Source organism: Burkholderia sp. MSh2 (assembly GCF_000731655.1).
GTDB classification, from domain to species: domain Bacteria; phylum Pseudomonadota; class Gammaproteobacteria; order Burkholderiales; family Burkholderiaceae; genus Burkholderia; species Burkholderia paludis.
The window spans coordinates 1-55,307 of record NZ_JPGM01000059.1; the positions used below are offsets into that span (position 1 = coordinate 1).

Annotated in this window: 54 protein-coding genes and 2 pseudogenes (1 of these 56 running past the window's edge); 29 read left to right on the top strand and 27 right to left on the bottom strand. The window is 68.1% G+C overall.

Annotation, left to right across the window (positions count from 1 at the left end):
- Positions 1-88 precede the first annotated feature (88 nt).
- Entirely contained in the window at positions 89-463 is a 375-nt protein-coding gene (locus tag GQ57_RS29600) for an Mth938-like domain-containing protein (RefSeq protein ID WP_031403207.1), read from the bottom strand.
- Between the two features lie 315 nt (positions 464-778).
- Between GQ57_RS29600 and GQ57_RS29605 the strand changes: the two genes are divergently transcribed.
- The 6 genes from GQ57_RS29605 (at position 779) to GQ57_RS29630 (ending at position 7,133) form a co-directional block, all read left to right on the top strand.
- Positions 779-2,017, top strand: a complete 1,239-nt coding sequence (locus GQ57_RS29605) for a pyridoxal phosphate-dependent aminotransferase (RefSeq protein WP_031403206.1) — start codon at positions 779-781, stop codon at positions 2,015-2,017.
- A 52-nt stretch (positions 2,018-2,069) separates the two neighbouring features.
- On the top strand, positions 2,070-3,398 hold the full coding sequence (locus GQ57_RS29610) for a homoserine dehydrogenase (protein ID WP_031403205.1): 1,329 nt from the start codon (positions 2,070-2,072) through the stop codon (positions 3,396-3,398).
- Positions 3,399-3,410: 12 nt separating this feature from the next.
- Positions 3,411-4,862, top strand: a complete 1,452-nt coding sequence (gene thrC, locus GQ57_RS29615) for a threonine synthase (RefSeq protein WP_031403204.1) — start codon at positions 3,411-3,413, stop codon at positions 4,860-4,862.
- Positions 4,863-5,123: 261 nt separating this feature from the next.
- Entirely contained in the window at positions 5,124-6,371 is a 1,248-nt protein-coding gene (locus GQ57_RS29620) for a molybdopterin molybdotransferase MoeA (RefSeq protein WP_031403203.1), read from the top strand.
- A 19-nt stretch (positions 6,372-6,390) separates the two neighbouring features.
- Positions 6,391-6,648: a molybdopterin converting factor subunit 1 gene (gene moaD, locus GQ57_RS29625; RefSeq protein WP_034199744.1), complete on the top strand. Its 258-nt coding sequence runs from the start codon at positions 6,391-6,393 to the stop codon at positions 6,646-6,648.
- An 8-nt stretch (positions 6,649-6,656) separates the two neighbouring features.
- Positions 6,657-7,133: a molybdenum cofactor biosynthesis protein MoaE gene (locus GQ57_RS29630; RefSeq protein WP_034199745.1), complete on the top strand. Its 477-nt coding sequence runs from the start codon at positions 6,657-6,659 to the stop codon at positions 7,131-7,133.
- A gap of 76 nt (positions 7,134-7,209) precedes the next feature.
- Here the strand turns inward: GQ57_RS29630 and GQ57_RS29635 are convergent, their stop codons facing one another.
- Positions 7,210-7,770 carry a group III truncated hemoglobin gene (locus GQ57_RS29635; RefSeq protein ID WP_034199746.1) on the bottom strand — a complete coding sequence of 187 codons (561 nt, stop codon included), beginning with the start codon at positions 7,768-7,770 and terminating at the stop codon, positions 7,210-7,212.
- A gap of 243 nt (positions 7,771-8,013) precedes the next feature.
- Here GQ57_RS29635 and GQ57_RS29640 point away from each other — a divergent pair, with 243 nt between their 5' ends.
- Together GQ57_RS29640 and clpB (GQ57_RS29645) are read left to right on the top strand one after the other, a co-directional pair.
- Positions 8,014-8,532 carry an Rrf2 family transcriptional regulator gene (locus tag GQ57_RS29640; RefSeq protein ID WP_031403199.1) on the top strand — a complete coding sequence of 173 codons (519 nt, stop codon included), beginning with the start codon at positions 8,014-8,016 and terminating at the stop codon, positions 8,530-8,532.
- Positions 8,533-8,689: 157 nt separating this feature from the next.
- Positions 8,690-11,287: an ATP-dependent chaperone ClpB gene (gene clpB / locus GQ57_RS29645; protein ID WP_031403198.1), complete on the top strand. Its 2,598-nt coding sequence runs from the start codon at positions 8,690-8,692 to the stop codon at positions 11,285-11,287.
- Positions 11,288-11,402: 115 nt separating this feature from the next.
- On the opposite strand, the gene GQ57_RS29650 is transcribed toward clpB (GQ57_RS29645), so the two are convergent.
- Entirely contained in the window at positions 11,403-11,840 is a 438-nt protein-coding gene (locus GQ57_RS29650; RefSeq protein ID WP_031403197.1) for a YidB family protein, read from the bottom strand.
- Positions 11,841-11,928: 88 nt separating this feature from the next.
- Positions 11,929-12,537: a ComEA family DNA-binding protein gene (locus GQ57_RS29655; protein ID WP_034199747.1), complete on the bottom strand. Its 609-nt coding sequence runs from the start codon at positions 12,535-12,537 to the stop codon at positions 11,929-11,931.
- Positions 12,538-12,823: 286 nt separating this feature from the next.
- On the opposite strand from GQ57_RS29655, the gene GQ57_RS29660 reads away from it, so the two are divergent.
- Positions 12,824-13,285, top strand: a complete 462-nt coding sequence (locus GQ57_RS29660; protein WP_031403195.1) for a MerR family transcriptional regulator — start codon at positions 12,824-12,826, stop codon at positions 13,283-13,285.
- Positions 13,269-13,673: a carboxymuconolactone decarboxylase family protein gene (locus tag GQ57_RS29665; RefSeq protein WP_034199748.1), complete on the top strand. Its 405-nt coding sequence runs from the start codon at positions 13,269-13,271 to the stop codon at positions 13,671-13,673. Before GQ57_RS29660 ends, GQ57_RS29665 begins: the two co-directional genes overlap by 17 nt.
- A gap of 19 nt (positions 13,674-13,692) precedes the next feature.
- Here GQ57_RS29665 and GQ57_RS29670 read toward each other — a convergent pair whose 3' ends face one another.
- Positions 13,693-15,609, bottom strand: a complete 1,917-nt coding sequence (locus GQ57_RS29670; protein ID WP_031403193.1) for a sigma-54-dependent Fis family transcriptional regulator — start codon at positions 15,607-15,609, stop codon at positions 13,693-13,695.
- Positions 15,610-16,028: 419 nt separating this feature from the next.
- Here GQ57_RS29670 and GQ57_RS44175 point away from each other — a divergent pair, with 419 nt between their 5' ends.
- The 7 genes and pseudogenes from GQ57_RS44175 (at position 16,029) to lipA (GQ57_RS29695) (ending at position 21,607) form a co-directional block, all read left to right on the top strand.
- Positions 16,029-16,163 (top strand): hypothetical protein, encoded by a 135-nt coding sequence (locus GQ57_RS44175; protein WP_268810891.1) that lies wholly within the window; start codon positions 16,029-16,031, stop codon positions 16,161-16,163.
- Complete coding sequence (locus GQ57_RS29675; RefSeq protein WP_031403192.1) at positions 16,160-17,218, top strand: ATP-NAD kinase family protein; 1,059 nt, start codon at positions 16,160-16,162, stop codon at positions 17,216-17,218. Before GQ57_RS44175 ends, GQ57_RS29675 begins: the two co-directional genes overlap by 4 nt.
- Positions 17,219-17,315: 97 nt before the next feature.
- Positions 17,316-17,399: pseudogene (locus tag GQ57_RS42260) on the top strand (SDR family NAD(P)-dependent oxidoreductase); the annotation flags it as partial.
- A gap of 77 nt (positions 17,400-17,476) precedes the next feature.
- Entirely contained in the window at positions 17,477-18,460 is a 984-nt protein-coding gene (locus tag GQ57_RS29680; RefSeq protein WP_031403191.1) for a thiamine pyrophosphate-dependent dehydrogenase E1 component subunit alpha, read from the top strand.
- 54 nt (positions 18,461-18,514) lie between these two features.
- A complete protein-coding gene (locus GQ57_RS29685; RefSeq protein ID WP_031403190.1) occupies positions 18,515-19,519 on the top strand; it encodes an alpha-ketoacid dehydrogenase subunit beta in 1,005 nt (334 codons plus the stop codon).
- Between the two features lie 4 nt (positions 19,520-19,523).
- Complete coding sequence (locus GQ57_RS29690; RefSeq protein ID WP_034199749.1) at positions 19,524-20,639, top strand: acetoin dehydrogenase dihydrolipoyllysine-residue acetyltransferase subunit; 1,116 nt, start codon at positions 19,524-19,526, stop codon at positions 20,637-20,639.
- Between the two features lie 2 nt (positions 20,640-20,641).
- Positions 20,642-21,607: a lipoyl synthase gene (gene lipA, locus GQ57_RS29695; RefSeq protein ID WP_031403188.1), complete on the top strand. Its 966-nt coding sequence runs from the start codon at positions 20,642-20,644 to the stop codon at positions 21,605-21,607.
- Between the two features lie 9 nt (positions 21,608-21,616).
- On the opposite strand, the gene GQ57_RS29700 is transcribed toward lipA (GQ57_RS29695), so the two are convergent.
- From GQ57_RS29700 to trxA (GQ57_RS29735), 8 genes are all read right to left on the bottom strand, one after another.
- Entirely contained in the window at positions 21,617-22,975 is a 1,359-nt protein-coding gene (locus tag GQ57_RS29700) for an MATE family efflux transporter (protein ID WP_031403187.1), read from the bottom strand.
- A gap of 2 nt (positions 22,976-22,977) precedes the next feature.
- The gene (locus tag GQ57_RS29705; RefSeq protein ID WP_031403186.1) at positions 22,978-24,735 is read right to left on the bottom strand and encodes an ArnT family glycosyltransferase; all 1,758 of its coding nucleotides are present in this window, start codon (positions 24,733-24,735) and stop codon (positions 22,978-22,980) included.
- Between the two features lie 220 nt (positions 24,736-24,955).
- Positions 24,956-25,216: a type B 50S ribosomal protein L31 gene (locus GQ57_RS29710; RefSeq protein WP_031403185.1), complete on the bottom strand. Its 261-nt coding sequence runs from the start codon at positions 25,214-25,216 to the stop codon at positions 24,956-24,958.
- A 157-nt stretch (positions 25,217-25,373) separates the two neighbouring features.
- Positions 25,374-26,207 carry a zinc-dependent peptidase gene (locus GQ57_RS29715; protein WP_031403184.1) on the bottom strand — a complete coding sequence of 278 codons (834 nt, stop codon included), beginning with the start codon at positions 26,205-26,207 and terminating at the stop codon, positions 25,374-25,376.
- Positions 26,208-26,244: 37 nt separating this feature from the next.
- A complete protein-coding gene (locus tag GQ57_RS29720; RefSeq protein WP_031403183.1) occupies positions 26,245-27,801 on the bottom strand; it encodes an MFS transporter in 1,557 nt (518 codons plus the stop codon).
- Entirely contained in the window at positions 27,798-28,298 is a 501-nt protein-coding gene (locus GQ57_RS29725) for a MerR family transcriptional regulator (RefSeq protein WP_031403182.1), read from the bottom strand. Before GQ57_RS29725 ends, GQ57_RS29720 begins: the two co-directional genes overlap by 4 nt.
- Positions 28,299-28,428: 130 nt before the next feature.
- Complete coding sequence (rho, locus tag GQ57_RS29730; RefSeq protein WP_006478662.1) at positions 28,429-29,691, bottom strand: transcription termination factor Rho; 1,263 nt, start codon at positions 29,689-29,691, stop codon at positions 28,429-28,431.
- A 193-nt stretch (positions 29,692-29,884) separates the two neighbouring features.
- The gene (gene trxA / locus GQ57_RS29735) at positions 29,885-30,211 is read right to left on the bottom strand and encodes a thioredoxin TrxA (protein ID WP_006402348.1); all 327 of its coding nucleotides are present in this window, start codon (positions 30,209-30,211) and stop codon (positions 29,885-29,887) included.
- A 108-nt stretch (positions 30,212-30,319) separates the two neighbouring features.
- Between trxA (GQ57_RS29735) and trxA (GQ57_RS29740) the strand changes: the two genes are divergently transcribed.
- The 8 genes from trxA (GQ57_RS29740) (at position 30,320) to GQ57_RS29775 (ending at position 38,914) form a co-directional block, all read left to right on the top strand.
- On the top strand, positions 30,320-30,646 hold the full coding sequence (gene trxA, locus GQ57_RS29740) for a thioredoxin TrxA (protein WP_006402348.1): 327 nt from the start codon (positions 30,320-30,322) through the stop codon (positions 30,644-30,646).
- Between the two features lie 193 nt (positions 30,647-30,839).
- Positions 30,840-32,102, top strand: coding sequence for a transcription termination factor Rho (gene rho / locus GQ57_RS29745; protein ID WP_006478662.1), 1,263 nt, complete (start codon positions 30,840-30,842; stop codon positions 32,100-32,102).
- Positions 32,103-32,232: 130 nt separating this feature from the next.
- On the top strand, positions 32,233-32,733 hold the full coding sequence (locus GQ57_RS29750; protein ID WP_031403182.1) for a MerR family transcriptional regulator: 501 nt from the start codon (positions 32,233-32,235) through the stop codon (positions 32,731-32,733).
- On the top strand, positions 32,730-34,286 hold the full coding sequence (locus tag GQ57_RS29755; protein ID WP_031403183.1) for an MFS transporter: 1,557 nt from the start codon (positions 32,730-32,732) through the stop codon (positions 34,284-34,286). Before GQ57_RS29750 ends, GQ57_RS29755 begins: the two co-directional genes overlap by 4 nt.
- Positions 34,287-34,323: 37 nt before the next feature.
- On the top strand, positions 34,324-35,157 hold the full coding sequence (locus tag GQ57_RS29760) for a zinc-dependent peptidase (protein ID WP_031403184.1): 834 nt from the start codon (positions 34,324-34,326) through the stop codon (positions 35,155-35,157).
- Between the two features lie 157 nt (positions 35,158-35,314).
- Positions 35,315-35,575, top strand: coding sequence for a type B 50S ribosomal protein L31 (locus tag GQ57_RS29765; RefSeq protein ID WP_031403185.1), 261 nt, complete (start codon positions 35,315-35,317; stop codon positions 35,573-35,575).
- Positions 35,576-35,795: 220 nt separating this feature from the next.
- Positions 35,796-37,553, top strand: coding sequence for an ArnT family glycosyltransferase (locus GQ57_RS29770; protein WP_031403186.1), 1,758 nt, complete (start codon positions 35,796-35,798; stop codon positions 37,551-37,553).
- A 2-nt stretch (positions 37,554-37,555) separates the two neighbouring features.
- Entirely contained in the window at positions 37,556-38,914 is a 1,359-nt protein-coding gene (locus GQ57_RS29775; protein ID WP_031403187.1) for an MATE family efflux transporter, read from the top strand.
- A gap of 9 nt (positions 38,915-38,923) precedes the next feature.
- On the opposite strand, the gene lipA (GQ57_RS29780) is transcribed toward GQ57_RS29775, so the two are convergent.
- The 7 genes and pseudogenes from lipA (GQ57_RS29780) to GQ57_RS44170 all read right to left on the bottom strand — a co-directional run bounded on the left by lipA (GQ57_RS29780) (position 38,924) and on the right by GQ57_RS44170 (position 44,502).
- Positions 38,924-39,889: a lipoyl synthase gene (lipA, locus tag GQ57_RS29780; protein WP_031403188.1), complete on the bottom strand. Its 966-nt coding sequence runs from the start codon at positions 39,887-39,889 to the stop codon at positions 38,924-38,926.
- Positions 39,890-39,891: 2 nt separating this feature from the next.
- Complete coding sequence (locus GQ57_RS29785; protein ID WP_034199749.1) at positions 39,892-41,007, bottom strand: acetoin dehydrogenase dihydrolipoyllysine-residue acetyltransferase subunit; 1,116 nt, start codon at positions 41,005-41,007, stop codon at positions 39,892-39,894.
- A gap of 4 nt (positions 41,008-41,011) precedes the next feature.
- Positions 41,012-42,016, bottom strand: a complete 1,005-nt coding sequence (locus GQ57_RS29790) for an alpha-ketoacid dehydrogenase subunit beta (protein WP_031403190.1) — start codon at positions 42,014-42,016, stop codon at positions 41,012-41,014.
- Positions 42,017-42,070: 54 nt separating this feature from the next.
- The gene (locus tag GQ57_RS29795) at positions 42,071-43,054 is read right to left on the bottom strand and encodes a thiamine pyrophosphate-dependent dehydrogenase E1 component subunit alpha (RefSeq protein WP_031403191.1); all 984 of its coding nucleotides are present in this window, start codon (positions 43,052-43,054) and stop codon (positions 42,071-42,073) included.
- Positions 43,055-43,131: 77 nt separating this feature from the next.
- Positions 43,132-43,215: pseudogene (locus tag GQ57_RS42265) on the bottom strand (SDR family NAD(P)-dependent oxidoreductase); the annotation flags it as partial.
- Positions 43,216-43,312: 97 nt separating this feature from the next.
- Positions 43,313-44,371 (bottom strand): ATP-NAD kinase family protein, encoded by a 1,059-nt coding sequence (locus GQ57_RS29800; RefSeq protein WP_031403192.1) that lies wholly within the window; start codon positions 44,369-44,371, stop codon positions 43,313-43,315.
- Positions 44,368-44,502: a hypothetical protein gene (locus tag GQ57_RS44170; RefSeq protein ID WP_268810891.1), complete on the bottom strand. Its 135-nt coding sequence runs from the start codon at positions 44,500-44,502 to the stop codon at positions 44,368-44,370. Before GQ57_RS44170 ends, GQ57_RS29800 begins: the two co-directional genes overlap by 4 nt.
- Positions 44,503-44,921: 419 nt before the next feature.
- Here GQ57_RS44170 and GQ57_RS29805 point away from each other — a divergent pair, with 419 nt between their 5' ends.
- Complete coding sequence (locus GQ57_RS29805; protein ID WP_031403193.1) at positions 44,922-46,838, top strand: sigma-54-dependent Fis family transcriptional regulator; 1,917 nt, start codon at positions 44,922-44,924, stop codon at positions 46,836-46,838.
- A gap of 19 nt (positions 46,839-46,857) precedes the next feature.
- On the opposite strand, the gene GQ57_RS29810 is transcribed toward GQ57_RS29805, so the two are convergent.
- Positions 46,858-47,262, bottom strand: a complete 405-nt coding sequence (locus GQ57_RS29810; RefSeq protein ID WP_034199748.1) for a carboxymuconolactone decarboxylase family protein — start codon at positions 47,260-47,262, stop codon at positions 46,858-46,860.
- Positions 47,246-47,707, bottom strand: a complete 462-nt coding sequence (locus GQ57_RS29815; protein ID WP_031403195.1) for a MerR family transcriptional regulator — start codon at positions 47,705-47,707, stop codon at positions 47,246-47,248. The genes GQ57_RS29810 and GQ57_RS29815 overlap by 17 nt, the downstream gene beginning before the upstream one ends.
- Positions 47,708-47,993: 286 nt before the next feature.
- On the opposite strand from GQ57_RS29815, the gene GQ57_RS29820 reads away from it, so the two are divergent.
- Both GQ57_RS29820 and GQ57_RS29825 read left to right on the top strand, forming a co-directional pair.
- Positions 47,994-48,602: a ComEA family DNA-binding protein gene (locus tag GQ57_RS29820; protein ID WP_034199747.1), complete on the top strand. Its 609-nt coding sequence runs from the start codon at positions 47,994-47,996 to the stop codon at positions 48,600-48,602.
- 88 nt (positions 48,603-48,690) lie between these two features.
- Entirely contained in the window at positions 48,691-49,128 is a 438-nt protein-coding gene (locus GQ57_RS29825) for a YidB family protein (protein WP_031403197.1), read from the top strand.
- 115 nt (positions 49,129-49,243) lie between these two features.
- On the opposite strand, the gene clpB (GQ57_RS29830) is transcribed toward GQ57_RS29825, so the two are convergent.
- Positions 49,244-51,841, bottom strand: a complete 2,598-nt coding sequence (gene clpB, locus GQ57_RS29830) for an ATP-dependent chaperone ClpB (RefSeq protein ID WP_031403198.1) — start codon at positions 51,839-51,841, stop codon at positions 49,244-49,246.
- 157 nt (positions 51,842-51,998) lie between these two features.
- Complete coding sequence (locus GQ57_RS29835) at positions 51,999-52,517, bottom strand: Rrf2 family transcriptional regulator (RefSeq protein ID WP_031403199.1); 519 nt, start codon at positions 52,515-52,517, stop codon at positions 51,999-52,001.
- Positions 52,518-52,760: 243 nt separating this feature from the next.
- Between GQ57_RS29835 and GQ57_RS29840 the strand changes: the two genes are divergently transcribed.
- Positions 52,761-53,321, top strand: coding sequence for a group III truncated hemoglobin (locus GQ57_RS29840; RefSeq protein WP_034199746.1), 561 nt, complete (start codon positions 52,761-52,763; stop codon positions 53,319-53,321).
- A 76-nt stretch (positions 53,322-53,397) separates the two neighbouring features.
- Here GQ57_RS29840 and GQ57_RS29845 read toward each other — a convergent pair whose 3' ends face one another.
- The 3 genes in view from GQ57_RS29845 to GQ57_RS29855 are tightly spaced (at most 19 nt apart) and all read right to left on the bottom strand, a layout consistent with a single transcriptional unit that may run on beyond the window.
- Positions 53,398-53,874 (bottom strand): molybdenum cofactor biosynthesis protein MoaE, encoded by a 477-nt coding sequence (locus GQ57_RS29845; RefSeq protein ID WP_034199745.1) that lies wholly within the window; start codon positions 53,872-53,874, stop codon positions 53,398-53,400.
- An 8-nt stretch (positions 53,875-53,882) separates the two neighbouring features.
- The gene (moaD, locus tag GQ57_RS29850; RefSeq protein WP_034199744.1) at positions 53,883-54,140 is read right to left on the bottom strand and encodes a molybdopterin converting factor subunit 1; all 258 of its coding nucleotides are present in this window, start codon (positions 54,138-54,140) and stop codon (positions 53,883-53,885) included.
- A gap of 19 nt (positions 54,141-54,159) precedes the next feature.
- On the bottom strand, positions 54,160-55,307 hold the 3' portion of the coding sequence (locus GQ57_RS29855; protein WP_031403203.1) for a molybdopterin molybdotransferase MoeA. Its footprint extends 100 nt past the window's final position; 1,148 of the gene's 1,248 nt are visible here — the last part of the coding sequence; its start codon lies beyond the right edge, outside the window; the stop codon is at positions 54,160-54,162.

A 55,307-nucleotide genomic window follows, 5' to 3' on the forward strand; every position in this document is an offset into this window, starting at 1 on the left:
GCTGATTGAACGTTAATCCCCGATGCGGTAAAACTCGGGCCGGGCGGGGGGATCGACCCGCTCGGCCCGAGTTTTACCGCATCGGGGATTAACGTTCAATCAGCAGCGCGGCGGCGACTTTGCGGCCCTCGGCCATCAGGATGTTGTAGGTGCGGCACGCGGCCTGGAAATCCATCGTCTCGACGCCGATCCGCTTCGCGGTGAGCGCGGCGACGAGCCGCGGGTGCGGGAAGCGCAGCCGCGCGCCGCTGCCGAAGATCACGAGTTCCGGCGTCGGGTCGAGCAGCATCGCGAAATGCTCGGGCGCGAGCGCGTCGAACGACGACACCGGCCATGCCTGGACCGGCGCGCCGGGCAGCACGATGACGCTCGTTTCGTGGCGTTGGAGATTGACGTCGACATAATCGGGGCCGTAGCCGGTGACGGTGTTGAGCGCGCCGCTCGCGTCCTGGTGCAGTTTCAAGTCGGTATTCCGCGGTTCCGAAGGGGAATGGGTCGCAGGGCCGAAGGGGCCCGGATGGCCGGATTCGCATGCCCGGGCGCGCGGGACGCCTGACGGCGCGGGCCCGGCGCGGCTATGGTGCATTGCGAAAGTCAGCCAAAATCCGCTAAATTATAACTTTTTGGTCGCCCCCGGGCGCCACTTGCGTCGTGCGTCGCCACAAGCCGCGTCCGACCGCCCGCTTTTTTCCCAGTCTAGACAGCGCGCACAGACCGGCCGCTTTCCAGTTTTGATCCCGTCCCCCGGCCGCGAGGCCAACCCAGGAACCGTGTCGTCGTGAAACCGATTCAGAAATCGAACAAGCTGCTCAACGTCTGCTACGACATCCGTGGCCCGGTGCTCGAGCACGCGAAGCGCCTCGAGGATGAAGGCCACCGCATCATCAAGCTGAACATCGGCAACCTCGCGCCGTTCGGTTTCGAGGCGCCGGACGAGATCATCCAGGACATGATCCGCAACCTGCCGTCGTCGTCGGGCTATTCGGATTCGAAGGGCGTGTTCTCTGCCCGCAAGGCCGTGATGCACTACACGCAGGAAAAGGGCGTCGTGGGCGTCGGCCTCGACGACATCTACATCGGCAACGGCGCGTCCGAGCTGATCGTGATGGCGACCCAGGCGCTGCTGAACGACGGGGACGAAGTCCTGCTGCCCGCGCCCGACTACCCGTTGTGGACGGCCGCGGTGAGCCTGTCGGGCGGCACGCCCGTGCACTACGTGTGCGACGAGCAGAACGCGTGGATGCCCGATCTCGACGACATCCGCCGCAAGATCACGCCGAACACGAAGGCGCTCGTCGTGATCAACCCGAACAATCCGACCGGCGCGCTTTATTCGGACGAATTGCTGCTCGAGCTGCTCGAGATCGCGCGCCAGCACGGGCTGATCGTGTTCGCCGACGAGGTCTACGACAAGATCGTCTACGACGGTCTCGAGCACACGGCGCTCGGTTCGCTGTCGGAGGACGTGATCACCGTCACGTTCAACAGCCTGTCGAAAAGCTATCGCTCGTGCGGCTACCGCGCGGGCTGGATGGCCGTCTCGGGCCTCGGCGGCGACAACCGGCGGCGCGCGAAGGATTACCTCGAGGGGCTCGGCATCCTGTCGTCGATGCGCCTGTGCGCGAACGTGCCCGGCCAGTTCGCGATCCAGACGGCGCTCGGCGGCTACCAGAGCATCAACGAGCTGATCGTGCCGAGCGGGCGCCTGTACAAGCAGCGCGAGCTCGCGTATGACATGCTCACGTCGATCCCGGGCGTGACCTGCGTGAAGCCGCAGGCCGCGCTGTACATGTTCCCGCGCCTCGACCCGAAGCTTTACCCGATCCAGAACGACCAGCAGTTCATTCTCGACCTGTTGCTCGAGGAGCGCGTGCTGCTCGTGCAGGGCACGGGGTTCAACTGGGCGACGCCGGACCATTTCCGCGTGGTCTTCCTGCCGAACCTCGACGACCTGGCCGATTCGATCAACCGGATCGCACGCTTCCTCGACGGCTACCGCAAGCGCCATTCGGCCTGAGCGGCGGGACCACACGAAACTCATGACTTCTCACTCATCGATCACACGCAGCATGGAACCGATCAAAGTTGGCCTGTTGGGCTTCGGCACGGTGGGCAGCGGCACCTTCACGGTGCTGGGCCGTAACCAGGAAGAAATCAAGCGACGCGCGGGGCGCGGCATCGAGGTGACGCGCATTGCCGTGCGCAATCCGGCGAAGGCGCTGGCCGCGCTCGGCGGCGACGCCGGCGCCGCGCAGATCACCGACGATTTCAACGCGGTCGTCGACGATCCGTCGATCGCGATCGTCGCCGAGATGATCGGCGGCACGGGCATCGCGCGCGAGCTCGTGCTGCGCGCGATCGCGAACGGCAAGCACGTCGTGACAGCCAACAAGGCGCTGCTCGCGGTGCACGGCACCGAGATCTTCGAGGCCGCGCGCGCGAAGGGCGTGATGGTCGCGTTCGAGGCCGCCGTCGCCGGCGGCATCCCGATCATCAAGGCGCTGCGCGAAGGGCTCACCGCGAACCGCATCCAGTACATCGCGGGCATCATCAACGGCACCACCAACTACATCCTGTCGGAAATGCGCGACCGCGGGCTCGACTTCGCGACCGCCCTGAAGGCCGCCCAGGCGCTCGGCTACGCGGAAGCCGATCCGACTTTCGACATCGAAGGCGTCGACGCCGCGCACAAGGCGACGATCATGAGCGCGATCGCGTTCGGCGTGCCGGTGCAGTTCGAACGCGCGTACGTCGAGGGCATCAGCAAGCTCGACGCGACCGACATCCGCTACGCGGAAGAACTCGGCTACCGGATCAAGCTGCTCGGCATCACGCGCCGCGCCGCAAACGGCATCGAGCTGCGCGTGCACCCGACGCTGATCCCCGAGAAGCGCCTGCTCGCGAACGTCGAGGGTGCGATGAACGCGGTCGTCGTGCATGGCGACGCGGTCGGCACGACGCTGTACTACGGCAAGGGCGCCGGCGCGGAGCCGACCGCGTCGGCCGTCGTCGCGGATCTCGTCGACGTCACGCGCCTGCACACCGCCGATCCCGAGCATCGCGTGCCGCATCTCGCATTCCAGCCCGACAGCCTGTCGAACACGCCGATCCTGCCGATCGACGAAGTGACGAGCGGCTACTACCTGCGCCTGCGCGTCGCCGACCAGACCGGCGTGCTGGCCGACATCACGCGCATCCTCGCCGCATCGGGCATCTCGATCGACGCGCTGCTGCAGAAGGAATCGGAGGAGGTCGACGCCGCGAACGGCGAAACCGACATCATCCTGATCACGCACGTCACGCTCGAGAAGAACGTCAATGCGGCGATCGCGCAAATCGAGAAGCTGGAGACGGTCGTGTCGAAGGTGACGAAGCTGCGCATGGAAGCGCTGAACTGAGCTGAGGGCGACATGAACTACATTTCCACGCGCGGCGCCGGCATCGGCGAGCGCCACACGTTTTCAGACATCCTGCTCGGCGGTCTCGCGAAGGACGGCGGGCTCTACCTGCCGGCCGAGTATCCGAAGGTCTCGGCCGACGAACTCGCGCGCTGGCGCACGCTGCCGTACGCGGATCTCGCGTTCGAGATCCTGTCGAAGTTCTGCGACGACGTTCCGGCCGACGACCTGCGCGCGATCACGCGCCGCACGTACACGGCCGACGTCTACCGCAACACGCGCCACGGCGAGAACGCGGCCGACATCACGCCGCTGAAGACGCTCGGCACCGAGCACGGCGCGGCGCTGTCGCTGCTCGAACTGTCGAACGGCCCGACGCTGGCGTTCAAGGACATGGCGATGCAGTTGCTCGGCAACCTGTTCGAGTACACGCTGGCCAAGCACGGCGAAGCGCTGAACATCCTCGGCGCGACCTCGGGCGACACCGGCAGCGCGGCCGAATACGCGATGCGCGGCAAGGCCGGCGTGCGCGTGTTCATGCTGTCGCCGCACCGGAAGATGAGCGCGTTCCAGACGGCCCAGATGTTCAGCCTGCAGGATCCGAACATCTTCAACCTCGCGGTCGAAGGCGTGTTCGACGATTGCCAGGACATCGTGAAGGCGGTGTCGAACGATCACGCGTTCAAGGCGCAGCAGAAGATCGGCACGGTCAACTCGATCAACTGGGCGCGCGTGGTCGCGCAGGTCGTCTATTACTTCAAGGGCTACTTCGCGGCCACCGGGTCGAACGACGAGCGCGTGTCGTTCACGGTGCCGTCGGGCAACTTCGGCAACGTCTGCGCGGGCCATATCGCGCGGATGATGGGGCTGCCGATCGCGAAGCTGGTGGTCGCGACCAACGAGAACGACGTGCTCGACGAGTTCTTCCGCACCGGCGCGTACCGCGTGCGCAGCGCCGAGAACACCTATCACACGAGCAGCCCGAGCATGGACATCTCGAAGGCGTCGAACTTCGAGCGCTTCGTGTTCGACCTGCTCGGCCGCGATCCGGCGCGCGTGATGCAGCTGTTCCGCGACGTCGAGGAGAAGGGCGGTTTCGATCTCGCGGCGAGCGGCGATTTCGCGCGCGTTGCGGAGTTCGGCTTCGTGTCGGGCCGCAGCAGCCATGCCGACCGCATCGCAACGATCCGCGACGTGTTCTCGCGTTACGACACGATGATCGATACGCACACGGCCGACGGCGTGAAGGTCGCGCGCGAGCATCTCGACGCGGGCGTGCCGATGGTCGTCCTCGAGACGGCGCAGCCGATCAAGTTCGGCGAGACGATCCGCGAAGCGCTCGATCGCGAAGCCGAGCGTCCGGCCGCATTCGACGGGCTCGAGGCGCTGCCGCAGCGCTTCGAGGTCGTGAAGGCCGACGCGCAGCAGGTGAAGGACTTCATCGCCGCACACACGGGCGCGTGACGCACGGCCGGGCCGCAGGCCCGGCCGCGCAGGACGGCCGGCATCCCGATGCGTCGAACGGATCGGGATGCCGGCCGTTTCGTTTGGTGGCGCGGTGGCGCGGGGCGCCGGCGGCGGCCGGTCCGCCGCGCGTCGCGTGAAACAGGTGCCAGACCGGCGCGTTCGCGCCAATCACAGTTCTCGCATGTCCGCCATATCGCGCGCCCGCGCGACGGCGTCGCTACAATGACGTATTGATTCCCACGCTCCCCGATTCCATCGATGTCGAACCCGAATCCCGCGGCGCCGCGCGCGCCGATGCTGTCGACCGCCGAAGCGCTCGCCGCGCTGCTCGACGCCGCGAAGCCGCTGCCCGGCGCCGAAACCGTCGCCACGCTCGATGCGCTGGGCCGCGTGCTCGCGGCCGACGTGAGTTCGCCGCTCGACGTGCCGCCGATGCACACGAGCGCGATGGACGGCTATGCGGTGCGCGTCGCCGACCTGCTGCACGGCGAGCGTCGCCTGCCGGTGTCGCAGCGCATTCCGGCCGGCCATCCGGCCGGGCCGCTCGCGGCCGGCACGGCCGCCCGGATCTTCACCGGTGCGACGGTGCCGCCGGGAGCCGATGCCGTCGTGATGCAGGAGCAGACCGCGGCCGACGGCGACGCGGTCGAGATCCTGCACACGCCGAAGGCGGGCGAGTGGATCACCGCGCAGGGCGCGGACATCCGGCAGGGGGCGGTGATCCTGCCGGCCGGCACGCGGCTCACGCCGCAGGCGCTCGGCCTGGCCGCGTCGGTCGGTTGCGCGCAGTTGTCGGTCGCGCGGCGGATTCGCGTCGCGGTGTTCTTCACCGGCGACGAACTGACGATGCCGGGCGAGCCGCTGAAGCCCGGCGCGATCTACAACTCGAATCGCTTCACGCTGCGCGGGCTGCTGGAGCGGCTCGGCTGCCATGTGACCGACTACGGGATCGTGCCCGACTCGCTCGCCGCGACGCGCGACACGCTGCGCGCGGCCGCGCGCGATCACGACCTGATCCTGACGAGCGGCGGCGTATCGGTCGGCGACGAGGATCACGTGAAGCCGGCCGTCGAGGCCGAAGGGCGGCTGGCGCTGTGGCAGATCGCGATGAAGCCCGGCAAGCCGCTCGCCTACGGCGCGGTGCGCCGCGGCGACGACCGGCCCGATGCCCACTTCATCGGGTTGCCCGGCAATCCCGTGTCGAGCTTCGTCACGTTCCTGCTGTTCGTGCGGCCGTTCCTGTTGCGCCTGTCCGGCGTGCGTGACGTCGCGCCGCGCGCGCTGTCGCTGCGTGCCGATTTTTCGCAAGGCAAGGGCGACCGGCGCAACGAATTCCTGCGCGCACGCGTCAATGCGGCCGGCGGCCTCGAGCTGTTTCCGAACCAGAGTTCGGCGGTGCTGACGTCGACGGTCTGGGGCGACGGTCTGATCGACAATCCGCCGCAGCACGCGATCAGCGCCGGCGAGACCGTGCGTTTCATCCCGTTTTCCGAACTGCTGTCGTAACGCGACGGCTTCCCGAACCATGAAGATTCAGCTGAAATTCTTTGCGAGCGTCCGCGAGGCGCTGGGCGTCGCCGACGAGCAGGCCGACGTACCGGACGGCGTTACGACCGTCGGCGACGTGCGCGCGTGGTTGCGCGTGCGCGGCGGTGCGTGGGCCGAGACGCTGGCCGAAGGGCGCGCGCTGCGCATGGCCTGCAACCACGAGATGACCGATCCCGGCACGCGGCTCACCGAAGGCTGCGAGGTCGCGTTCTTTCCGCCGGTGACGGGCGGCTGAGGCGCGCGATGGCAACGGTACGAATCCAGGCCGACGATTTCGACCTGAACGCCGAAGTGACGGCACTGCGGGCGCGCAATCCGAAGATCGGCGCGGTCGCGTGCTTCGTCGGCACGGTGCGCGACTTGAACGAAGGCGATTCGGTCGCCGCGATGGAGCTCGAGCACTACCCGGGGATGACCGAGAAGGCGCTCGAGAAGATCGCCGCGGAGGCCGGCCGGCGCTGGCCCGGCATCGACGTCGCGATCGTGCATCGCGTCGGCAGGCTGCTGCCGCTCGACCAGATCGTGATGGTGGCGACGGTTGCCGCCCATCGCGGCGATGCGTTCGCGTCGTGCGAGTTCGTGATGGACTACCTGAAGACCGAAGCGCCGTTCTGGAAGAAGGAAACGACGCCGGACGGCGAGCGTTGGGTCGATGCGCGCAGCACCGACGATGCCGCGCTCGCGCGCTGGGGCGTCGAATCGGGCAACGCGCGGCGCTGAGCGCGGCGTGCGTCATCGCGGTGCGGCGATGCGCCGCATCGGCGCGACCGCCGCGCGTGACGTGTCAGCGGCTGCGTCAAGCGTCAGGGTCGGTGCCGCGCCCGATGATCTTCGCCGGAAAGGGTTCGCCGCGGGCGCGCGACGGTAGCGCGTGCGGATCGTCGCCCGCGTCGCGGCGGCGCGGCGCGATGGCGTCGAGCAGCGCCTGCTGTTCGGGCGGAATCCGGTAGTCCCAGCCGAACCGGCTCAATTGCAGGCTCTGCGCGATCCGCAGTGCGGGTTCCATGAAGCGGATCGCCGCGGGCGGCGCGTAGCGCGTCTCGACGGTCTTCAGGAACAGCGACAGCCAGCGGCTGAAATGGGCCGGCTCGATCCCGTCGAGCGGCTGGTGCGCCTGCTGCACGTTGCCGCGGTAGCCCTTGGTGCCGAGCACGAGACTCGACCAGAACGTGACCATCTTCGGCAGGTGGTCGTTCCAGCGGCCGGCCAGCTTCGCGTCGAACACGGGCCCGAGCAGCGGGTCGGCGCGCACGCGGTCGTAGAACGCGTAGACGAGGTCGCGAATGTTTTCTTCGGTCGGCTCGGCGTCGCGAGGGCGGGCCGGTGCGGTATCGGGCGAGGCGGACATGACGGTCATGGCAAAAGGGCCGGGAAACAGGGGCGGAGGCGGCGCGGGCATCGAGCAGGACGCCGGCCGGATTTTGACGCAAAATAGCGTCCAGCGTCCCCTGCAAAACGTGCAGATGTAATGCATCTTATTGCGCACGCGCCATCCCGGCAACCGGGGGCCGTGGAACGGGGCCGCCGGCCGGCTTCCCGCGCCTCCCGATCGGCCCGGCTCACGTAATCGGGGTACGATCGATCTTTTCCGTATTCGCCCATGAGACTCACCGACTATACCGACTACTCGCTGCGCGTGATGCTGTACCTTGCCGTGCGCGGCGAGGGGCTCGCGACGATCCAGGAGATCTCGGACGCCTACGGCATCTCGAAGAATCATCTGATGAAGGTCGTGCAGCAGCTCGGCGAGCTGGGATGGGTCGACACGGTGCGCGGCCGCAATGGCGGGCTGCGGATTTTCCCGGAATCGCTGCAGCTGACGGTCGGCCAGGTCGTGCGCGCGACCGAGAGCGACTTCGCACTGGTCGGCTGCTTCCCGTCCGACGACGGCGAGGCGCGCGGCTGCGTGATCGAGCCGCAGTGCCGCCTGAAGGGCGTGCTGGCGGCCGCGCGCGATGCGTTCTTTGCCGAACTCGACCGTCACCGGCTCTGCGAGCTGGTCGAACCTGCCGCGCCGCTCATGACGTTGCTCGGCATCCGACCGGTTGCGCTTGCGCGCGCCGCATCGTCGCAGGACGACGCGACGGCGCCCGTCGAGCCGCCGTCGACGGGCCGCTGACCCGCGCGCGCCGCGCGCCCCGGTCCTGCTTTGGCGCGCCTCCGGGCCGCATCTCGGCGATCCGGCAATTTTTGCGCTGAATCAACCCGAATTTCGCTTGAAAGCCGCATAACCATCCTCATCTTGGTGTTAATCGAAAATTGGAGGTCTCGACTAAATGAGAATCGACAAGCTCACCACCAAGTTCCAGGAAGCACTCGCGGATGCGCAAAGCCTTGCGGCAGGCCGCGACAATCAATACATCGAACCTGTTCACGTACTGGCCGCGCTGGTCGCGCAGCAGGACGGCTCCGCGCGCTCGCTGATGTCGCGTGCGGGCGTTCACGTGCAGGCGCTGCAAGGCGCGCTGAACGAAGCCATCTCGCGCCTGCCGCAAGTGACGGGCACGGGCGGCGACATCCAGATCGGCCGTGAACTGGCCGGGCTGCTGAACCAGGCCGACAAGGAAGCGCAGAAGCTCAACGATACGTTCATCGCGAGCGAGATGTTCCTGCTTGCCGCGTCGGACGACAAGGGCGACGCGGGCAAGCTCGCGCGTCAGCACGGCATGACGCGCAAGGCGCTCGAAGCCGCGATCGCCGCGGTGCGCGGCGGCTCGCAGGTGCACAGCCAGGATGCGGAAAGCCAGCGCGAGGCATTGAAGAAATACACGGTCGACCTGACCGAGCGCGCCCGTGCGGGCAAGCTCGATCCGGTGATCGGCCGCGACGACGAAATTCGCCGCTCGATCCAGATTCTGCAGCGCCGCACGAAGAACAACCCGGTGCTGATCGGCGAGCCGGGCGTCGGCAAGACGGCGATCGTCGAAGGGCTCGCGCAGCGGATCGTCAACGGCGAAGTGCCGGAGACGCTGAAGGGCAAGCGCGTGCTGTCGCTCGACATGGCCGCGCTGCTGGCGGGCGCGAAGTATCGCGGCGAATTCGAGGAGCGCCTGAAGGCGGTGCTCAACGACATCGCGAAGGACGAAGGCCAGACGATCGTCTTCATCGACGAAATCCATACGATGGTCGGCGCCGGCAAGGCCGAGGGGGCAATGGATGCGGGCAACATGCTGAAGCCGGCGCTGTCGCGCGGCGAGCTGCACTGCATCGGCGCGACCACGCTCGACGAATACCGCAAGTACATCGAGAAGGATGCCGCGCTCGAGCGCCGTTTCCAGAAGGTGCTCGTCGACGAACCGAGCGTCGAGGCGACGATCGCGATCCTGCGCGGGCTGCAGGAGAAGTACGAGCTGCACCACGGCGTCGACATCACCGATCCGGCGATCGTTGCCGCGGCGGAGCTTTCGCACCGCTATATCACCGACCGCTTCCTGCCCGACAAGGCGATCGACCTGATCGACGAAGCCGCTTCGAAGATCAAGATGGAAATCGATTCGAAGCCCGAAGAGATGGACAAGCTCGACCGTCGGCTGATCCAGTTGAAGATCGAGCGCGAAGCCGTGAAGAAGGAGCAGGACGAAGCGTCGCAGAAGCGCCTGCAGCTGATCGAGGAAGAGATCGAGCGCCTGGGCCGCGAATATGCGGACCTCGAGGAGATCTGGACCGCCGAGAAAGCCGCGGTGCAGGGCAGTGCCCAGCTCAAGGAAGAAATCGAGAAGGTGCGTGCGGACATCGCGCGGCTGCAGCGTGACGGCAAGCTGGAGCGGGTCGCCGAGCTGCAGTACGGCAGGCTGCCGCAGCTCGAGGCCCAGCTGAAGCAGGTCACGCAGGCCGAAGAGCAGGAGCAGCACAACCCGACGCGTCCGCGACTGCTGCGCACGCAGGTCGGTGCAGAGGAAATCGCGGAAGTCGTGTCGCGCTCGACGGGGATTCCCGTGTCGCGCATGATGCAGGGCGAACGCGAGAAGCTGCTGCACATCGAGGAAAAGCTGCACGAGCGCGTGGTCGGCCAGCATGAGGCGATCGGCGCGGTGGCCGATGCGATCCGCCGTTCGCGCGCGGGTCTGGCCGATCCGAACCGTCCGTACGGCTCGTTCCTGTTCCTCGGCCCGACGGGGGTCGGCAAGACCGAGCTGTGCAAGGCGCTGGCGTCGTTCCTGTTCGATTCGGAAGAACACCTGATCCGCATCGACATGAGCGAGTTCATGGAGAAGCACAGCGTCGCGCGGCTGATCGGCGCGCCGCCGGGCTATGTCGGCTACGAGGAAGGCGGCTACCTGACGGAAGCCGTGCGCCGCAAGCCGTACAGCGTGATCCTGCTCGACGAGATCGAGAAGGCCCACCCGGACGTGTTCAACGTGCTGCTGCAGGTGCTCGACGACGGCCGCATGACGGATGGCCAGGGGCGGACGGTCGACTTCAAGAACACGGTCATCGTGATGACGTCGAACCTCGGCTCGCAGGTGATCCAGGCGATGACGGGTGCGCCGCAGGAAGAGATCAAGGACGCCGTGTGGCTCGAGGTGAAGCAGCATTTCCGCCCCGAGTTCCTGAACCGGATCGACGACGTCGTCGTGTTCCATGCGCTCGACCGCAGCAACATCGAGTCGATCGCGAAGATCCAGCTGGCGCGCCTGCACGATCGGCTCGCGAAGCTCGACATGGCGCTCGACGTGTCGGAGGCGGCGCTCGAGCAGATCGGCAAGGTCGGCTACGATCCGCTGTTCGGTGCGCGGCCGCTGAAGCGTGCGATCCAGCAGGAGATCGAGAACCCGGTCGCGAAGCTCATTCTCGCGGGCCGCTTCGGTCCGAAGGACGTGATTCCGGTCGACGTCCACGACGGCAAGTTCGTGTTCGACCGCGTCGTGCACTGACCGCGAGCCATCGGCCGCCGCCCGGTTCGGCCGGGCGCGCAAAAACAAACACCCCGCCGCAGGCGGGGTGTTTGCTTATGGAGGCGTCGACCGCGCCGCGCGCGGTCCCGGTCGCTCAGCCCTGCTTGTTGCCGCCGAACAGGCCGGCGATCTGCGACAGCGAGCCGAGCAGGTTCGACGTGTCGACCTGCGCCTGGCCGTCGGCCGGCACCGTGCCGTCCGGCGTCGCGTGGTTGACGACGTGCGGCAGCACCTGTGCGAGCACGGTCGAGGCCGTCGACGGATCGACGCCGAACTTGCTCGCCAGCGCACCGATCGCGTCCGAGCCGAGCACGTTCTGCAGCGTGTCCGGGGAGATCGGCTGGTTCTGGCCGGTGCCGACCCACGAACCGATGATGTCGCCGGCGCCGCCCGCCTTGAACTTCTCGATCAGGCCGTTCAGCCCGCCCGGCTGGTTGTTGATGAATTCGAGCGCGGTCGTGACCAGCGCGCCTTGCGAGTTGCCGCCGGCCTGGCCGCCGATCAGACCGCCAACGATGTCGAGGAGACCCATGGTTCTTCACCTTTACTGAAAAGGGCGTCGTGACGACGACGCCCGTTGAACGAATGCCGCGCGCACGCCGTCGCGCGCGCGGCGCACATCAGGCGCCCGACGCCGCGGCGGCGGAGGCTGCCTTGTCCTTCTTGCTCTTCTTCTTCGAACCCTTCGTCGCCTTTGCGGACGACGCTGCGGCCGGTGCGCTCGCAGCCGCACCCGCACCCGCACCCGCGTCGGCGGATGCCGCGGCGGCCGCCGCCGCTTTCTCCTTCTTCGATGCGCGCTTGCTCCTGGCCGGCTTCGCTGCCGCATCCGGTGTGCTTGCCGCCGGCGCCGTGGCCGTCGTGCCGGCGGTCGCGGCCGTGGACGTCGATGCGGTGCCCGCCGACGTCGTCGCCGGCGTGGCGGCCGGCTTCGACGGTTTCACGCCTTTCGGCGGCGTCGACGAGCCGCCGATCGTCAGGCCGTTTTCCTCGAGATGTCCCACCGATTTCGTGCCGAGGCCCTTCACGCGGTTCGCGAGATCGTCGGCGTCCTTGAACGGGCCGTTCCTGGTGCGCTCGTCGATGATCGCCTTCGACTTCACCGGCCCGAGACCCTTCACCGATTCGAGCGTGGCCTGATCGGCCGTGTTGACTTCGACGGCGGCGGCAAGGCCCGCAGCGAGCGACAGCGATAGCGCGACGAACAGCATCAGCAGCTTCTTCAGCATGGCAAAGGCTCCCTGGTTCTGGCGGATGAATGGCTGTTGCAACGGACGGCGGGACGGGGCCCGGCCGGGCGTCGCCGTTAAGCATAGGACAAATGCGTGCCCTTTTTAAGACAGGCTGACCGAATCTTGCTGAAGGCTTGCGCCGCTGTAAAGTCCGAAGCCCGCGCCGGGCGGCGATTTTGACCATTCTTTACGGTGTCGCGCCGATGTCGAGGGCGGCCGCCGCACTAGCCGTTCGACAGGGCTTGACTTAGAGTGAACTCTAACTCCTAACCTTGTTCCTGCCATGTCGAAAACCGCTGTCCCATCCTCTGCCGCCGCTCCGCTCACGATCGGCCAGGTCGCCGAAATGACCGGCGTGTCGGCGCACACGTTGCGCTATTACGAGCAGGCCGGCCTGCTGCGCGCGATTTCGCGCACGGCGGCCGGGCACCGGCTCTATGCGCCGGCCGATCTCGATTGGCTGGCCTTCGTGATGCGCCTGAAGGCGACCGGCATGCCGATCGCGCAGATGCAGGCATTCGCGGCGTTGCGCGCGCAAGGCGAGCCGACCTTCGGCGCGCGGCGCGAGTTGCTGGTCGCGCATCGCGACGCGGTGCGCGCGCATATCGCGGTGTTGCAGGCGAGCCTCGACGCGATCGGCGACAAGATCGCGTATTACGAGGCACGGGAGCGCGAAGCGGAACGACAGGCGAATTCTTCTCACTCTGCATCGGAACAGGACGGACACCATGGAACGACTCGTTGAAGACCGCTACGCGCGTGGCTGGAACAAACTGAAGGAAATCGACGGCGAAGTGGGCGAGCGCGTGATCGCGGCGCTTGCGCCGATCGCGCCGGACTTCGGACGGCTGCTGGTCGAGTTCGGTTTCGGCGACATCTACAGCCGGCCGCAACTCGACCTGAAGGCGCGCGAGATCGCGACGATCGCGGCGCTGGCCGCGCTCGGCAACGCACAGCCGCAGTTGAAGGTGCATGTCGAGGCCGCGCTGAACGTCGGCTGCACCCGCGACGAGATCGTCGAGGTATTCATGCAGATGGCCGTCTACGCGGGCTTTCCTGCCGCGCTCAATGCGCTGTTCGCCGCGCACGAGGTCTTCATGCAGCGCGAGGCCGCGGCCGTGCAGCCGGCGTGACGGCGCTCGCGCAGGCGCATCACGCGCGGTGCGGCGCGACGATCCGGTGCTTCGCGATGCGCCGGTACAGCGTCGCACGCGAAATGCCGAGCGCCTGCGCGGCCGCATCCGGCCGCCAGCGGTGCGCGGTGAGCGCCGCGACGATGCGGCCCCGTTCGTCGTCGGGCAGCGTGCCGGGCGACACCGTGCCGGGCGGCGCGGCGAAGTCGGCCGGCAGGTCGCGCCGCGTCACGCGTGCGGCGTCGCATACCGCGCACGCATAGCGCAGCACGTTGCGCAACTGCCGCACGTTGCCGGGCCACGGATGCGCGGCGAGCTGCTCGGCGAGCGCCGCATCGAGCGTCAGCACGTGGCCGGTCGCCTGCGCTTCCTCGGCGAACACGGCGGCTATCACGTCGCGCACGTCCGCGCGTTCGCGCAACGGCGGCAGTTCGAACGTCGCGCCGCCGAGCCGGTAGTACAGATCCTCGCGGAACGTGCCGTCGGCCACCATGCGCGCGAGATCGCGGTGCGTCGCGCAGATCACGTCGAGGTCGACGCGCACGGGCGTGTCGCTGCCGAGCGGCACGACTTCGCCGTCGGCGAGCACGCGCAACAGGCGTGTCTGCAGCGCGAGCGGCATGTCGCCGATTTCGTCGAGAAACAGCGTGCCGCCGTCGGCGAGCGCGATCTTGCCGCGAGCGCCGTGCTTGCGCGCGCCGGTGAACGCTCCGGCCGCATAGCCGAACAGTTCGCTCTCGATCAGCGCTTCCGGCAGCGCGCCGCAGTTGACCGCGACGAACGGCCGCGCGCGTCGCGCGCCGGCGTCGTGGATCGCGCGCGCGAACACTTCCTTGCCTGCACCGGTTTCGCCGAGCACGAGAATCGGCAGCCGCTTGCTCGCGACCCGCAGCGCGAGTTCGGCCTGCTGCGCGATGCGTGCATCGGGGCTGTGCAGGAACGGCGTGAGCGCGCCGACGTGGCGCTGCGCGCTGCCCGCGCGGCGTGAGGCCGTGCCGGGTTCGCGGCCGGTGCGCCGCAGCGGCGCACGCAGCCGTGCGTAGAGCGGCGCGCCGGTCGCGCGCAGCCGCAGCGCGACGATCGCGTCGAGCTGCGCGGCATCGCGCAGCGGCATCTCGGTCGCATCGAAGATCTCGTCGATATGGCGCGGTTCGCGCAGTGCCGGCAGCGCATCGCGCGCCTGCCGGTTCGCGGCGACGATATTGCCGCACTCGTCGAATGCGATCAGCCACTCGGGTTGCGCTTCGACGTAATGACGGTTCGGATGCCCGAACAGGATCCAGTACTGCGCGGTGCTGTGCACGAAGTAGCCGTCCTCGATCAGCGCCGCGCTCTGCCGCACGAGCTGATACACGAGACGCTGGCTGTCGCGGTTGTCCGGCGAGTGGACCGCCGACGCGTCGAGCACGCCGATCAGCTCGCCGCCGGGCGAGAAGATCGGCGCCGCACTGCAGGTGAGGGTCGTGAACGCCGCGCGAAAGTGGTCGGTCTTGTGCACGGTGATCGGCGCGAGATCGGTCAGCACGCTCGCGACGCCGCAAGTCCCTTCCTCGCTTTCCGACCAGCACGAGCCGATGTGCAACCCCGCATGACGGAAGTCGTTGCGGCGTTCGCGGTCGATCCGGTAGTCGATCGTCACGCCGTGCGCGTCGGTCAGCATCACGCAGTAGTCGGCGACGCGAATCATGTCGTGCAGCCGCGTCAGGCACTGGCCCGACGCGCGCAGGAACGCCTCCTCCTTGTCGCGCACCTCGCGCAGCTCGGCCGCGGTCAGCACGCGCGGGCCGATCGACGAAGCGGGGTCGAGACAGTAGCGCTCCAGCGACCGTTGCCACGACGACACGAGGCGCGCCGAATCGGCCGGCGCGGGCAGGCGCCCGGCGAGCGCGCCGAGCACGCGGTCGGCGTGCTGGGCCTGGGGGACGGCGTAGGGCATGGTCGGCTCCGGGGTTCCGTACGGCGGGGAATTCGATGTCCTTGTAGCACATCCCGTTCGGCGGATCACATTGCATCGCAGCACGCGGCGGGCTTGAGACGTTCGTCTCACCGGTATCTCGGTGCGTCTCGCATCGTTGAGACGCGGCCGCGGGCGTCGTGAAGGGATCGTCCGGCATCCGATCGAATCCGCGGTGCCGCGATGCCGCCGGGTTTGCGGGCAGCGCGCCGCGCCGATGCCGGCCTTCGCGGCGGTCGCGGCGGCCGTGGCGTTGCATCGAACGCGTGAGACGCACGGGCGGAAGCGGGCGCGCGCCGGGTCGTCACGGCAGCGGCGCCGGTGTGCGGGCAGGTCCGCCGCGCAAGCCTGTACGTGGGTTTCACGGTCGTCGCGTGGAAGATGGCACGCCGTTTGCAGGAATGTCCGGCAAGCCCGGCGCGATCGCGTCGGTGACGACGATCCGCCGCCCGTCGATGGCGGCGGACAAAACAGGCAGGGCCGGCGCTGGCGCCAATGCGCCGGCGCCGGCCGACTGGATGGAGACAAAACCGTGACGACGCCCGTTACCGTCGGCGTGATCGCGAACCCCGCATCGGGGCGCGACATCCGCCGCCTCACGACGCATGCATCCGTGTTCCCGACGGCGGAGAAGGCGAACATGATCGTGCGCCTGCTGGCCGGTCTCGGCGCGATGGGCGTCGAGCGCGTGCTGACGCTGCGCGACCGGACGGGCATTGCGACGCTGCTGCTGCGCGCGCTCGATACGCATCGTGCGGTCGCGTCGCGCGAGCGCTGGCCCGAGGTCGAGTTCGTCGACCTGCCGATCACCGATAGCGTTGCCGACACGCAGGCCGGCGCGGCGTACCTGCACCGGATGGAGGTCGCGCTGATCGTCGTGCTCGGCGGCGACGGCACCCATCGCGCCGTCGCCGCGCATTGCGGCGCGACGCCGCTCGTCGCGCTGTCCACCGGCACCAACAACGCATTCCCCGAACATCGCGAAGCGACCGTCGCCGGCGTGGCGGCAGGGCTCGTCGCGGCGGGCGCCGTGCCGGCCGAGATCGCGCTTGCGCGCAACAAGCGGCTCGTCGTGCGCTGCATCGCGGGCGCGCAGCCCGGGCGCGAGGAGATCGCGCTCGTCGACGTATGCGCGGCGCGACAGCGCTTCGTCGGCGCCCGCGCGATCTCGGGATCGGACGATATCGATTCTCTCTACCTGACGTTCGCGGAGCCGGACGGGATCGGCCTGTCCGCGCTCGGCGGCGCGTGGGCGCCGCTCGAACGCAGCGCGCCGCACGGGCTCGCGATGCGTTTTGCGGCCGAAGACAAGACGGCCGGCACGCCGCTCGTCGCGCCGATCGCGCCGGGCCGTGTCGATCGCGTCGTGATGCGCAGTTGCGAGCGGCTCGAGCCGGGTGCGTGGCAGACGATCCCGTTCGAGCGCGGCACGCTCGCGTTCGACGGCGAGCGAGAGATCGAGGTCGCGCGCGGCGATCGCTACGAGATTGCACTTGACTGGCACGGGCCGCTGACGGTCGACGTCGGCCGCACGCTGCGCTACGCGTCGTCCAGGCAACTGCTGCGCGATGCCGGCCCGTGGCGTGCTTGAGCGTTCGTTGCTCCGGTAAGCATTTCGGCATCCGTAACGATCATCGAGGAGACATCGCCATGACACTGCCACTCGAAGGACAAGCCGTCATCGTCACGGGCGGCGCGCGCTGCGCTTCGCGACGATGGACAACGTGACGGGCCGGACCGTGAACGTCGAAGGCGGCTTCACGTTCCGCTGACGGCCGCGCGCCGTGAGATCCGTCGCCGCGGCCCGGCCGCGGCGGCATTCGCAGTCAGACCTATCCAGGAGACATACATGACCGTTTCGAACCAGATCAGCAGGGACAAGCTGCTGGACGCCTACCGCCTGATGCGCACCATTCGCGAATTCGAGGAGCGCCTGCACGTCGAATTCGCGACCGGCGAGATTCCCGGTTTCGTGCACCTGTATGCGGGCGAGGAGGCGTCCGCGGTCGGCACGATGCTGCACCTCGGCCTCGCCGACTATGTCGCGACCACGCACCGCGGCCACGGCCATTGCATCGCGAAGGGCGTCGACGTGCACGGAATGATGGCCGAGATCTACGGCAAGAAGACCGGCGTCTGCCACGGCAAGGGCGGCTCGATGCACATCGCCGATCTGTCGATGGGGATGCTCGGCGCCAACGGGATCGTCGGCGCGGGCGGCCCGCTCGTGTGCGGCGCGGCGCTCGCGGCGAAGCACCGGAACACGGGCGGCGTCGGTGTGTGCTTCTTCGGCGACGGCGCGTCGAACCAGGGCGTGATCTTCGAGTCGATGAACCTCGCGGCGGTGTGGCGGCTGCCGGCGATCTTCGTCGCCGAGAACAACGGCTATGCGGAAGCGACGTCGTCGAGCTGGTCGGTCGCGACCGACAACATCGCCGATCGCGCGAACGGGTTCGGGATGCCGGGCGTGATCGTCGACGGCTTCGACTTCTTCGCGGTGCACGAGGCGCTCGGCGAGGCCGTCGAGCGCGCGCGCAACGGCGGCGGCCCGACGCTCGTCGAGGTGAAGTTCACGCGCTATTTCGGCCATTTCGAAGGCGATGCGCAAACCTACCGCGCACCGGGCGAGGTGCAGAAGCTGCGCGACGAAAAGGACTGCCTGAAGCATTTCGAGACGCGCGTCGTGCGCGCCGAAGCGCTGACGATCGGCGAACTGCGCGCGGTCGACGCGCAGGTGAAGGCGCTGATCGACGACGCGGTCGCGCAGGCCAAGAGCGCGCCGCTGCCCGATGCGGCCGACCTGCTGACCGACGTCTACGTGTCGTATCCGTGAGCGCGGCCTGACCCCGCGGCCGGCACGGCGAACCGAACATTCCAGGAGACAGACATGGCAAGGAAGATCACTTATTCGCAGGCGATCAACGAGGCGCTTGCGCAGGAGATGGCGCGCGACGAGAGCGTGATCGTGATGGGCGAGGACAATGCAGGCGGCGCGGGCGCGCCGGGCGAGGACGACGCATGGGGCGGCGTGCTCGGCGTGACGAAGGGGCTGTTCCACAAGTTTCCGGGCCGCGTGCTCGATACGCCGCTGTCCGAAGGCGGCTACATCGGCGCGGCGGTCGGCGCGGCCGCGTGCGGGATGCGGCCCGTCGCGGAGCTGATGTTCGTCGATTTCATGGGCGTGTGCTTCGACCAGATCTTCAACCAGGCCGCCAAATTCCGCTACATGTTCGGCGGCAAGGCCGTGACGCCGGTCGTGATCCGCGCGATGTACGGCGCCGGCCTGCGCGCTGCCGCGCAGCATTCGCAGATGCTCACGTCGCTGTTCACGCACATTCCCGGGCTCAAGGTCGTGTGCCCCGCGACGCCTTACGACGCGAAGGGGCTGCTGATCCAGGCGATCCGCGACAACGATCCCGTGATCTTTCTCGAACACAAGCTGCTCTATACGCGCGAAGGCGACGTGCCCGAGGAATCCTATGCGATTCCGTTCGGCGAGGCGAACGTGCTGCGCGACGGCGACGATGCGACGATCGTCACGTACGGCCGGATGGTGCATCTCGCGATGGACGCCGCCGCGACGCTCGCGAAGGACGGCATCCAGGTCGACGTGATCGACCTGCGCACGACGTCGCCGCTCGACACGGAGACGATTCTCGAAAGCGCGGAGCGCACCGGGCGCGTGGTGGTGGTCGACGAGGCGAACCCGCGCTGCTCGATCGCGACCGACATCGCCGCGCTCGTCGCGCAGCGCGCGTTCCGTGCGCTGCAGGCGCCGATCGAGCTTGTCACCGCGCCGCATACCCCCGCGCCGTTCGCGAGCGTGCTCGAAGACCTGTACATCCCGTCCGCCGATGCGATCGTGCAGGCGGTCCTGAAGACGAGGAGCTGACACGATGTCGATTCACATGATCACGATGCCCAAGTGGGGCCTGTCGATGGAGCAGGGGCAGGTCAACGGCTGGCTGAAGGCGATCGGCGAGCGCGTGACGAAGGGCGACGAAGTGCTCGACGTCGAGACCGACAAGATCTCGTCCGGCGTCGAATGCGCGTTCGACGGCACGCTGCGCCGCCAGGTCGCGCAGGAAGGCGAGACGCTGCCCGTGGGTGCGCTGCTCGGCGTCGTCGCGGCCGCCGATGCGAGCGATGCCGACATCGAGGCGGCGATCGCCGATTTCCAGCGCGATTTCGTGCCGAGCGCGGCTGCCGACGAGGCGGCCGGGCCGCAGCCCGAGAAGGCGCAGATCGGCGGCCGCACGGTGCGCTTCCTGAAGCTCGGCGACGGCGCGGGCACGCCCGCCGTGCTGATCCACGGCTTCGGCGGCGACCTGAACAACTGGCTGTTCAATCACGCCGATCTTGCCGCGCACCGGCCCGTGTGGGCACTCGACCTGCCGGGCCACGGCGAATCGGGCAAGGCGGTCGACATGGGCAGCCTCGACGAACTGGCGGACGCGGTGCTCGCGCTGCTCGATGCGCAGCACATCGACCGCGCGCACCTGATCGGCCATTCGATGGGCGGCGCGGTCGCGATGGCGGCCGCCGAGCGCGCGCCGCAACGCGTCGCATCGCTGACGCTGATCGCGAGCGCGGGGCTCGGCACGGACATCAATCGCACGTATATCGACGGCTTCGTCGCCGGCAACAGCCGCAACACGCTGAAGCCGCACCTCGGCGCGCTGTTCGCGGACAACGCGCTGGTCACGCGGCAACTCGTCGAGGATCTCGTCAAGTACAAGCGGCTCGAAGGCGTGCAGGCCGCGCTGGAGAAAATTGCGAACGCCGCGTTCGACGGCGCGGCGCAGCGGCGCGTGTTCCGCGACCGGCTCGCGTCGCTGGCGCCCCGTACGCTCGTGATCTGGGGCGAGCGCGACCAGGTGATTCCCGCGCAGCATGCGCAGGGCTTGCCGGACGGCGTGCGCGCCGAGGTGATCGCCGGCAGCGGGCACATGGTGCAGATGGAGGCCGCCGCCGACGTGAACCGCCTGATCGTCGCGTTTCTCGGAGCCTGACGATGGCCGCCGCGCTCGAACGACCCAGCCTCACGGCGCTCGGCCAGCCGGGCGCGCGCAGCCGCGACAAGCTCGCGCGCATCCCGGTGCGTGTCGAGCCCGCGGCCGGCGCGGCGCTGCCGAAGCCGCCGTGGCTGCGCGCGCGGCCGATGATGAGCGCGGCGGTCGCCGACATGGCGGCCGTGCTGCGCGACCATCGGCTGCATTCCGTCTGCGAGGAGGCGATGTGTCCGAACATCGGCGAATGTTTCGCGCAGCGCACCGCGACCTTCATGATCATGGGCGGGCTCTGCACGCGGCGCTGCCCGTTCTGCGACGTCGCGCACGGTCGTCCCGATCCGCTGGATCCCGGCGAGCCCGCGCGGCTGGCCGAGGCGGCCGCGGCGCTCGGGCTGCGCTACGTCGTGATTACGTCGGTCGACCGTGACGACCTGCGCGACGGCGGCGCCGCGCATTTCGCCGCGTGTATCGCGGCGGTGCGTGCAAGCGTGCCGGGCATCGGCGTCGAGGTGTTGACGCCGGATTTCCGCGGCCGTGTCGCGCGGGCGCTCGACGCGCTGTCGGCGGCCTGGCCCGACGTGTTCAACCACAACATCGAGACGGTGCCGTCGCTGTACCGGGCGGCGCGGCCGGGCGCCGACTATCGCGGCTCGCTCGAACTGCTCGCGCAGGCCAAGGCAGCGCGGCCGGGGCTGGTGACGAAATCGGGGTTGATGCTCGGGCTCGGCGAATGCGACGACGAGGTGCGCGACACGCTGCGCGACTTGCGCGCGCACGACGTCGACGTGCTGACGCTCGGCCAGTATCTCGCGCCGTCGGCGCATCATCTGCCGGTGCGGCGCTACGTGAGCCCGGCCGCGTTCGCCGCATGGCGCGACGAGGCGCTGGCGTACGGCTTCAGGGAGGTCGTGGCGGGCCCGCTCGTGCGGTCGTCGTATCACGCGGCCGACGTGCTGGACGGCGCGTAGCGGGGCGCGTCAGGCGCGGGCGGCGGCGACGCGCGCGCGGCTGACGCGGCGCAGGTAGGCCACGAGCCCGGTGCCCGCGAGCATCAGGCTGATCGTGTTCGCGAACCAGAAGCCGCGCGCGCCGGTCAGCCACGCGGGCGCGATCCCGCCCACGTCGAAGCCGAGCGTGTAGCCGCCGCTGAGCCCGACGCCCCACAGCGCGACCGCATAGATCACGGTCGGCACGATTGCCACCTTGTATGCGCGCAGCACGAACGCCGACGTGACCTGCAGTGCGTCGAACACGTGGTAGCACGCGACGATCGCGACGAGCGGCATCGCGGCCGCGGCGACGGCCGGGTTCGGCGTATAGCCGTCGATGATCAGCGGGCGCAGCCCGAACACGAGCAGGCCGTATGTCGCGGCAATGCCGCACGCGAAGATCACGCTGTGCCGGCCGAGCAGCCGGGCTTCCTCGGGACGCCCGGCGCCGAGCGCGCGCGCGACCAGCGTCGAGGCCGCCACGCCGATCGACAGCGGCGTCATGTACAGCACCGCGCCGATGTTGCCGGCGATCTGGTGGCCGGCGAGCGTCGTCGTGCCGAACTGCGCGATGAACAGCGCCATGCACGTGTACGACGTGACCTCGATCAGGTACGACAGGCCCATCGGCACGCCGAGCTTCAGGAGCGCCTTCTGACGCTCCCAGACGGGCCAGCAGAAGCGCGAGAAGATCGCGAGCGGCGCGAACACGTCGAGCTTCGCGAGCAGCGTGTAGCCGATCAGCGCGAGCGCCCAGTTGATCAGCGTGCTCGCGAGCCCGCAGCCCGGGCCGCCGAGGGCCGGCATGCCGAAACCGCCGAAGATGAACCACACGTTGAGCGGAAACTTGAGCAGCAGCGCGCCGACCTGCAGGATCATCGCCAGGCGCGGCTTGCCGGCCGCGTTGGTCAGTGCGTTGTAGATGCGGAAGACGAGGCTGGCGGGCAGCCCGTACGACAGGATGCGCAGGTAGTCGACGGTGCGGTCGTGCAGTGCGGCCGGTGCGTGTGCGATGCGCAGCAGCGGCTCCGGAAAATGCAGCAGGAGAAAGCCGGGGACCGCGAGCAGCAGCGCGAGCCACAGCGCCTGGCGGACTTCCTCGCCGATCTCGGCATGGCGCCGCGCGCCGTACAGTTGTCCGGCGATCGGCTGCAGCGCGGACAGGATGCCCATGAGGCCGATATAGATCGACACGTAGATCGACGAGCCGAGCCCTAGCGCGGCCAGATCGACGGCCGAATAGCGCCCGACCATCGCCGTGTCGATCACGCCGAACGCGATGATGGCGAGCTGGCCGACGAGCACCGGCCACGCGAGGCCTACGATCCGGCGAATGTCGCCGAGCATCGTCAGTCGGCCGCCTGCCGGCGCGGCGGACGCCGCTTGACCGGCGTCTTGGGCCGCTCGATGCGTTCGTACAGGCGGAAGCGTTCGTCGCGGTCGGCGACGCGGCGGCCTTCCCACACGAGACGCCACACGTATTGCGACATCGAGCTCGGCTCGCCGTAGTCCGCACGGTCCTGACGCAGGATCACGTCGCAGTCGCCGGAGAAATCGAAGCGCATGTTGCCGAAATATGCAAAGGTCGCGATCTGCGCGTCGCCGAGCCGCACGGGCGAGATGCACTCGTAATCGGACGGCAGGTGCACCGCGATCTGCTGCGCGACGTCGCGGTAGGTCCGGCCGTAGTTGACGATCGGCAGCCACAGCGTCATCAGCAGCACCCACATCAGCGTGGTGCCGGCGCCCGACAGCACGACGCTGCGCCACAGCACCTTCGGCTGTCGCGAGATGCGCCAGCGCACGAGCACGCACCAGCATACCGTGGCGATGATCGCGCAGATGAACGACAGGATCTTGAAATGCGGCTCGTAGCCGGGCACGAGCCGCGCAAGGTTGCGCGCGAGCGGGTGCGGGAAGCCCGTGAGCGACGCGAGCCACACGAGCCACACGAAGGAGCCGAGGATCGTGAAGCTCAGCACCGCGAACCAGTCGATCGCGTTGATCGCGCCGCGCTTGAGGGTCGGCAGCGCGAACGTCGCGAGCACCGCGAGCGGCGGCAGCAGCAGCATGTACATGCGGTTCGACTGCTGGCTCTGCAGGATCACGAGCGCGACGAGCGGCACGGCGACCGACAACGGGATCGCGATGTGGGCGCGGCGGCGCAGGCCGGCCCAGCTCCACCACGCCCAGATCGCGAGCGGCCACGCCGGCCAGGTGAACAGCGGCAGGTTCTTTGCCGCGTAGCCGAGCACGGCGGTCGGCGGGCCGGAAAAACGCAGCAGGCTGCCGTGGATCCACTGGTCGAGGAACCACGCGGCGTCGTCGGGCGCCGCGATGAATGCGGCCAGCGGCCACAGCGCGAAGATCGCGGCTGCGAGCGGCACGCCGACCAGCGGCAGCCGGAGGTTGCGCATCTCGGGCGTGACGAGCCACAGCACGGCCGTGCCGGCGAGCAGGGCGGCGACCAGCACCGGGTTGCCGGACAGTGCGACGAGGCCCATCGCGAGCCCCCACCACAGCGCGCCCTGCATCGGCTTGTCGATGCTGCGCACGATCCCGTAGACGAGCATCGCGATCCACGCGAACTGCGCGAGCTGCGGCGTCGTCTCGTGTCCGCGTTCGGCGAGGCCGAAGCAGGCGACGAGGACCAGCAGCGCGCCGTCGGCGAGCGTACGGCCGTAGTCGCGCGGCTCGGGCTCGCCGCCGAATGCGTATTTGAACGGCTGGACCTCGGCGCGCCGGCCGAGCAGGTAGGCCGCGTACCAGACGAACGCGCACGCGATGCAGAACAGCACGCCGGTATCGATGCGCGATGCGTTGCTCGCATCGACCCACGGGCCGAGGCCGCGGATCGACAGCGCGCCGAGCCAGTAGCCGAGCGGCCCGTCGGTCGTGATGAACTTGCCGACCAGGTTGGGCAGCAGCCAGTCGTGCCAGCCGCCCTTGGCCATCGTCCACATCACGCCGAAGCCCGCCGCGTCCTCGTTCTTCCACGGGTCGCGGCCGAACAGGCCGAACGCTGCGTAGACGAAACAGAGCGTGAGCAGCAGCCAGCGCGGCAGCGCGCGCGTGGCGGAGGCGGTGAGACGGACGACAGGCTTCATGCAGATGAGCGATTTGTTATGGGCGGGCGGCCGGCGCGGTTACGCGCGGTCGAGCCGGTTTCGAGCATCCGGCATTGTAGTCGCGCGGGCTGTTGCGCGTCAGGTCGATGCCCCGGGCAGCGGCCGGCGGTTTTCCGGCGAGCGGAGACAAAAAAGGGCAGCCTGGGCTGCCCTTTTGTGCGATACCGGTGCGTTGCAACCACCGGATGCGGTGCGAAGCTTACTTCGCCTTGCCGCTGGCGCGAACGCCGAACTTGTTCTTGAACTTCTCGACACGGCCTGCCGTGTCCATGATCTTTTGCTGACCCGTGTAGAACGAGTGCGATTCCGACGACACTTCGATCTTGGCGAGCGGGTAGGTCTTGCCTTCGTGATCGATGGTTTCACGCGTCTGGATCGTCGAGCGCGTGATGAACTTGAAGCCGTTCGACATGTCTTGGAAGACGACTTCGCGGTAATTCGGGTGGATGCCTTCTTTCATGGTCTTTCCTTGGTGAGAGCGGTAGCCAACCCGCCGCTTGCCGTGCCGGAGTGCACTCATTGCGCAAACCAGACGACGCCAAGCCCGGCGCGAGCCACTTGCCTAAGGTCGAAAAACGGCGATTATGCCAGAAAATCAGATGGTTGACGAATAATTTTCACGGTGCGTCGAGCGCGCCGGCACCGGCCGGATCCTGGCGGTAGTAGCGCGCGAGCAGCCGGTACAGCTCCGGGAATTCGGACTCGAACGCTTTCGGCCTTACGAACAGCGCCTCGCTGCATACCGCGAAGAATTCCGACGGGTGGTCGGCGGCATACGGATCGATCAGCGAATCCCGCTCGAAGCGCGCCCACGCGCGGTCCGGCACCGCATCGACGCGCGCGCAGAACTGATCGTACGCGTGCTCGAACACGTCGGCCCACGCCTGCGCGTCGAGGTGCGGCGCATGCCAGCGGCGAAAGAGGGGCGGATAGCCGTCGGCCGCGCCGTTGACCATGTCGATCTTGTGCGCGAACTCGTGGATCACCACGTTGTACGCGTCGCGGCCGTCCGTCATCTGCGCGTCTTCCCACGACAGGATCACCGGCCCGCCTTCCCAGGCCTCGCCGCTCGCGTCCTGCTCGACTTCGTGGACGACGCCGTCCTCGTCCTGCACGGTCTTGCGGATCACGAATTCGCCCGGATACACGACCACGCCGACCCAGCCGTCGTACAGCGACAGATCGAGGTTCAGCACCGGCAGGCAGGCCTGTGCGGAGATCGCGACGATCATCGCGTCGGTCAGCTCGAGCCCGTGCGCGGTCGAAAACGATTTCTTCGCGACGAACAGGCTCGTCAACTCGCGCAGCCGGCCGAGTGCGTCGGGCGACAGCGCGGCGAGGAACGGCAGGCGCTCGACGGTGTCCTGCCACAGCGCGTCGGGGATCGGGTGGCTGCGCAGCGCGCGATCGCGGCGGCGGTCGTCGAGCCAGCGGGTCAGTTTCGAGAGCATGGGGCGGCGCGCGGAAATCCAAAGCCTGTCTTTTAACTCAATCGATCTCTTTTTGCCATGCCGCGAAGAGGCCGCCGACGAGCGCCACGCCCGCGAGGAAGTAAAAGCCGTCGAGCGACGCGAGGAACGAGGCCTGCTGCGCGACCATCCGCGCAATCGAGGCGATCGCGAGGCCGTGCGCCTCGTTCGGTGCGTGGCCGGCCGCCGCATAGCCTTGCGTCAGCGCGTCGACGGTCTGCTGGAACAGCGGGTCGAACACGTTGGCGCGCTCGACGAGCCGCGTCTGGTGCACGGCCACGCGGTGCTGCTCGACGATGATGACCGATGACGTCGCGAACGAGATCGTCAGTTGCCGCACGATGTTCTTCAGCCGGTAGCCGTGCGTGTACTCGTCGATCGCGAAGATCCGGAACGTGAGGTTGGCCACCGGCAGCACGATGAAGAGCAGCAGCAGCCCGCGCAGCAAGAGCGGGACGATCAGCGCGGCTTCGCCGACCTGCGGCGTCATGCGCGTCATCCACAGCGCCGCCGTGACGGCGATCGCGAACCCCGGCACGACGAACCATTTCTTGTGCGTGACGAATTTCGCGTAACGCAGGTAAGCGAACAGCGCGGTGGCCGAAATCAGCGACGTCGTGCCCACCAGGCGCCCGGCATTCTCGACCGGATAGCCGAGCCCGCTTTCGAGAAAGCGCGATGTCAGGTAGCTGAAACCCGTCGACTCGTAGTAATAGAACATGTAGAGCAGCAGCCCGACCTGGAAGGTCCGTTCGCGAAACGCGTGCAGCCGCACGAGCGGCGTCGGGTGGTTCCACTGGTGATAGGCGAACCAGGCGAGGGCGCCGATCCCCGCGATCGTCAGCAGGATCAGCATCGGCGAGCCGCTGTAGAGCTGGTAATGCACCTGCTGCAGCACGATCTGCAGCGCGCCTTGCGCGAGCGCGAACACGACGTACGGCCAGAAGTGCCCGGCGCCGCGTTCGTCGTCGGGAGTCCTGCCCGAGTCGGGCAGCGTGAGCAGCGCGAGGATCGCGAACGCGATGCCGGCCGGCGCCGTGCATGCGAACAGCGCGCGCCACGTCGAATGCGCGACGAGCAGCCCGCCCGCGATCGGCGCGAGCGCGCTGCCGAGCAGGATCATGACCAGGAACGCGCGCGTTGCCGGCGGCCGTTCCTGCGGCTTGAAGCTGATCTGGATCAGGATCCGGCACGCGCCCATCATCGGGCCGATGAAGTATCCCTGGAAGCCGCGTGCGAATGCCAGTTCGAGCGACGTGTCCGCCAGTGCGGCCGCGATCGCGCCGAACGAGAACATCAGCATGCAGCCGGCCACGTAGCGGCGATGCCCCAGCCGGTCGACCCACCATTGCTGCTGCAGGATGCCGAGCACGGCCGTGACCGCGTACGCGCTCGACGACCACACGAGCTCGTCGGGCGATGCGTTGACGCCGCCCGCGATGTAGCTCGCGAAGAACGAGAAGGCCGCGTTGTCGAAGTAGTCGAGGCCGGTCACGAGCGCGAGCGCCCACGGGAACAGGTCGGCGCGCAGGTTCGCGCGGCTCCACAGCGGCGGGCGGCCGGGCAGCGCGTTCATTCACGATCCTTGCGTGCGCGCCGCGGGCCGGCTTCGGCCCGGCGCTGCGCGATCAGCGCGTCGGGGTTTTCGCCGGCGAGGCGTCGCTCGACGTAATCGATGTCGTGCTGCAGTTCCTTGCGCAGCGCGACGGCTTCCTTCAGTTCGCGCTGGACGGCTTCGATCCGCCGGTCGAGCGTGTCGATCTGCCCGGCGAGGCCGGCGCGGATGTCGCGCAGCGACGCGTCCGAATAACGGCGCCGGCCGTCGCCGGTTTCCTCGAGCGGGCGCTTCAGCATCTCGGTGATGCCGTGCAGCGAGAACCCGAGCGCGCGCAACCGCAGGATGCGCGCGAAGCGTTCGAGGTCGGCTTCGTCGTAGAGGCGGTAGCGGCCTTCGCTGCGCGACGGCGTGACGAGCCCGCGTTCTTCGTAGTACTTCAGCGTGCGCGGCGTGACGCCGAGCCGTGAGGCGGCATCGCTCACGGTCAGCAGCGGGGTGGAGGCGTCGTTCGGCATCGGCGGGCGGAGGAGTCGATCGGGGCGATGACGCGATTGTAGATCAACCTGTACGTTCACGTTCATGTTTAGGCAAAAAAACGGCCGCCGGCGAGATGCGCGGGCGGCCGTTCTTTGCGGGGCGGGGCGATCAGCCGCCGCGGCGCATCAGGTCGAAGAACTCGGAGTTGCTCTTCGTCTGGCGGATCTTGTCGAGCAGGAATTCCATGGCCTCGACTTCATCCATGTCGTGAATGAACTTGCGCAGCACCCAGATCTTCTGAAGGATCTCGGGCTTGATCAGCATTTCCTCGCGGCGCGTGCCCGACTTGTTCAGGTTGATCGACGGATACACGCGCTTTTCCGCGAGACGGCGCTCGAGGTGCACTTCCATGTTGCCGGTGCCCTTGAACTCTTCGTAGATCACGTCGTCCATGCGGCTGCCGGTTTCGATCAGTGCGGTGCCGATGATCGTGAGCGAGCCGCCTTCCTCGATGTTGCGCGCCGCGCCGAAGAAGCGCTTCGGACGCTGCAGTGCGTTCGCGTCGACACCGCCCGTCAGCACCTTGCCCGAGGCCGGGATCACGGTGTTGTATGCGCGGGCGAGACGCGTGATCGAGTCGAGCAGGATCACGACGTCGTGCTTCATTTCGACGAGGCGCTTGGCCTTCTCGATCACCATTTCGGCGACCTGCACGTGACGCGTGGCCGGTTCGTCGAACGTCGACGCGATCACTTCGCCGGCAACCGAGCGCTGCATTTCGGTCACTTCTTCGGGGCGCTCGTCGATCAGCAGCACGAACAGGATCACGTCCGGGTGGTTCTGCTTGATCGCGTGCGCGATGTGCTGGAGCATCACGGTCTTGCCCGACTTCGGCGACGCGACGAGCAGGCCGCGCTGGCCCTTGCCGATCGGCGCGATCATGTCGATGATGCGGCCCGTGACGTTTTCCTCGCCGCGCATTTCGCGTTCGAGCGACAGCGGCTTGTTCGGGTGCAGCGGCGTGAGGTTCTCGAACATGATCTTGTGTTTCGAGGCCTCGGGCGGCTGCCCGTTGACTTTGTCGACCTTCACCAGCGCGAAGTAGCGTTCGCCGTCCTTCGGCGTGCGGACTTCGCCTTCGATGGTGTCGCCGGTATGCAGGTTGAAGCGGCGGATCTGCGACGGGCTGATATAGATGTCGTCGGTGCTCGCGAGGTACGACATTTCCGGCGAGCGCAGGAAGCCGAAGCCGTCCGGCAGCACTTCGAGCGTGCCGTCGCCGAAGATCGTCTCTCCCGTCTTGGCGCGCTTTTTAAGAATGGCGAACATCAACTCCTGCTTGCGCAGGCGGTTCGCGTTTTCGATCTCGAGGCCATTGGCCATTTCGATCAGTTCGGACACGTGCAGAGACTTGAGCTCGGATAAATGCATACGGAGAACCCGCCAGGGAGGAGACGACGAAAGAAATAAAGGGAGGAGGGCGAGCGGAAGCGCTCAGAGACTTAAATGCGTCTTGTAGACGTTTTTTAATTCTAGCATACGCCGATTCGCGCTTGAGCGGACGATCGGCGGCTGGGCGGCGGACGTGTTGCCGGTTGACAACACGTCCGCGGAACTGCCGGTATTACAGGTGGCTGTCCAGGAATGCGGTGAGCTGCGACTTCGACAGCGCGCCGACCTTCTGCGCGGCGGCCGCGCCGTTCTTGAACAGGATCAGCGTCGGGATGCCGCGCACGCCGAACTTCGCGGGCGTGGCCTGGTTGTCGTCGACGTTGATCTTCGCGATCTGCAGCTTGTCGCCGTAGTCCTTTGCGACTTCGTCGAGGATCGGGGCGATCATCTTGCACGGGCCGCACCATTCGGCCCAGAAATCGACGAGCACGGGCTTGTCGGATTTGACGACGTCCTGTTCGAACGATGCGTCGCTGATGTGTTTGATCTGTTCGCTCATTGGGTCAATACCTCTTACGGTTCGGGGACTGCCTGCTTGCGCGTCGCGGCGGCCGGCCGCCGCGACGCGCAAGCAGGCAGTCCCCGAACCGTAAGAGGTATTGACCCAATGAGCGAACAGATCAAACACATCAGCGACGCATCGTTCGAACAGGACGTCGTCAAATCCGACAAGCCCGTGCTCGTCGATTTCTGGGCCGAATGGTGCGGCCCGTGCAAGATGATCGCCCCGATCCTCGACGAAGTCGCAAAGGACTACGGCGACAAGCTGCAGATCGCGAAGATCAACGTCGACGACAACCAGGCCACGCCCGCGAAGTTCGGCGTGCGCGGCATCCCGACGCTGATCCTGTTCAAGAACGGCGCGGCCGCCGCGCAGAAGGTCGGCGCGCTGTCGAAGTCGCAGCTCACCGCATTCCTGGACAGCCACCTGTAATACCGGCAGTTCCGCGGACGTGTTGTCAACCGGCAACACGTCCGCCGCCCAGCCGCCGATCGTCCGCTCAAGCGCGAATCGGCGTATGCTAGAATTAAAAAACGTCTACAAGACGCATTTAAGTCTCTGAGCGCTTCCGCTCGCCCTCCTCCCTTTATTTCTTTCGTCGTCTCCTCCCTGGCGGGTTCTCCGTATGCATTTATCCGAGCTCAAGTCTCTGCACGTGTCCGAACTGATCGAAATGGCCAATGGCCTCGAGATCGAAAACGCGAACCGCCTGCGCAAGCAGGAGTTGATGTTCGCCATTCTTAAAAAGCGCGCCAAGACGGGAGAGACGATCTTCGGCGACGGCACGCTCGAAGTGCTGCCGGACGGCTTCGGCTTCCTGCGCTCGCCGGAAATGTCGTACCTCGCGAGCACCGACGACATCTATATCAGCCCGTCGCAGATCCGCCGCTTCAACCTGCATACCGGCGACACCATCGAAGGCGAAGTCCGCACGCCGAAGGACGGCGAACGCTACTTCGCGCTGGTGAAGGTCGACAAAGTCAACGGGCAGCCGCCCGAGGCCTCGAAACACAAGATCATGTTCGAGAACCTCACGCCGCTGCACCCGAACAAGCCGCTGTCGCTCGAACGCGAAATGCGCGGCGAGGAAAACGTCACGGGCCGCATCATCGACATGATCGCGCCGATCGGCAAGGGCCAGCGCGGCCTGCTCGTCGCGTCGCCGAAGTCGGGCAAGACCGTGATGCTCCAGCACATCGCGCACGCGATCAAGCAGAACCACCCGGACGTGATCCTGTTCGTGCTGCTGATCGACGAGCGCCCCGAAGAAGTGACCGAAATGCAGCGCTCGGTTGCCGGCGAAGTGATCGCGTCGACGTTCGACGAACCGGCCACGCGTCACGTGCAGGTCGCCGAAATGGTGATCGAGAAGGCCAAGCGCCTCGTCGAAATGAAGCACGACGTCGTGATCCTGCTCGACTCGATCACGCGTCTCGCCCGCGCATACAACACCGTGATCCCGGCCTCGGGCAAGGTGCTGACGGGCGGTGTCGACGCGAACGCACTGCAGCGTCCGAAGCGCTTCTTCGGCGCGGCGCGCAACATCGAGGAAGGCGGCTCGCTCACGATCATCGGCACCGCACTGATCGAAACCGGCAGCCGCATGGACGACGTGATCTACGAAGAGTTCAAGGGCACCGGCAACATGGAAGTGCACCTCGAGCGCCGTCTCGCGGAAAAGCGCGTGTATCCGTCGATCAACCTGAACAAGTCGGGCACGCGCCGCGAGGAAATGCTGATCAAGCCCGAGATCCTTCAGAAGATCTGGGTGCTGCGCAAGTTCATTCACGACATGGATGAAGTCGAGGCCATGGAATTCCTGCTCGACAAGATCCGCCAGACGAAGAGCAACTCCGAGTTCTTCGACCTGATGCGCCGCGGCGGCTGATCGCCCCGCCCCGCAAAGAACGGCCGCCCGCGCATCTCGCCGGCGGCCGTTTTTTTGCCTAAACATGAACGTGAACGTACAGGTTGATCTACAATCGCGTCATCGCCCCGATCGACTCCTCCGCCCGCCGATGCCGAACGACGCCTCCACCCCGCTGCTGACCGTGAGCGATGCCGCCTCACGGCTCGGCGTCACGCCGCGCACGCTGAAGTACTACGAAGAACGCGGGCTCGTCACGCCGTCGCGCAGCGAAGGCCGCTACCGCCTCTACGACGAAGCCGACCTCGAACGCTTCGCGCGCATCCTGCGGTTGCGCGCGCTCGGGTTCTCGCTGCACGGCATCACCGAGATGCTGAAGCGCCCGCTCGAGGAAACCGGCGACGGCCGGCGCCGTTATTCGGACGCGTCGCTGCGCGACATCCGCGCCGGCCTCGCCGGGCAGATCGACACGCTCGACCGGCGGATCGAAGCCGTCCAGCGCGAACTGAAGGAAGCCGTCGCGCTGCGCAAGGAACTGCAGCACGACATCGATTACGTCGAGCGACGCCTCGCCGGCGAAAACCCCGACGCGCTGATCGCGCAGCGCCGGGCCGAAGCCGGCCCGCGGCGCGCACGCAAGGATCGTGAATGAACGCGCTGCCCGGCCGCCCGCCGCTGTGGAGCCGCGCGAACCTGCGCGCCGACCTGTTCCCGTGGGCGCTCGCGCTCGTGACCGGCCTCGACTACTTCGACAACGCGGCCTTCTCGTTCTTCGCGAGCTACATCGCGGGCGGCGTCAACGCATCGCCCGACGAGCTCGTGTGGTCGTCGAGCGCGTACGCGGTCACGGCCGTGCTCGGCATCCTGCAGCAGCAATGGTGGGTCGACCGGCTGGGGCATCGCCGCTACGTGGCCGGCTGCATGCTGATGTTCTCGTTCGGCGCGATCGCGGCCGCACTGGCGGACACGTCGCTCGAACTGGCATTCGCACGCGGCTTCCAGGGATACTTCATCGGCCCGATGATGGGCGCGTGCCGGATCCTGATCCAGATCAGCTTCAAGCCGCAGGAACGGCCGCCGGCAACGCGCGCGTTCCTGGTCATGATCCTGCTCGGCAGCGCGCTCGCGCCGATCGCGGGCGGGCTGCTCGTCGCGCATTCGACGTGGCGCGCGCTGTTCGCATGCACGGCGCCGGCCGGCATCGCGTTCGCGATCCTCGCGCTGCTCACGCTGCCCGACTCGGGCAGGACTCCCGACGACGAACGCGGCGCCGGGCACTTCTGGCCGTACGTCGTGTTCGCGCTCGCGCAAGGCGCGCTGCAGATCGTGCTGCAGCAGGTGCATTACCAGCTCTACAGCGGCTCGCCGATGCTGATCCTGCTGACGATCGCGGGGATCGGCGCCCTCGCCTGGTTCGCCTATCACCAGTGGAACCACCCGACGCCGCTCGTGCGGCTGCACGCGTTTCGCGAACGGACCTTCCAGGTCGGGCTGCTGCTCTACATGTTCTATTACTACGAGTCGACGGGTTTCAGCTACCTGACATCGCGCTTTCTCGAAAGCGGGCTCGGCTATCCGGTCGAGAATGCCGGGCGCCTGGTGGGCACGACGTCGCTGATTTCGGCCACCGCGCTGTTCGCTTACCTGCGTTACGCGAAATTCGTCACGCACAAGAAATGGTTCGTCGTGCCGGGGTTCGCGATCGCCGTCACGGCGGCGCTGTGGATGACGCGCATGACGCCGCAGGTCGGCGAAGCCGCGCTGATCGTCCCGCTCTTGCTGCGCGGGCTGCTGCTGCTCTTCATCGTGCTGCCGGTGGCCAACCTCACGTTCCGGATCTTCGCGATCGACGAGTACACGCACGGCTACCGGCTGAAGAACATCGTGCGGCAACTGACGATCTCGTTCGCGACGTCATCGGTCATCATCGTCGAGCAGCACCGCGTGGCCGTGCACCAGACGCGGCTCGTCGAGCGCGCCAACGTGTTCGACCCGCTGTTCCAGCAGACCGTCGACGCGCTGACGCAAGGCTATGCGGCGGCCGGCCACGCACCGAACGAGGCGCACGGCCTCGCGATCGCCTCGATTGCGCGGATGGTCGCGCAGCAGGCCTCGTTCCTCGCGTCGCTCGACGGCTTTTACTTCCTCGCGGGCGTGGCGCTCGTCGGCGGCCTCTTCGCGGCATGGCAAAAAGAGATCGATTGAGTTAAAAGACAGGCTTTGGATTTCCGCGCGCCGCCCCATGCTCTCGAAACTGACCCGCTGGCTCGACGACCGCCGCCGCGATCGCGCGCTGCGCAGCCACCCGATCCCCGACGCGCTGTGGCAGGACACCGTCGAGCGCCTGCCGTTCCTCGCCGCGCTGTCGCCCGACGCACTCGGCCGGCTGCGCGAGTTGACGAGCCTGTTCGTCGCGAAGAAATCGTTTTCGACCGCGCACGGGCTCGAGCTGACCGACGCGATGATCGTCGCGATCTCCGCACAGGCCTGCCTGCCGGTGCTGAACCTCGATCTGTCGCTGTACGACGGCTGGGTCGGCGTGGTCGTGTATCCGGGCGAATTCGTGATCCGCAAGACCGTGCAGGACGAGGACGGCGTCGTCCACGAAGTCGAGCAGGACGCGAGCGGCGAGGCCTGGGAAGGCGGGCCGGTGATCCTGTCGTGGGAAGACGCGCAGATGACGGACGGCCGCGACGCGTACAACGTGGTGATCCACGAGTTCGCGCACAAGATCGACATGGTCAACGGCGCGGCCGACGGCTATCCGCCCCTCTTTCGCCGCTGGCATGCGCCGCACCTCGACGCGCAGGCGTGGGCCGACGTGTTCGAGCACGCGTACGATCAGTTCTGCGCGCGCGTCGATGCGGTGCCGGACCGCGCGTGGGCGCGCTTCGAGCGGGATTCGCTGATCGATCCGTATGCCGCCGACCACCCGTCGGAATTCTTCGCGGTATGCAGCGAGGCGCTGTTCGTAAGGCCGAAAGCGTTCGAGTCCGAATTCCCGGAGCTGTACCGGCTGCTCGCGCGCTACTACCGCCAGGATCCGGCCGGTGCCGGCGCGCTCGACGCACCGTGAAAATTATTCGTCAACCATCTGATTTTCTGGCATAATCGCCGTTTTTCGACCTTAGGCAAGTGGCTCGCGCCGGGCTTGGCGTCGTCTGGTTTGCGCAATGAGTGCACTCCGGCACGGCAAGCGGCGGGTTGGCTACCGCTCTCACCAAGGAAAGACCATGAAAGAAGGCATCCACCCGAATTACCGCGAAGTCGTCTTCCAAGACATGTCGAACGGCTTCAAGTTCATCACGCGCTCGACGATCCAGACGCGTGAAACCATCGATCACGAAGGCAAGACCTACCCGCTCGCCAAGATCGAAGTGTCGTCGGAATCGCACTCGTTCTACACGGGTCAGCAAAAGATCATGGACACGGCAGGCCGTGTCGAGAAGTTCAAGAACAAGTTCGGCGTTCGCGCCAGCGGCAAGGCGAAGTAAGCTTCGCACCGCATCCGGTGGTTGCAACGCACCGGTATCGCACAAAAGGGCAGCCCAGGCTGCCCTTTTTTGTCTCCGCTCGCCGGAAAACCGCCGGCCGCTGCCCGGGGCATCGACCTGACGCGCAACAGCCCGCGCGACTACAATGCCGGATGCTCGAAACCGGCTCGACCGCGCGTAACCGCGCCGGCCGCCCGCCCATAACAAATCGCTCATCTGCATGAAGCCTGTCGTCCGTCTCACCGCCTCCGCCACGCGCGCGCTGCCGCGCTGGCTGCTGCTCACGCTCTGTTTCGTCTACGCAGCGTTCGGCCTGTTCGGCCGCGACCCGTGGAAGAACGAGGACGCGGCGGGCTTCGGCGTGATGTGGACGATGGCCAAGGGCGGCTGGCACGACTGGCTGCTGCCCAACCTGGTCGGCAAGTTCATCACGACCGACGGGCCGCTCGGCTACTGGCTCGGCGCGCTGTCGATCCGCGGCCTCGGCCCGTGGGTCGATGCGAGCAACGCATCGCGCATCGATACCGGCGTGCTGTTCTGCATCGCGTGCGCGTTCGTCTGGTACGCGGCCTACCTGCTCGGCCGGCGCGCCGAGGTCCAGCCGTTCAAATACGCATTCGGCGGCGAGCCCGAGCCGCGCGACTACGGCCGTACGCTCGCCGACGGCGCGCTGCTGGTCCTCGTCGCCTGCTTCGGCCTCGCCGAACGCGGACACGAGACGACGCCGCAGCTCGCGCAGTTCGCGTGGATCGCGATGCTCGTCTACGGGATCGTGCGCAGCATCGACAAGCCGATGCAGGGCGCGCTGTGGTGGGGGCTCGCGATGGGCCTCGTCGCACTGTCCGGCAACCCGGTGCTGGTCGCCGCCCTGCTCGCCGGCACGGCCGTGCTGTGGCTCGTCACGCCCGAGATGCGCAACCTCCGGCTGCCGCTGGTCGGCGTGCCGCTCGCAGCCGCGATCTTCGCGCTGTGGCCGCTGGCCGCATTCATCGCGGCGCCCGACGACGCCGCGTGGTTCCTCGACCAGTGGATCCACGGCAGCCTGCTGCGTTTTTCCGGCCCGCCGACCGCCGTGCTCGGCTACGCGGCAAAGAACCTGCCGCTGTTCACCTGGCCGGCGTGGCCGCTCGCGATCTGGGCGTGGTGGAGCTGGGCCGGCCTGCGCCGCCGCGCCCACATCGCGATCCCGTTGTCGGTCGCCGTGCCGCTCGTCGCGCTCGTGATCCTGCAGAGCCAGCAGTCGAACCGCATGTACATGCTGCTGCTGCCGCCGCTCGCGGTGCTCGCGACGTTCGCGCTGCCGACCCTCAAGCGCGGCGCGATCAACGCGATCGACTGGTTCGCGGTGCTGAGCTTCACGATCCTCGGCTCCTTCGTGTGGCTCGTGTGGCTCGCGTCGCTCACGGGCTTCCCGCACCCGCTCGCGCGCAACCTTGCGCGGCTCGTGCCCGGCTACGAGCCGCATTTCAAGATCCTGTCGTTCATCTGCGCGATCATCGCCACGGTATGCTGGTGCGTGCTCGTGCGCTGGCGCATCTCGCGACAGCCGAAGGTGCTGTGGCGCAGCGTCGTGCTGTCGGGCGCCGGCACCACGCTGATGTGGGTGCTGCTGATGACGCTGTGGCTGCCGATCGTCAACTACGGCCGGACCTACCGCGACGTCGCGCAGCAGATCGCGGTGCACCTGCCGTCCGATTACGAGTGCATCTCGCCCGTGCGGCTCGGCGACGCGCAGATCGCGACCTTTGCATATTTCGGCAACATGCGCTTCGATTTCTCCGGCGACTGCGACGTGATCCTGCGTCAGGACCGTGCGGACTACGGCGAGCCGAGCTCGATGTCGCAATACGTGTGGCGTCTCGTGTGGGAAGGCCGCCGCGTCGCCGACCGCGACGAACGCTTCCGCCTGTACGAACGCATCGAGCGGCCCAAGACGCCGGTCAAGCGGCGTCCGCCGCGCCGGCAGGCGGCCGACTGACGATGCTCGGCGACATTCGCCGGATCGTAGGCCTCGCGTGGCCGGTGCTCGTCGGCCAGCTCGCCATCATCGCGTTCGGCGTGATCGACACGGCGATGGTCGGGCGCTATTCGGCCGTCGATCTGGCCGCGCTAGGGCTCGGCTCGTCGATCTACGTGTCGATCTATATCGGCCTCATGGGCATCCTGTCCGCGCTGCAGCCGATCGCCGGACAACTGTACGGCGCGCGGCGCCATGCCGAGATCGGCGAGGAAGTCCGCCAGGCGCTGTGGCTCGCGCTGCTGCTCGCGGTCCCCGGCTTTCTCCTGCTGCATTTTCCGGAGCCGCTGCTGCGCATCGCACACGCACCGGCCGCACTGCACGACCGCACCGTCGACTACCTGCGCATCCTGTCGTACGGGCTGCCCGCCAGCCTCGTCTTCCGCATCTACAACGCACTGACCAACGCGGCCGGCAAGCCGCGCCTGGCGATGATCCTGCAGGTCGGCGCGCTGCTGCTCAAGTTTCCGCTCAACGTGTGGTTCATCTTCGGCGGTTTCGGCATGCCGGCCCTCGGCGGCCCGGGCTGCGGGCTCGCGAGCACGCTGATCAACTGGGCGCTCGCGCTGATCGGCTACACGCTGCTCGCGAAGCTCGACGTGTTCGCGCCGCTCGCGATCTTCTCGCGCTTCTGCTGGCCCGTCTGGGAGCGTCAGAAGGCGCTCCTGAAGCTCGGCGTGCCGATGGGCCTGTCGTACCTGATCGAGGTCACGTCGTACACGTGCATGGCGCTGTTCATCGCGCAGTTCGGCACGACGACGCTCGCCGGCCACCAGATCGCCGGCAACATCGGCGCGGTGCTGTACATGACGCCGCTGTCGATCGGCGTGGCGGCCTCGACGCTGGTCGCGCGCGCGCTCGGCGCCGGGCGTCCCGAGGAAGCCCGGCTGCTCGGCCGGCACAGCGTGATCTTCGCGTGCGGCATTGCCGCGACATACGGCCTGCTCGTGTTCGGGCTGCGCCCGCTGATCATCGACGGCTATACGCCGAACCCGGCCGTCGCCGCGGCCGCGATGCCGCTCGTCGCGATCGTCGCGTGCTACCACGTGTTCGACGCACTGCAGGTCACGTCGGCGTTCGTGCTGCGCGCATACAAGGTGGCAATCGTGCCGACCGTGATCTATGCGGTCGCGCTGTGGGGCGTCGGGCTCAGCGGCGGCTACACGCTCGGCTTCGACGTGGGCGGGATCGCGCCCGCGTGGCTGACCGGCGCGCGCGGCTTCTGGTTCGCGAACACGATCAGCCTGATGCTCGCGGGCACCGGGCTCGTGGCCTACCTGCGCCGCGTCAGCCGCGCGCGCGTCGCCGCCGCCCGCGCCTGACGCGCCCCGCTACGCGCCGTCCAGCACGTCGGCCGCGTGATACGACGACCGCACGAGCGGGCCCGCCACGACCTCCCTGAAGCCGTACGCCAGCGCCTCGTCGCGCCATGCGGCGAACGCGGCCGGGCTCACGTAGCGCCGCACCGGCAGATGATGCGCCGACGGCGCGAGATACTGGCCGAGCGTCAGCACGTCGACGTCGTGCGCGCGCAAGTCGCGCAGCGTGTCGCGCACCTCGTCGTCGCATTCGCCGAGCCCGAGCATCAACCCCGATTTCGTCACCAGCCCCGGCCGCGCTGCCTTGGCCTGCGCGAGCAGTTCGAGCGAGCCGCGATAGTCGGCGCCCGGCCGCGCCGCCCGGTACAGCGACGGCACCGTCTCGATGTTGTGGTTGAACACGTCGGGCCAGGCCGCCGACAGCGCGTCGAGCGCCCGCGCGACACGGCCGCGGAAATCCGGCGTCAACACCTCGACGCCGATGCCCGGCACGCTTGCACGCACCGCCGCGATACACGCGGCGAAATGCGCGGCGCCGCCGTCGCGCAGGTCGTCACGGTCGACCGACGTAATCACGACGTAGCGCAGCCCGAGCGCCGCGGCCGCCTCGGCCAGCCGCGCGGGCTCGCCGGGATCCAGCGGATCGGGACGACCGTGCGCGACGTCGCAGAACGGGCAGCGCCGCGTGCAGAGCCCGCCCATGATCATGAAGGTCGCGGTGCGCTGCGCGAAACATTCGCCGATGTTCGGACACATCGCCTCCTCGCAGACGGAATGCAGCCGATGGTCGCGCAGCACGGCCGCCATGTCGGCGACCGCCGCGCTCATCATCGGCCGCGCGCGCAGCCACGGCGGCTTCGGCAGCGCCGCGCCGGCCGCGGGCTCGACACGCACCGGGATGCGCGCGAGCTTGTCGCGGCTGCGCGCGCCCGGCTGGCCGAGCGCCGTGAGGCTGGGTCGTTCGAGCGCGGCGGCCATCGTCAGGCTCCGAGAAACGCGACGATCAGGCGGTTCACGTCGGCGGCGGCCTCCATCTGCACCATGTGCCCGCTGCCGGCGATCACCTCGGCGCGCACGCCGTCCGGCAAGCCCTGCGCATGCTGCGCGGGAATCACCTGGTCGCGCTCGCCCCAGATCACGAGCGTACGGGGCGCCAGCGACGCGAGCCGGTCGCGGAACACGCGCCGCTGCGCCGCGCCGTCGAACGCGGCGTTCGCAATTTTCTCCAGCGCGGCCTGCACGCCTTCGAGCCGCTTGTACTTGACGAGATCCTCGACGAGTTGCCGCGTGACCAGCGCGTTGTCCGCGAACAGCGCGCCGAGGTGCGGCTTCAGCGTGTTGCGGCTGTTGCCGGCGACGAAGCCGTCGATATACGTGCGATTGATGTCCGTGCCGAGCCCCGCGCTCGCGATCAGCGTCAGCGATGCGACGCGTTGCGGCGCGCGCTCGGCGGCCGCCATCGCGACCGCGCCGCCCATCGAATGGCCGATCAGGTGCGCGCGGTCGATGTGCTGCGCATCGAGCAGCGCGAGCACCGCGTCCGCCAGTTCGTCGAGGCTGCCCATGTCGACCGCCTTGCCCGATTCGCCGTGGCCCGGCAGGTCGAGTGCCCACACGGGCCGGTGCGCGGCAAGATCGGCGTGATTGAACAGCCAGTTGTTCAGGTCGCCGCCGAAGCCGTGGATCAGCACGGCGGGCGTGCCCGCGCCGTCGCCGAGCTTCAGGAAGCGCACCGTGCGGCCGCCGATCTGCGCCTTCTCGGGCTGCGGCCCGGCCGCCTCGTCGGCAGCCGCGCTCGGCACGAAATCGCGCTGGAAATCGGCGATCGCCGCCTCGATGTCGGCATCGCTCGCATCGGCGGCCGCGACGACGCCGAGCAGCGCACCCACGGGCAGCGTCTCGCCTTCCTGCGCGACCTGGCGGCGCAGCGTGCCGTCGAACGCGCATTCGACGCCGGACGAGATCTTGTCGGTCTCGACGTCGAGCACTTCGTCGCCCTTCGTCACGCGCTCGCCGATCGCCTTCAGCCAGCCGTTGACCTGCCCCTGCTCCATCGACAGGCCCCACTTGGGCATCGTGATCATGTGAATCGACATCGTGTCAGCTCCTCGTCTTCAGGACCGCCTGCACGATCGCATCGGCGGACGGGATGTACAGGTCTTCGAGCACGCTCGCGAACGGCGCGGGGGTATGCGGCGCGGTGACAAGCTCGATCGGCGCCTGCAGCGCACGGAACGCGCGCTGCGCGACGAGCGCGGCGATGTCGGTCGCGATCGAGCAGCGCGGGTTCGCCTCGTCGACCACCACCACGCGCCCGGTGCGCTCCGCGCTTTCGAGAATCGTCTCCGTGTCGAGCGGCGACGTCGTGCGCAGGTCGATCACGTCGACCTGGATGCCGTCCTTCGCGAGCGTCGCGGCGGCGTCCATCGCGAGATGCACCATCCGGCCGTACGTGACGATCGTCGCATCGTCGCCGTCGCGCAGCACGTTCGCCTCGCCGAACGGAATCGCATAGGATTCCTCGGGCACGTCGCCTTCGCGCGTATAGAGCAGCTTGTGTTCGAGAAAGATCACGGGATCGTTGTCGCGGATCGCCTGGATCAGCAGCCCCTTCGCGTCGTAAGGCGTCGCGGGGCACACGACCTTGAGCCCGGGAATGTGCGTGAACAGCGACGTGAGCATCTGCGAATGCTGCGCGGCAGCGCGCAGGCCGGCGCCGTACATCGCGCGGATCACGACCGGCGTCACGGCCTTGCCGCCGAACATGTAGCGGAATTTGGCGGCCTGGTTGAAGATCTGGTCGAAGCACACGCCCATGAAATCGACGAACATCAGCTCCGCGACGGGCCGCATCCCGCACGCGGCCGCGCCGACCGCCGCGCCGATGTAGCCGCCTTCGGACAGCGGCGTATCGAGCACGCGGCCCGGAAACTTGTGGAACAGCCCCTTCGTCACGCCGAGCACGCCGCCCCATGCGTCGTCCTCGCCCGGCGCGCCCGCGCCGCCTGCATTGTCCTCGCCCATCACGATCACGCTCTCGTCGCGCGCCATCTCCTGCGCAAGCGCCTCGTTGATCGCCTGCGAATAAGTGATCTTCCTTGCCATGTCTGTCTCCTGGAATGTTCGGTTCGCCGTGCCGGCCGCGGGGTCAGGCCGCGCTCACGGATACGACACGTAGACGTCGGTCAGCAGGTCGGCCGCATCGGGCAGCGGCGCGCTCTTGGCCTGCGCGACCGCGTCGTCGATCAGCGCCTTCACCTGCGCGTCGACCGCGCGCAGTTCGCCGATCGTCAGCGCTTCGGCGCGCACGACGCGCGTCTCGAAATGCTTCAGGCAGTCCTTTTCGTCGCGCAGCTTCTGCACCTCGCCCGGTGCGCGGTAGGTTTGCGCATCGCCTTCGAAATGGCCGAAATAGCGCGTGAACTTCACCTCGACGAGCGTCGGGCCGCCGCCGTTGCGCGCGCGCTCGACGGCCTCGCCGAGCGCCTCGTGCACCGCGAAGAAGTCGAAGCCGTCGACGATCACGCCCGGCATCCCGAACCCGTTCGCGCGATCGGCGATGTTGTCGGTCGCGACCGACCAGCTCGACGACGTCGCTTCCGCATAGCCGTTGTTCTCGGCGACGAAGATCGCCGGCAGCCGCCACACCGCCGCGAGGTTCATCGACTCGAAGATCACGCCCTGGTTCGACGCGCCGTCGCCGAAGAAGCACACACCGACGCCGCCCGTGTTCCGGTGCTTCGCCGCGAGCGCCGCGCCGCACACGAGCGGGCCGCCCGCGCCGACGATCCCGTTGGCGCCGAGCATCCCCATCGACAGATCGGCGATGTGCATCGAGCCGCCCTTGCCGTGGCAGACGCCGGTCTTCTTGCCGTAGATCTCGGCCATCATTCCGTGCACGTCGACGCCCTTCGCGATGCAATGGCCGTGGCCGCGGTGCGTGGTCGCGACATAGTCGGCGAGGCCGAGGTGCAGCATCGTGCCGACCGCGGACGCCTCCTCGCCCGCATACAGGTGCACGAAACCGGGAATCTCGCCGGTCGCGAATTCGACGTGCAGGCGCTCCTCGAATTCGCGAATGGTGCGCATCAGGCGGTAGGCGTCCAGCAGCTTGTCCCTGCTGATCTGGTTCGAAACGGTCATGTATGTCTCCTGGATAGGTCTGACTGCGAATGCCGCCGCGGCCGGGCCGCGGCGACGGATCTCACGGCGCGCGGCCGTCAGCGGAACGTGAAGCCGCCTTCGACGTTCACGGTCCGGCCCGTCACGTTGTCCATCGTCGCGAAGCGCAGCGCGCGCCGCCCGTGACGATGACGGCTTGTCCTTCGAGTGGCAGTGTCATGGCGATGTCTCCTCGATGATCGTTACGGATGCCGAAATGCTTACCGGAGCAACGAACGCTCAAGCACGCCACGGGCCGGCATCGCGCAGCAGTTGCCTGGACGACGCGTAGCGCAGCGTGCGGCCGACGTCGACCGTCAGCGGCCCGTGCCAGTCAAGTGCAATCTCGTAGCGATCGCCGCGCGCGACCTCGATCTCTCGCTCGCCGTCGAACGCGAGCGTGCCGCGCTCGAACGGGATCGTCTGCCACGCACCCGGCTCGAGCCGCTCGCAACTGCGCATCACGACGCGATCGACACGGCCCGGCGCGATCGGCGCGACGAGCGGCGTGCCGGCCGTCTTGTCTTCGGCCGCAAAACGCATCGCGAGCCCGTGCGGCGCGCTGCGTTCGAGCGGCGCCCACGCGCCGCCGAGCGCGGACAGGCCGATCCCGTCCGGCTCCGCGAACGTCAGGTAGAGAGAATCGATATCGTCCGATCCCGAGATCGCGCGGGCGCCGACGAAGCGCTGTCGCGCCGCGCATACGTCGACGAGCGCGATCTCCTCGCGCCCGGGCTGCGCGCCCGCGATGCAGCGCACGACGAGCCGCTTGTTGCGCGCAAGCGCGATCTCGGCCGGCACGGCGCCCGCCGCGACGAGCCCTGCCGCCACGCCGGCGACGGTCGCTTCGCGATGTTCGGGGAATGCGTTGTTGGTGCCGGTGGACAGCGCGACGAGCGGCGTCGCGCCGCAATGCGCGGCGACGGCGCGATGGGTGCCGTCGCCGCCGAGCACGACGATCAGCGCGACCTCCATCCGGTGCAGGTACGCCGCGCCGGCCTGCGTGTCGGCAACGCTATCGGTGATCGGCAGGTCGACGAACTCGACCTCGGGCCAGCGCTCGCGCGACGCGACCGCACGATGCGTATCGAGCGCGCGCAGCAGCAGCGTCGCAATGCCCGTCCGGTCGCGCAGCGTCAGCACGCGCTCGACGCCCATCGCGCCGAGACCGGCCAGCAGGCGCACGATCATGTTCGCCTTCTCCGCCGTCGGGAACACGGATGCATGCGTCGTGAGGCGGCGGATGTCGCGCCCCGATGCGGGGTTCGCGATCACGCCGACGGTAACGGGCGTCGTCACGGTTTTGTCTCCATCCAGTCGGCCGGCGCCGGCGCATTGGCGCCAGCGCCGGCCCTGCCTGTTTTGTCCGCCGCCATCGACGGGCGGCGGATCGTCGTCACCGACGCGATCGCGCCGGGCTTGCCGGACATTCCTGCAAACGGCGTGCCATCTTCCACGCGACGACCGTGAAACCCACGTACAGGCTTGCGCGGCGGACCTGCCCGCACACCGGCGCCGCTGCCGTGACGACCCGGCGCGCGCCCGCTTCCGCCCGTGCGTCTCACGCGTTCGATGCAACGCCACGGCCGCCGCGACCGCCGCGAAGGCCGGCATCGGCGCGGCGCGCTGCCCGCAAACCCGGCGGCATCGCGGCACCGCGGATTCGATCGGATGCCGGACGATCCCTTCACGACGCCCGCGGCCGCGTCTCAACGATGCGAGACGCACCGAGATACCGGTGAGACGAACGTCTCAAGCCCGCCGCGTGCTGCGATGCAATGTGATCCGCCGAACGGGATGTGCTACAAGGACATCGAATTCCCCGCCGTACGGAACCCCGGAGCCGACCATGCCCTACGCCGTCCCCCAGGCCCAGCACGCCGACCGCGTGCTCGGCGCGCTCGCCGGGCGCCTGCCCGCGCCGGCCGATTCGGCGCGCCTCGTGTCGTCGTGGCAACGGTCGCTGGAGCGCTACTGTCTCGACCCCGCTTCGTCGATCGGCCCGCGCGTGCTGACCGCGGCCGAGCTGCGCGAGGTGCGCGACAAGGAGGAGGCGTTCCTGCGCGCGTCGGGCCAGTGCCTGACGCGGCTGCACGACATGATTCGCGTCGCCGACTACTGCGTGATGCTGACCGACGCGCACGGCGTGACGATCGACTACCGGATCGACCGCGAACGCCGCAACGACTTCCGTCATGCGGGGTTGCACATCGGCTCGTGCTGGTCGGAAAGCGAGGAAGGGACTTGCGGCGTCGCGAGCGTGCTGACCGATCTCGCGCCGATCACCGTGCACAAGACCGACCACTTTCGCGCGGCGTTCACGACCCTCACCTGCAGTGCGGCGCCGATCTTCTCGCCCGGCGGCGAGCTGATCGGCGTGCTCGACGCGTCGGCGGTCCACTCGCCGGACAACCGCGACAGCCAGCGTCTCGTGTATCAGCTCGTGCGGCAGAGCGCGGCGCTGATCGAGGACGGCTACTTCGTGCACAGCACCGCGCAGTACTGGATCCTGTTCGGGCATCCGAACCGTCATTACGTCGAAGCGCAACCCGAGTGGCTGATCGCATTCGACGAGTGCGGCAATATCGTCGCCGCGAACCGGCAGGCGCGCGATGCGCTGCCGGCACTGCGCGAACCGCGCCATATCGACGAGATCTTCGATGCGACCGAGATGCCGCTGCGCGATGCCGCGCAGCTCGACGCGATCGTCGCGCTGCGGCTGCGCGCGACCGGCGCGCCGCTCTACGCACGGCTGCGTGCGCCGCTGCGGCGCACCGGCCGCGAACCCGGCACGGCCTCACGCCGCGCGGGCAGCGCGCAGCGCCACGTCGGCGCGCTCACGCCGTTCCTGCACAGCCCCGATGCACGCATCGCGCAGCAGGCCGAACTCGCGCTGCGGGTCGCGAGCAAGCGGCTGCCGATTCTCGTGCTCGGCGAAACCGGTGCAGGCAAGGAAGTGTTCGCGCGCGCGATCCACGACGCCGGCGCGCGACGCGCGCGGCCGTTCGTCGCGGTCAACTGCGGCGCGCTGCCGGAAGCGCTGATCGAGAGCGAACTGTTCGGCTATGCGGCCGGAGCGTTCACCGGCGCGCGCAAGCACGGCGCTCGCGGCAAGATCGCGCTCGCCGACGGCGGCACGCTGTTTCTCGACGAAATCGGCGACATGCCGCTCGCGCTGCAGACACGCCTGTTGCGCGTGCTCGCCGACGGCGAAGTCGTGCCGCTCGGCAGCGACACGCCCGTGCGCGTCGACCTCGACGTGATCTGCGCGACGCACCGCGATCTCGCGCGCATGGTGGCCGACGGCACGTTCCGCGAGGATCTGTACTACCGGCTCGGCGGCGCGACGTTCGAACTGCCGCCGTTGCGCGAACGCGCGGACGTGCGCGACGTGATAGCCGCCGTGTTCGCCGAGGAAGCGCAGGCGACCGGCCACGTGCTGACGCTCGATGCGGCGCTCGCCGAGCAGCTCGCCGCGCATCCGTGGCCCGGCAACGTGCGGCAGTTGCGCAACGTGCTGCGCTATGCGTGCGCGGTATGCGACGCCGCACGCGTGACGCGGCGCGACCTGCCGGCCGACTTCGCCGCGCCGCCCGGCACGGTGTCGCCCGGCACGCTGCCCGACGACGAACGGGGCCGCATCGTCGCGGCGCTCACCGCGCACCGCTGGCGGCCGGATGCGGCCGCGCAGGCGCTCGGCATTTCGCGTGCGACGCTGTACCGGCGCATCGCGAAGCACCGGATCGTCGCGCCGCACCGCGCGTGATGCGCCTGCGCGAGCGCCGTCACGCCGGCTGCACGGCCGCGGCCTCGCGCTGCATGAAGACCTCGTGCGCGGCGAACAGCGCATTGAGCGCGGCAGGAAAGCCCGCGTAGACGGCCATCTGCATGAATACCTCGACGATCTCGTCGCGGGTGCAGCCGACGTTCAGCGCGGCCTCGACATGCACCTTCAACTGCGGCTGTGCGTTGCCGAGCGCGGCCAGCGCCGCGATCGTCGCGATCTCGCGCGCCTTCAGGTCGAGTTGCGGCCGGCTGTAGATGTCGCCGAAACCGAACTCGACCAGCAGCCGTCCGAAGTCCGGCGCGATCGGCGCAAGCGCCGCGATCACGCGCTCGCCCACTTCGCCGTCGATTTCCTTCAGTTTGTTCCAGCCACGCGCGTAGCGGTCTTCAACGAGTCGTTCCATGGTGTCCGTCCTGTTCCGATGCAGAGTGAGAAGAATTCGCCTGTCGTTCCGCTTCGCGCTCCCGTGCCTCGTAATACGCGATCTTGTCGCCGATCGCGTCGAGGCTCGCCTGCAACACCGCGATATGCGCGCGCACCGCGTCGCGATGCGCGACCAGCAACTCGCGCCGCGCGCCGAAGGTCGGCTCGCCTTGCGCGCGCAACGCCGCGAATGCCTGCATCTGCGCGATCGGCATGCCGGTCGCCTTCAGGCGCATCACGAAGGCCAGCCAATCGAGATCGGCCGGCGCATAGAGCCGGTGCCCGGCCGCCGTGCGCGAAATCGCGCGCAGCAGGCCGGCCTGCTCGTAATAGCGCAACGTGTGCGCCGACACGCCGGTCATTTCGGCGACCTGGCCGATCGTGAGCGGAGCGGCGGCAGAGGATGGGACAGCGGTTTTCGACATGGCAGGAACAAGGTTAGGAGTTAGAGTTCACTCTAAGTCAAGCCCTGTCGAACGGCTAGTGCGGCGGCCGCCCTCGACATCGGCGCGACACCGTAAAGAATGGTCAAAATCGCCGCCCGGCGCGGGCTTCGGACTTTACAGCGGCGCAAGCCTTCAGCAAGATTCGGTCAGCCTGTCTTAAAAAGGGCACGCATTTGTCCTATGCTTAACGGCGACGCCCGGCCGGGCCCCGTCCCGCCGTCCGTTGCAACAGCCATTCATCCGCCAGAACCAGGGAGCCTTTGCCATGCTGAAGAAGCTGCTGATGCTGTTCGTCGCGCTATCGCTGTCGCTCGCTGCGGGCCTTGCCGCCGCCGTCGAAGTCAACACGGCCGATCAGGCCACGCTCGAATCGGTGAAGGGTCTCGGGCCGGTGAAGTCGAAGGCGATCATCGACGAGCGCACCAGGAACGGCCCGTTCAAGGACGCCGACGATCTCGCGAACCGCGTGAAGGGCCTCGGCACGAAATCGGTGGGACATCTCGAGGAAAACGGCCTGACGATCGGCGGCTCGTCGACGCCGCCGAAAGGCGTGAAACCGTCGAAGCCGGCCGCCACGCCGGCGACGACGTCGGCGGGCACCGCATCGACGTCCACGGCCGCGACCGCCGGCACGACGGCCACGGCGCCGGCGGCAAGCACACCGGATGCGGCAGCGAAGCCGGCCAGGAGCAAGCGCGCATCGAAGAAGGAGAAAGCGGCGGCGGCCGCCGCGGCATCCGCCGACGCGGGTGCGGGTGCGGGTGCGGCTGCGAGCGCACCGGCCGCAGCGTCGTCCGCAAAGGCGACGAAGGGTTCGAAGAAGAAGAGCAAGAAGGACAAGGCAGCCTCCGCCGCCGCGGCGTCGGGCGCCTGATGTGCGCCGCGCGCGCGACGGCGTGCGCGCGGCATTCGTTCAACGGGCGTCGTCGTCACGACGCCCTTTTCAGTAAAGGTGAAGAACCATGGGTCTCCTCGACATCGTTGGCGGTCTGATCGGCGGCCAGGCCGGCGGCAACTCGCAAGGCGCGCTGGTCACGACCGCGCTCGAATTCATCAACAACCAGCCGGGCGGGCTGAACGGCCTGATCGAGAAGTTCAAGGCGGGCGGCGCCGGCGACATCATCGGTTCGTGGGTCGGCACCGGCCAGAACCAGCCGATCTCCCCGGACACGCTGCAGAACGTGCTCGGCTCGGACGCGATCGGTGCGCTGGCGAGCAAGTTCGGCGTCGATCCGTCGACGGCCTCGACCGTGCTCGCACAGGTGCTGCCGCACGTCGTCAACCACGCGACGCCGGACGGCACGGTGCCGGCCGACGGCCAGGCGCAGGTCGACACGTCGAACCTGCTCGGCTCGCTGTCGCAGATCGCCGGCCTGTTCGGCGGCAACAAGCAGGGCTGAGCGACCGGGACCGCGCGCGGCGCGGTCGACGCCTCCATAAGCAAACACCCCGCCTGCGGCGGGGTGTTTGTTTTTGCGCGCCCGGCCGAACCGGGCGGCGGCCGATGGCTCGCGGTCAGTGCACGACGCGGTCGAACACGAACTTGCCGTCGTGGACGTCGACCGGAATCACGTCCTTCGGACCGAAGCGGCCCGCGAGAATGAGCTTCGCGACCGGGTTCTCGATCTCCTGCTGGATCGCACGCTTCAGCGGCCGCGCACCGAACAGCGGATCGTAGCCGACCTTGCCGATCTGCTCGAGCGCCGCCTCCGACACGTCGAGCGCCATGTCGAGCTTCGCGAGCCGATCGTGCAGGCGCGCCAGCTGGATCTTCGCGATCGACTCGATGTTGCTGCGGTCGAGCGCATGGAACACGACGACGTCGTCGATCCGGTTCAGGAACTCGGGGCGGAAATGCTGCTTCACCTCGAGCCACACGGCGTCCTTGATCTCTTCCTGCGGCGCACCCGTCATCGCCTGGATCACCTGCGAGCCGAGGTTCGACGTCATCACGATGACCGTGTTCTTGAAGTCGACCGTCCGCCCCTGGCCATCCGTCATGCGGCCGTCGTCGAGCACCTGCAGCAGCACGTTGAACACGTCCGGGTGGGCCTTCTCGATCTCGTCGAGCAGGATCACGCTGTACGGCTTGCGGCGCACGGCTTCCGTCAGGTAGCCGCCTTCCTCGTAGCCGACATAGCCCGGCGGCGCGCCGATCAGCCGCGCGACGCTGTGCTTCTCCATGAACTCGCTCATGTCGATGCGGATCAGGTGTTCTTCCGAATCGAACAGGAACGACGCCAGCGCCTTGCACAGCTCGGTCTTGCCGACCCCCGTCGGGCCGAGGAACAGGAACGAGCCGTACGGACGGTTCGGATCGGCCAGACCCGCGCGCGAACGGCGGATCGCATCGGCCACCGCGCCGATCGCCTCATGCTGGCCGACCACGCGCTCGTGCAGCTTTTCCTCGATGTGCAGCAGCTTCTCGCGTTCGCCCTGCATCATGCGCGACACGGGAATCCCCGTCGAGCGCGACACGACTTCCGCGATTTCCTCTGCACCGACCTGCGTGCGCAGCAGTCGCGGACGCGTCGGGTTGTGCTGCTCCTGCTCTTCGGCCTGCGTGACCTGCTTCAGCTGGGCCTCGAGCTGCGGCAGCCTGCCGTACTGCAGCTCGGCGACCCGCTCCAGCTTGCCGTCACGCTGCAGCCGCGCGATGTCCGCACGCACCTTCTCGATTTCTTCCTTGAGCTGGGCACTGCCCTGCACCGCGGCTTTCTCGGCGGTCCAGATCTCCTCGAGGTCCGCATATTCGCGGCCCAGGCGCTCGATCTCTTCCTCGATCAGCTGCAGGCGCTTCTGCGACGCTTCGTCCTGCTCCTTCTTCACGGCTTCGCGCTCGATCTTCAACTGGATCAGCCGACGGTCGAGCTTGTCCATCTCTTCGGGCTTCGAATCGATTTCCATCTTGATCTTCGAAGCGGCTTCGTCGATCAGGTCGATCGCCTTGTCGGGCAGGAAGCGGTCGGTGATATAGCGGTGCGAAAGCTCCGCCGCGGCAACGATCGCCGGATCGGTGATGTCGACGCCGTGGTGCAGCTCGTACTTCTCCTGCAGCCCGCGCAGGATCGCGATCGTCGCCTCGACGCTCGGTTCGTCGACGAGCACCTTCTGGAAACGGCGCTCGAGCGCGGCATCCTTCTCGATGTACTTGCGGTATTCGTCGAGCGTGGTCGCGCCGATGCAGTGCAGCTCGCCGCGCGACAGCGCCGGCTTCAGCATGTTGCCCGCATCCATTGCCCCCTCGGCCTTGCCGGCGCCGACCATCGTATGGATTTCGTCGATGAAGACGATCGTCTGGCCTTCGTCCTTCGCGATGTCGTTGAGCACCGCCTTCAGGCGCTCCTCGAATTCGCCGCGATACTTCGCGCCCGCCAGCAGCGCGGCCATGTCGAGCGACAGCACGCGCTTGCCCTTCAGCGTCTCCGGCACTTCGCCGTTGACGATCCGCTGCGCGAGCCCTTCGACGATCGCCGTCTTGCCGACGCCCGGCTCGCCGATCAGCACCGGGTTGTTCTTCGTGCGGCGCTGCAGAATCTGGATCGAGCGGCGAATTTCGTCGTCGCGGCCGATCACCGGATCGAGCTTGCCCGCACGGGCGCGCTCGGTCAGGTCGACCGTGTATTTCTTCAATGCCTCGCGCTGGCTTTCCGCATCCTGGCTGTGCACCTGCGAGCCGCCGCGCACCGCGGCGATCGCGGCTTCGAGCGCCTTGCGCGTCATGCCGTGCTGACGCGCGAGCTTGCCCGCGTCGCCCTTGTCGTCCGACGCGGCAAGCAGGAACATCTCGCTCGCGATGAACGTATCGTTGAGCTTCTGCGCTTCCTTGTCGGCCTGGTTCAGCAGCCCGGCCAGTTCACGGCCGATCTGGATGTCGCCGCCCGTGCCCGTCACTTGCGGCAGGCGCGAGATGGCTTCGTTCAGCGCGCCTTGCAGCGCCTGCACGTGAACGCCCGCACGCGACATCAGCGAGCGCGCGGAGCCGTCCTGCTGCGCGACCAGCGCGGCCAGTACGTGAACAGGTTCGATGTATTGATTGTCGCGGCCTGCCGCAAGGCTTTGCGCATCCGCGAGTGCTTCCTGGAACTTGGTGGTGAGCTTGTCGATTCTCATTTAGTCGAGACCTCCAATTTTCGATTAACACCAAGATGAGGATGGTTATGCGGCTTTCAAGCGAAATTCGGGTTGATTCAGCGCAAAAATTGCCGGATCGCCGAGATGCGGCCCGGAGGCGCGCCAAAGCAGGACCGGGGCGCGCGGCGCGCGCGGGTCAGCGGCCCGTCGACGGCGGCTCGACGGGCGCCGTCGCGTCGTCCTGCGACGATGCGGCGCGCGCAAGCGCAACCGGTCGGATGCCGAGCAACGTCATGAGCGGCGCGGCAGGTTCGACCAGCTCGCAGAGCCGGTGACGGTCGAGTTCGGCAAAGAACGCATCGCGCGCGGCCGCCAGCACGCCCTTCAGGCGGCACTGCGGCTCGATCACGCAGCCGCGCGCCTCGCCGTCGTCGGACGGGAAGCAGCCGACCAGTGCGAAGTCGCTCTCGGTCGCGCGCACGACCTGGCCGACCGTCAGCTGCAGCGATTCCGGGAAAATCCGCAGCCCGCCATTGCGGCCGCGCACCGTGTCGACCCATCCCAGCTCGCCGAGCTGCTGCACGACCTTCATCAGATGATTCTTCGAGATGCCGTAGGCGTCCGAGATCTCCTGGATCGTCGCGAGCCCCTCGCCGCGCACGGCAAGGTACAGCATCACGCGCAGCGAGTAGTCGGTATAGTCGGTGAGTCTCATGGGCGAATACGGAAAAGATCGATCGTACCCCGATTACGTGAGCCGGGCCGATCGGGAGGCGCGGGAAGCCGGCCGGCGGCCCCGTTCCACGGCCCCCGGTTGCCGGGATGGCGCGTGCGCAATAAGATGCATTACATCTGCACGTTTTGCAGGGGACGCTGGACGCTATTTTGCGTCAAAATCCGGCCGGCGTCCTGCTCGATGCCCGCGCCGCCTCCGCCCCTGTTTCCCGGCCCTTTTGCCATGACCGTCATGTCCGCCTCGCCCGATACCGCACCGGCCCGCCCTCGCGACGCCGAGCCGACCGAAGAAAACATTCGCGACCTCGTCTACGCGTTCTACGACCGCGTGCGCGCCGACCCGCTGCTCGGGCCCGTGTTCGACGCGAAGCTGGCCGGCCGCTGGAACGACCACCTGCCGAAGATGGTCACGTTCTGGTCGAGTCTCGTGCTCGGCACCAAGGGCTACCGCGGCAACGTGCAGCAGGCGCACCAGCCGCTCGACGGGATCGAGCCGGCCCATTTCAGCCGCTGGCTGTCGCTGTTCCTGAAGACCGTCGAGACGCGCTACGCGCCGCCCGCGGCGATCCGCTTCATGGAACCCGCACTGCGGATCGCGCAGAGCCTGCAATTGAGCCGGTTCGGCTGGGACTACCGGATTCCGCCCGAACAGCAGGCGCTGCTCGACGCCATCGCGCCGCGCCGCCGCGACGCGGGCGACGATCCGCACGCGCTACCGTCGCGCGCCCGCGGCGAACCCTTTCCGGCGAAGATCATCGGGCGCGGCACCGACCCTGACGCTTGACGCAGCCGCTGACACGTCACGCGCGGCGGTCGCGCCGATGCGGCGCATCGCCGCACCGCGATGACGCACGCCGCGCTCAGCGCCGCGCGTTGCCCGATTCGACGCCCCAGCGCGCGAGCGCGGCATCGTCGGTGCTGCGCGCATCGACCCAACGCTCGCCGTCCGGCGTCGTTTCCTTCTTCCAGAACGGCGCTTCGGTCTTCAGGTAGTCCATCACGAACTCGCACGACGCGAACGCATCGCCGCGATGGGCGGCAACCGTCGCCACCATCACGATCTGGTCGAGCGGCAGCAGCCTGCCGACGCGATGCACGATCGCGACGTCGATGCCGGGCCAGCGCCGGCCGGCCTCCGCGGCGATCTTCTCGAGCGCCTTCTCGGTCATCCCCGGGTAGTGCTCGAGCTCCATCGCGGCGACCGAATCGCCTTCGTTCAAGTCGCGCACCGTGCCGACGAAGCACGCGACCGCGCCGATCTTCGGATTGCGCGCCCGCAGTGCCGTCACTTCGGCGTTCAGGTCGAAATCGTCGGCCTGGATTCGTACCGTTGCCATCGCGCGCCTCAGCCGCCCGTCACCGGCGGAAAGAACGCGACCTCGCAGCCTTCGGTGAGCCGCGTGCCGGGATCGGTCATCTCGTGGTTGCAGGCCATGCGCAGCGCGCGCCCTTCGGCCAGCGTCTCGGCCCACGCACCGCCGCGCACGCGCAACCACGCGCGCACGTCGCCGACGGTCGTAACGCCGTCCGGTACGTCGGCCTGCTCGTCGGCGACGCCCAGCGCCTCGCGGACGCTCGCAAAGAATTTCAGCTGAATCTTCATGGTTCGGGAAGCCGTCGCGTTACGACAGCAGTTCGGAAAACGGGATGAAACGCACGGTCTCGCCGGCGCTGATCGCGTGCTGCGGCGGATTGTCGATCAGACCGTCGCCCCAGACCGTCGACGTCAGCACCGCCGAACTCTGGTTCGGAAACAGCTCGAGGCCGCCGGCCGCATTGACGCGTGCGCGCAGGAATTCGTTGCGCCGGTCGCCCTTGCCTTGCGAAAAATCGGCACGCAGCGACAGCGCGCGCGGCGCGACGTCACGCACGCCGGACAGGCGCAACAGGAACGGCCGCACGAACAGCAGGAACGTGACGAAGCTCGACACGGGATTGCCGGGCAACCCGATGAAGTGGGCATCGGGCCGGTCGTCGCCGCGGCGCACCGCGCCGTAGGCGAGCGGCTTGCCGGGCTTCATCGCGATCTGCCACAGCGCCAGCCGCCCTTCGGCCTCGACGGCCGGCTTCACGTGATCCTCGTCGCCGACCGATACGCCGCCGCTCGTCAGGATCAGGTCGTGATCGCGCGCGGCCGCGCGCAGCGTGTCGCGCGTCGCGGCGAGCGAGTCGGGCACGATCCCGTAGTCGGTCACATGGCAGCCGAGCCGCTCCAGCAGCCCGCGCAGCGTGAAGCGATTCGAGTTGTAGATCGCGCCGGGCTTCAGCGGCTCGCCCGGCATCGTCAGTTCGTCGCCGGTGAAGAACACCGCGACGCGAATCCGCCGCGCGACCGACAACTGCGCGCAACCGACCGACGCGGCCAGGCCGAGCGCCTGCGGCGTGAGCCGCGTGCCGGCCGGCAGGATCACCGCCCCCTGCCGGATGTCCGCGCCCTGCGCGGTGATCCACTCGCCCGCCTTCGGCGTGTGCAGGATCTCGACCGCGTCGCCGTCGGCCGCGGTCTGCTCCTGCATCACGACGGCATCGGCTCCCGGCGGCACCGTCGCACCGGTGAAGATCCGGGCGGCCGTGCCGGCCGCGAGCGGCCCGGCCGGATGGCCGGCCGGAATGCGCTGCGACACCGGCAGGCGACGCTCGCCGTGCAGCAGGTCGGCGACGCGCACCGCATAGCCGTCCATCGCGCTCGTGTGCATCGGCGGCACGTCGAGCGGCGAACTCACGTCGGCCGCGAGCACGCGGCCCAGCGCATCGAGCGTGGCGACGGTTT

Excerpts from the sequence above, each read along its gene's own strand:
- GQ57_RS29610 (WP_031403205.1), top strand. The coding sequence starts at position 2,070 with ATGGAACCGATCAAAGTTGGCCTGTTGGGCTTCGGCACGGTGGGCAGC.
- thrC (WP_031403204.1), top strand. The coding sequence starts at position 3,411 with ATGAACTACATTTCCACGCGCGGCGCCGGCATCGGCGAGCGCCACACG.
- GQ57_RS29620 (WP_031403203.1), top strand. The coding sequence starts at position 5,124 with ATGTCGAACCCGAATCCCGCGGCGCCGCGCGCGCCGATGCTGTCGACC.
- moaD (WP_034199744.1), top strand. The coding sequence starts at position 6,391 with ATGAAGATTCAGCTGAAATTCTTTGCGAGCGTCCGCGAGGCGCTGGGC.
- GQ57_RS29630 (WP_034199745.1), top strand. The coding sequence starts at position 6,657 with ATGGCAACGGTACGAATCCAGGCCGACGATTTCGACCTGAACGCCGAA.
- GQ57_RS29635 (WP_034199746.1), bottom strand. The coding sequence starts at position 7,770 with ATGACCGTCATGTCCGCCTCGCCCGATACCGCACCGGCCCGCCCTCGC.
- GQ57_RS29640 (WP_031403199.1), top strand. The coding sequence starts at position 8,014 with ATGAGACTCACCGACTATACCGACTACTCGCTGCGCGTGATGCTGTAC.
- clpB (WP_031403198.1), top strand. The coding sequence starts at position 8,690 with ATGAGAATCGACAAGCTCACCACCAAGTTCCAGGAAGCACTCGCGGAT.
- GQ57_RS29650 (WP_031403197.1), bottom strand. The coding sequence starts at position 11,840 with ATGGGTCTCCTCGACATCGTTGGCGGTCTGATCGGCGGCCAGGCCGGC.
- GQ57_RS29655 (WP_034199747.1), bottom strand. The coding sequence starts at position 12,537 with ATGCTGAAGAAGCTGCTGATGCTGTTCGTCGCGCTATCGCTGTCGCTC.
- GQ57_RS29660 (WP_031403195.1), top strand. The coding sequence starts at position 12,824 with ATGTCGAAAACCGCTGTCCCATCCTCTGCCGCCGCTCCGCTCACGATC.
- GQ57_RS29665 (WP_034199748.1), top strand. The coding sequence starts at position 13,269 with ATGGAACGACTCGTTGAAGACCGCTACGCGCGTGGCTGGAACAAACTG.
- GQ57_RS29670 (WP_031403193.1), bottom strand. The coding sequence starts at position 15,609 with ATGCCCTACGCCGTCCCCCAGGCCCAGCACGCCGACCGCGTGCTCGGC.
- GQ57_RS44175 (WP_268810891.1), top strand. The coding sequence starts at position 16,029 with ATGTCCGGCAAGCCCGGCGCGATCGCGTCGGTGACGACGATCCGCCGC.
- GQ57_RS29680 (WP_031403191.1), top strand. The coding sequence starts at position 17,477 with ATGACCGTTTCGAACCAGATCAGCAGGGACAAGCTGCTGGACGCCTAC.
- GQ57_RS29685 (WP_031403190.1), top strand. The coding sequence starts at position 18,515 with ATGGCAAGGAAGATCACTTATTCGCAGGCGATCAACGAGGCGCTTGCG.
- GQ57_RS29690 (WP_034199749.1), top strand. The coding sequence starts at position 19,524 with ATGTCGATTCACATGATCACGATGCCCAAGTGGGGCCTGTCGATGGAG.
- lipA (WP_031403188.1), top strand. The coding sequence starts at position 20,642 with ATGGCCGCCGCGCTCGAACGACCCAGCCTCACGGCGCTCGGCCAGCCG.
- GQ57_RS29700 (WP_031403187.1), bottom strand. The coding sequence starts at position 22,975 with ATGCTCGGCGACATTCGCCGGATCGTAGGCCTCGCGTGGCCGGTGCTC.
- GQ57_RS29705 (WP_031403186.1), bottom strand. The coding sequence starts at position 24,735 with ATGAAGCCTGTCGTCCGTCTCACCGCCTCCGCCACGCGCGCGCTGCCG.
- GQ57_RS29710 (WP_031403185.1), bottom strand. The coding sequence starts at position 25,216 with ATGAAAGAAGGCATCCACCCGAATTACCGCGAAGTCGTCTTCCAAGAC.
- GQ57_RS29715 (WP_031403184.1), bottom strand. The coding sequence starts at position 26,207 with ATGCTCTCGAAACTGACCCGCTGGCTCGACGACCGCCGCCGCGATCGC.
- GQ57_RS29720 (WP_031403183.1), bottom strand. The coding sequence starts at position 27,801 with ATGAACGCGCTGCCCGGCCGCCCGCCGCTGTGGAGCCGCGCGAACCTG.
- GQ57_RS29725 (WP_031403182.1), bottom strand. The coding sequence starts at position 28,298 with ATGCCGAACGACGCCTCCACCCCGCTGCTGACCGTGAGCGATGCCGCC.
- rho (WP_006478662.1), bottom strand. The coding sequence starts at position 29,691 with ATGCATTTATCCGAGCTCAAGTCTCTGCACGTGTCCGAACTGATCGAA.
- trxA (WP_006402348.1), bottom strand. The coding sequence starts at position 30,211 with ATGAGCGAACAGATCAAACACATCAGCGACGCATCGTTCGAACAGGAC.
- trxA (WP_006402348.1), top strand. The coding sequence starts at position 30,320 with ATGAGCGAACAGATCAAACACATCAGCGACGCATCGTTCGAACAGGAC.
- rho (WP_006478662.1), top strand. The coding sequence starts at position 30,840 with ATGCATTTATCCGAGCTCAAGTCTCTGCACGTGTCCGAACTGATCGAA.
- GQ57_RS29750 (WP_031403182.1), top strand. The coding sequence starts at position 32,233 with ATGCCGAACGACGCCTCCACCCCGCTGCTGACCGTGAGCGATGCCGCC.
- GQ57_RS29755 (WP_031403183.1), top strand. The coding sequence starts at position 32,730 with ATGAACGCGCTGCCCGGCCGCCCGCCGCTGTGGAGCCGCGCGAACCTG.
- GQ57_RS29760 (WP_031403184.1), top strand. The coding sequence starts at position 34,324 with ATGCTCTCGAAACTGACCCGCTGGCTCGACGACCGCCGCCGCGATCGC.
- GQ57_RS29765 (WP_031403185.1), top strand. The coding sequence starts at position 35,315 with ATGAAAGAAGGCATCCACCCGAATTACCGCGAAGTCGTCTTCCAAGAC.
- GQ57_RS29770 (WP_031403186.1), top strand. The coding sequence starts at position 35,796 with ATGAAGCCTGTCGTCCGTCTCACCGCCTCCGCCACGCGCGCGCTGCCG.
- GQ57_RS29775 (WP_031403187.1), top strand. The coding sequence starts at position 37,556 with ATGCTCGGCGACATTCGCCGGATCGTAGGCCTCGCGTGGCCGGTGCTC.
- lipA (WP_031403188.1), bottom strand. The coding sequence starts at position 39,889 with ATGGCCGCCGCGCTCGAACGACCCAGCCTCACGGCGCTCGGCCAGCCG.
- GQ57_RS29785 (WP_034199749.1), bottom strand. The coding sequence starts at position 41,007 with ATGTCGATTCACATGATCACGATGCCCAAGTGGGGCCTGTCGATGGAG.
- GQ57_RS29790 (WP_031403190.1), bottom strand. The coding sequence starts at position 42,016 with ATGGCAAGGAAGATCACTTATTCGCAGGCGATCAACGAGGCGCTTGCG.
- GQ57_RS29795 (WP_031403191.1), bottom strand. The coding sequence starts at position 43,054 with ATGACCGTTTCGAACCAGATCAGCAGGGACAAGCTGCTGGACGCCTAC.
- GQ57_RS44170 (WP_268810891.1), bottom strand. The coding sequence starts at position 44,502 with ATGTCCGGCAAGCCCGGCGCGATCGCGTCGGTGACGACGATCCGCCGC.
- GQ57_RS29805 (WP_031403193.1), top strand. The coding sequence starts at position 44,922 with ATGCCCTACGCCGTCCCCCAGGCCCAGCACGCCGACCGCGTGCTCGGC.
- GQ57_RS29810 (WP_034199748.1), bottom strand. The coding sequence starts at position 47,262 with ATGGAACGACTCGTTGAAGACCGCTACGCGCGTGGCTGGAACAAACTG.
- GQ57_RS29815 (WP_031403195.1), bottom strand. The coding sequence starts at position 47,707 with ATGTCGAAAACCGCTGTCCCATCCTCTGCCGCCGCTCCGCTCACGATC.
- GQ57_RS29820 (WP_034199747.1), top strand. The coding sequence starts at position 47,994 with ATGCTGAAGAAGCTGCTGATGCTGTTCGTCGCGCTATCGCTGTCGCTC.
- GQ57_RS29825 (WP_031403197.1), top strand. The coding sequence starts at position 48,691 with ATGGGTCTCCTCGACATCGTTGGCGGTCTGATCGGCGGCCAGGCCGGC.
- clpB (WP_031403198.1), bottom strand. The coding sequence starts at position 51,841 with ATGAGAATCGACAAGCTCACCACCAAGTTCCAGGAAGCACTCGCGGAT.
- GQ57_RS29835 (WP_031403199.1), bottom strand. The coding sequence starts at position 52,517 with ATGAGACTCACCGACTATACCGACTACTCGCTGCGCGTGATGCTGTAC.
- GQ57_RS29840 (WP_034199746.1), top strand. The coding sequence starts at position 52,761 with ATGACCGTCATGTCCGCCTCGCCCGATACCGCACCGGCCCGCCCTCGC.
- GQ57_RS29845 (WP_034199745.1), bottom strand. The coding sequence starts at position 53,874 with ATGGCAACGGTACGAATCCAGGCCGACGATTTCGACCTGAACGCCGAA.
- moaD (WP_034199744.1), bottom strand. The coding sequence starts at position 54,140 with ATGAAGATTCAGCTGAAATTCTTTGCGAGCGTCCGCGAGGCGCTGGGC.